Source organism: Streptomyces sp. CB02056, assembly GCF_001905545.1.
In the GTDB taxonomy this organism is placed as follows: Bacteria; Actinomycetota; Actinomycetes; order Streptomycetales; family Streptomycetaceae; genus Kitasatospora.
This window is the reverse complement of record NZ_LIPD01000005.1, coordinates 248585-289246: the sequence shown is the minus strand read 5'-3', so window position 1 is coordinate 289246 and position 40662 is coordinate 248585. Positions and strand designations below refer to the sequence as shown.

Sequence of the window (40662 nt, the reverse complement as noted above, 5' to 3'; positions counted from 1 at the left end):
GGCGACCGACGACAACGCGGCGAGGTGCGTGCACCGGCGTCGCGCGCCCGGCGGGAATTGTCAGACACGCCCCCGGACCGGCCGGGTACGAATGGTTGCCGCTGCGGGCACCGCGTGTCGTCCGGGAGCGGCGTCGGGAGTCCTACAGCTCGCGCATCTCGCGCCTGGTCAGCGCGTATCCGAAGGCGCCGATCAGGCACAGCCCGGTGGTCGCGAACACCCACCGGCTGCCGAAGGCGTCCACCGCCGCGCCGGCCGCGATCACCGAGACCGGGAAGACCCCCAGCGCGCAGAAGGTGACGGCCGCCATGACCCGGGCCAGCATCGCGGGCGGGGTGCTCTTCTGCACGCCGGTGACGACCAGGACGTTGGTCACCGTGCTGGCGCCGCCCGCCACGCAGAGCAGCAGGACGGCGCCGACGAGGCCGGTGAACGGCACCAGGCCGATCGCCGCGCCCATCACCAGGCCGGAGAGCATCGCCGTGCGGCCGCGGGAGCGCACCTCGGTGAGGCCGGCCGCGAACAGGCCGCCGACCAGCGCGCCGCCGGTGAACGCGGCGAGCAGCAGGCCCAGCCCGGCGGCGCCGGCGGAGAAGCCGTGGGTGGCCAGGGCCGGCAGGGCGACCCGGGTGGCGCCGCCCACCGTCAGGTTCGCGATCGCCGTCACCGTCAGCACCGCGCGCAGCAGCGGCGATTCCCGCAGCAGGGTGCGGAAGTTCCTTGGTACGGAGGCGCGTTCGGAGATCGGGCGGGCCGGTGCGACGAGGCCGCCGCGACCGATCAGCAGCAGCGTCGCCGTCGACACGGCGAAGGTCGCCGCGTCCACGCCCAGGGCGGTGGCCGGGTTCAGCCAGGCGACCAGCGGGCCGGCCACCGCCGGGCCGAGCAGGCCGGCGCCGAAGGTGACCGTGCTGTTCAGGGCGTTGCCCGCGTGCAGGTCCTCGGCGGGCAGCAGGGCCGGGGTGATCGCCCAGGCGGCCGGCAGGAAGACCCCCGCCCCGAGGCCGACCAGCAGGGCGAGTCCGCCGATCAGCCAGAACGCGGCCGCCCCGCCGGCGGCGACCGCGCAGAGCCCGGCGGTGGCGAGCAGCCGGCCGAGGTCGGCGGTCAGCATCACCCGCCGGGCGCCGAACCGGTCGGCGAGGATCCCGCCGAGCGGGGTGGCGGCCAGCCGTCCCGCGCCGTAGGCGGCGACCACCAGGCTCAACTGGCGGGCGCCGCCGCCGAGGGAGTAGACCAGCAGCGGCAGGGCGACCACCTGGAACGCGTTGCCGAACTCCGAGGTGGCCTGGCCGATCACCAGCAGCCGGAAGCCGCGCGAGCGCAGCGGGGCGACGCCGAACCGGGGGCGGAACCGCAGCAGGCCCGATGCGCCCGCTGTCTTCGCGCCGTCCGCCTTCGCGCCGCTAGCCATCGAGCGAGACCGGCAGCGACTCCAGGCCGCGCAGCATGATCGTGTTGCGCCAGGGCAGGGTCTCCTCCGCGGCGGCCAGCTCGATCCGCGCGAAGCGCTCCAGTAGGCCGGTCAACGCGACCTCGCTCTCCAGCCTGCCGAGGAAGGAGCCGAGGCACCGGTGCAGGCCCTGTCCGAAGGCCAGGTGGCCCGGATCGCCCCGGTCCAGGATCAGCCGGTCGGGATCGGTGAAGCGGGCCGGGTCCCGGTTGGCCGCGCCGAGCGAGAGCAGCACCAGCTCGTCCGCCGGGATCTCCACGTCGTCGACCATCACGTCGGCGTTGGTGAACCGCAGGGTGGCCATGCTCACCGGGGACTCGTAGCGCAGGAACTCGTCGATCGCGACGGGCATCGCCGCCGGGTCGGCGCGCAGCCGGGCGAGCTGGTCGGGGTGGTGGAGCAGGGCCAGGGTGGCGGTGCCGAGCAGGTTGACGGTGGTCTCGTGACCGCCGATCAGCAGCAGGAAGACCATCGAGAACACCTCCTGCTCGGTGAGTTCGCCCGCGTCGCGGGCCCGCACCAGGTCGGTCAGGACGTCCTCGCCCGGGGTGGCCCGTCGGGCCGTCATCAACTCCCGGAGGTAGTCGTTCATCTCGGCGGTGGCCTGGTCGAAGGTCATCTCGCCGCCCTGGGTGAGGATCGCCGTCGACCAGGTGCGGAAGGCGTGCATGTCCTCCGGGGGGAAGCCCAGCAGCTCGCAGATGACCATGATCGGCAGCGGGAAGGCGAAGTCCGCCACCAGGTCGGCGGTCTCCCGTCCGCGCAGCCCGTCCAGCAGGCCGTCGGCGATGCGCTCGACCATCGGCCGCATCAGGTCGACCCGTCGGCGGGTGAAGACGCCCTGGATCAGGCGGCGCAGCCGGGTGTGGTCCGGCGGGTCGCTGTTGAGCATGTGGACGACCTCGGAGCCGAGCGTCAGGCCGGAGCCCCGCCCGCTCGCGATGGCCTGGCTGCGGCGGACGTCCTGCCCGAAGCGCGGGTCCATCAGCGCCGCCCGGACGTCCTGGTAGCGCGTCACCAGGTAGACCGGCAGGCCCTCGCCGAACTCCACGACGGAGACCGCGCCGGCCTCGCGGATCCGGGCGAGGGTGGGGTAGGGGTCGCGGATGAAGGCGGACATCCGCCCGGCGGCGTCGTCGACCGCGGTGGTCATGGATCTCTCCTCGGGCTCGGAACTCTCGCGGTTACGCGGTTGCGCGGCTACACCGTCAGCGACGGGAAGGGCCAGCGGCGCACCCGCATCGGCAGGAACCAGGCGCGGCCGGCCTGTTCGGCGATCAGACCGGCTTCGGCGAAGTCCCGGTGGACGGCCTCCGGCAGCCGGCCGACCTCGACGCCCTCGGCCAGCGCGTCCACCTGCGCCAGGTGGGCCGGTTCGTCGATGGTGAACAGCTCCAGCGTCCCGAACCGGCGGTCGCGCACCTCGACGAAGCCGGGGCCGCGCCGGAAGACGCACTTGCTCGGGTAGTACGTGGCGCGCCAGTCGGCGACGACCTCCTCCGGCCCGCCGGTCAACCGCTCCGGCGGGTACAGGTGGTGGAACCGGCGCCGCGCGGCGCAGCCGTCCGTGCAGACCGCCTGCCAGAGCACGGCCAGCCCCTGCCCGGTCGCCTCGCGCAGCAGCATCAGCGCCCGTGCGGAGGCCGCGGGCGCGTCCGCGCAGAGCCGCACCGGCTCGGTCAGCCGCAGGCAGCGGACCCCGGCGCGGTGCAGTTCGGTGACCTCCTCCTGCGCCGGGCCGGACAGGGTGCGGCGGCCGAGGGCGAAGCCCGGCAGCTCCCGGGCGGCGGGGTCGTAGTCGAGCCAGAGCTCGACCTCCGGGCCGGCCGCGCGCCAGGCGGCGTCGGTTGTTCCAGCACCGGTCCTTGCGGCGTCCGTCCTTCCGGCATCGTTCCGTTCAGCCGATCGCGACGGCATCGGGCACCTCCTCGGTGCGGGGGAGGGCGGTGGCGGGGCCGTGCCGGTGCCGCATCCGCATCAGCACCTGGTTGTCGGACTCGACGGCGACCTGGAGGTAGCCGGCCCCGTCGTGGAACAGCAGGCCCAGCGCGGTGAAACGCTCCAGCACCGGTTCGACCGCCGCCGCCCCGCCGGGGACCTTGGCGGCCAGCGCGGCGGCCGAGCGGGGCTGGACCAGCAGCCGGAAGACGGCGAGCTCCACCGGATCGGTCAGCTCGACCACCCGCCAGTCGTACCCGGGACGGGTGTTGACGAGCACGACCCGTCCGCCCGCGTCCCGGTAGCTGAGCCGGCTGTCGGGGAACCGCGCGAGCCAGGTGTCCACCGCCGCGCCCAGCCGTTCCGCGAGCCCGCCGCCGATCCCGCGCGGCGGTGCGGTGAACACGTAGGCCAGTTCGTTGAGTTCACTCTCCGGCAGGAGGTACGTCGCGCGGTACTGGAAGGCCGGCCGGGTGATCGCGAAGCCCAGTTCGGGGCGGTCGAAGTACGGGCTGAACCGCTCGATCGCGATCCGCCCCGCCCCGGTCGGCGGGTCCAGGTGGTGCAGGACGGGCAGTTGGCTGATCACCGACTCGTAGTCCTCCGGCTGTTCGCCGGGGAAGCCGTAGAGGTAGTTCCAGGTCACCGAGACCCCGGCGCTCTGCGCGTCCCGCAGCGCGCGGACGTTCTGGCAGCCCGTCACCCCCTTGTCCATGATCCGCAGGACCCGGGTGCTCAGGTTCTCGATGCCGGGCTGCACCTGGGCCGCGCCCGAGTCGCCGAGCAGCTGGAACTGGTGGCGGCGCAGGTTGGCCTTGATCTCGAAGTGCAGCCGCAGGTCGACCGGGAGTTCGGCCAGCGACTTCAGGACGGTGTCGAAGTAGCCCATGTCCAGGATGTTGTCGACCACGTAGACGTCCAGCAGCTGGTGGCGTTCGGCGAGCGCGAGCACCTCGGCGAGGAAGTCCGCCGGCGGCTTGGAGCGGAACTCCATCGAGGAGCCGTTGAGCCCGCAGAAGGTGCAGTGGTGCTTCTCGCCCCACCAGCAGCCCCGGGAGCCCTCGACGACCAGCTTGGGATCGACCCAGCCGGCCGCGACGGAGGCGTCGAGCCGCTCGAAGAAGCCGTCGTAGCGGGGCGCCAGGATCGCGGAGGGCGGCAGCGGGCGCCTCGTCATCGCGTTGGCCGTCGACGTCCCGGAGCCGTCGCGCCAGCACAGTCCGGGGATGGTGGAGAGGTCGCCGCCCGCCGGGAGGCCCGCCAGGAGCGCCGGGAAGGCGGCCTCGCCCTCGCCGCGAACCACGTAGTCCAGAAACGGGAAGTTGCGGTGCAGCGCGGCGCCCTGCGGGCCGTCGCAGTTCGCGCCGCCGAACACCGTGCGCACCTGCGGGCAGCGCTGCTTGAGCAGCCTCGCGGCGGCGAGGCTCGCGGTGTTCTGCTGGAAGGTGGTGGTGAAGCCGACCAGGTCCGGTGGGTCGGCGGCGAGTTCCTCGACCAGGCGGGCGATGAACGCGGGGGCGATCGCGCGGGTGGCCCTGGTCAGGGCGATCTCCTGCTCGCTCGCGCCGTTGGCGGCCAGGTACTCGAAGTAGCCGGTGCTGTCGTCGCCGCCGTCGTCGCCGTACAGCGCGCCGGCGAACGCCCAGTCGCCCGCGCCCTGGAAGTAGGACTTCTCGGAGAAGTACTGGTAGTCGTCCGCGCCGAAACCCGCGGTCTCGGCGGCCCAGTCCACGAAGTCCAGGTTGGCGTACCGGACGTCGACCTGGTGGCCGGCGCGTGCGGCGGTGGTGTGCAGGATCCCGAGCGCCAGCGACGGCACGTCGATCGCGCCCCAGGGCATGTGCAGAAGAACGATACGCATGGTGGCCAGTTCCGTCGGTCGCAGGCGGTCGGTCAGGGGTGTCGGCGGGGTGTCGCTCCGGGGCACCGCGGGCGCCCCGGAGCGACGGGGGGTCACTTCTTCGCTTCCGGCTTCGGCTTCGGCTGCCCCTTCAGGGCAGGCGCGACCGGCGCGGCCTTGGTGATGTCGAGCGCGAAGTTCTGGACCACCACGGCGCCCCGGTCACGCTCCGGGGTGCTGATCGGGTCGTTCTGGATGCTGCGTCGCTTCATGGCTGTTCACCTCCTTCCATCGACTCGGCGGGAACCCCGGGGCGGTCGCCCCGGGGTGGCCGGGGGAGCGGTGGCGGCCAGGCGTGTTCGGCGAACCGGACCATCGCGGCCAGCACCGATCGGTGGTCGGCGGTCCGGCGGCTGTAGTGGCCGCCGTCCACCCAGAGCAGCTCGTGCGGCACCGCCAGCCGCCGAAGGTCCGCGGCGTACCCGGCGACCTGGTCGGGCGGGCACCGCTCGTCGGTCCGCGAGGCGACCAGCAGGACGGGCGAGCGGACCTGGTGCACGTACGTCCGCGGGTCGGCGGCTCGGTAGCGTTCGGGCACCTCGTCCGGGGTGCCGCCGAAGAGCTGCCGGTCGAGCTCGCGCAGTGCGGGGGTGGTGGTGCGGTACGTGGCGGGGTAGTCCGCGATCGGCTGCGCGGCCATGCCGAGCGACCACAGCTCCGGCTGCGCGCCCATCGCCAGCAGGGCCAGGTAGCCGCCCCAGGAGAAGCCGCACAGGCCGGTGCGGTCCGCGAGCGCCGTACCGTCGGCGACCAGCTCCGCGCGGACGGCGGCCAGGTCCTCGATCTGCGCCAGCCCGACCCGGTGGCCGTACTCGTGCTGCCAGCGGGCGCCGTAGCCGGTGGAGCCGCGGTAGTTGGTGCGCACCACCGCGTAGCCGCGGTCGACCAGGGCGTTCACCCGCGGGTCGTAGGAGTCCCGGTCGTGGGTGGCGGGGCCGCCGTGGACCAGGAAGAGGGTCGGCCACGGGCCGGGGCCGACCGGGGTGCTGACGAAGCTGTGGATCCGCCCGTACGGCCGGGGCGTCCAGCGCCGGGTGCGGGAGGTGTCGCCGCCGTCCGGGTCGGGGTGGTCGGCCGTCGCCGTGCCGGGGCGCAGGACCAGCGGGCGGGGCGGGGTCGACTCCCGGCTCCAGACGCAGTGCAGGGTGCCGTCCGGGGCGCAGGACAGGTCGTGGATGGTGCCGCCGGGGGTGCTGATCTCCTGTACGCGCGGCTGTGCGTGCGACTGTACGCGCGACTGTGCGTGTGCCTGTACGTGCGTCTGTACGCGCGTCGCCTCCTGTCCCGTCGGCGGGTCGAGGTCGGCGAGGAGGAGCCGGCTCCGCCCGGCCCGCTCGTGCTGGATCAGCACCCCGCGCGGCCCCTGGTACCAGCCGGCCGAGATCTGCGAGTCGAAGGAGAGCCCCGGGTGTCTTCGCAGGCCCGTGCTCGCCCGCCAGGTCGCGACGGTGTACCGCTCGTCCTCCTCGGCCACCAGGAGCAGCTCCGGTTCGTGCACCGCGAGCGGGTTGAACTCGATCGGCCAGAGCCGCAGTCGGCGGTTCCCGGCGAGCCGCAGCGGACCGTCCACCGGGGTGTCGTGCTGGGCGTCTGGCCGGGTGTCCGTCGGCCAGAGGACCACCGAGTCGTCCCCGTCGGGGCGCCCGCCGAGGGCGAGCAGCCGGCCGTCCGGCGACAGGTCGGCCAGGCTCAGGTAGCCCGGCGCCGAACCGACCAGCCGGGCCTCGCCCGCGGGCGGTCCGACGTAGCAGTGCGAGGCGCCGTCGACGCCGACGGCCACCGCCGCGAGCGCGCCCGTCCGGTCGAAGGCGACGCCGTAGGCCCGCCCGGGCGGCACGCCGTGCAGCGCCGCGCCGCCCGCGCTGCCCGTGCCGTCCGTTCCGCCCGCGCTGCCCGTGCCGTCCGTTCCGCCCTCGAACGGCTCGCGCCACCACCGCCCCTCACCGGCGCTGTCGGCGTCGAACCACCAGATGGCCTCGCCGTCCGGTTCGATCTCGCTGAGGTGGACGCCTCCCGGTCGGTCGGTGACCACCCTGCGCTGCCCCGTCCCCAGATCCCAGGCGACCGCCTGCCAGCGCTCCTCGACGAGCCGGGTCTCGACCGCGCGGTCGGCCGCGAGCGCGGCGAAGCCGGGGGACTGGAACGCCTGCGTCATGGACCCGGCCCTTCCGGCTCGACGGCTCGATGGTGGGAACAGGCTGCGCTGAACGTCCCGGGGCTGGTGCGCCGGTGTGAAGGTCCGGTGAACCAGCGTGAAGAAAGGGTCACTTGCGGAAGATTGCGGCCACTCTAGGGAGACGCCGTGGCGGCGACCAGACCTTTCGCACAGTTGGCCGAAAGACGGCTGAAGTGACCGCCGGAAGGCGGTGATGCGGATGCGCCGGCAAGGCGCGGAGGCCACTGGCAACGGCCGTCCGCCCACGGGCCCGCCCCGACCCCGACTCCGACCCCGGCCGCGCGGCTGCGCCCGTACGGATGCGAGGCTGGGCCCCGTGAACGAGACGATCATGGCAGCCGCCCGCGAACGAGCCGCCGGACACCGGCGCCGGTTCGACCTCCGCTTCGAGGCCTACTTCGCCGCCCTGCCGGAGCGCCTCGACACGCCGCCGCTCAGCCGCTTCACCCCGCGCTGCCTGGAGCTGCTGCGGGACCTCTCACTGCGCGGCGGCAAGCGCCTGCGGGTCGCCCTGCTGTACGAGGCCGCCCGACTGGTGACCACCGACCCGGTGCCCGGCCTGGCGGAGGCCGCGCTGAGCATCGAACTGCTCCAGACGCACGGGCTCGTCCACGACGACATCATCGACGACGCGCCCGTACGCCGCGGCGGCCCCTCCACCTACTACGCCTACCGCCGGGAGTTCCCGGAGGCGGACCGCACCGCCCTCGGCCTGGCCGTCCTGGCCGGTGACCTCGCCGCCTTCCTGTCGATGCGGGTCCTGCTGGAGGCGGACGTCCCCGCCGAGCTGCGCCAGGCGATGCTGGAGGTGCAGCTGAACGCGGGCGCCGAGACCGTCACCGGCCAGATCGTCGACCTCGAACGCGATTTCCGGTCGCTCCCGGACGAGGAGTTCCTGCACACCGTCTGCGAGTACAAGTCCACCCGGTACTCGGTGCTCGCCCCGCTGCGGCTGGGGCTGCTGGCCGCCGGCGAGGACGTGGCCGCCCACGACGCACGGCTGCGCCGCTACGCGACCCTGGTCGGCATCGGCGGCCAGCTGCGCGACGACTACCTCGACCTGTTCGGCGACGAGGACACCACCGGCAAGTCCACCGGCGCCGACCTCCGCGCGGGACGCCGCAGCTACGCCGTGAGCGCCCTGCTCGCCGCCGCGGACAAGGCCCAGCGGGCCGTGGTGGAGTCCGCGCTCGGCGACCCGCAGTGCCCGGACGACACGGTCGAGCGGGTTCGCGAGCTGGCCCGGCGGCTGGGCGTGGACGGCAGGCTCCGCTCCGACATGCGCCGCTGCGCCGAGGCGGCCCGCGCCGAGGCCGAGGGCTGGCGCCCGCACTGGCGGGAGGAGGCGGTGGCCTTCTTCGCGGGCCTGCCGCTGTCGAACGTGGTGCCGGACTGACCGGACTGACCGGACTGACCGGACTGACCGCGCTGACCGGGCGGGTGCGGGCCCGCGTCCGAGGGAACGCCGCTCAGACGCGGGCCGGGAGCCAGCCGTGCTGGACTGCGCGCACACCGGCCTCGAACCGGCTGCGGGCGCCGAGCCGTTCCATCAGTTCGGTGGCGATCCGCCGCGCCGTCCGGGGCGAGACGCCCAGCCGCTTGGCGATCGCCTCGTCGGTGTGCCCCTCGGAGAGCAGCCGCAGGGCGGCCGACTCCTGGCCGCTGAGGCCCCGGGAGTCGCGGACGGCGGGGCCCACCAGGGGCCGCGCGGCGTCCCAGACGTTCTCGAACAGGGCACACAGGGCCGTCAGCGTGCCGTGGCCGGTCAGCACCACGGCCGCCGCCGCCGTGTCGTCGCTGTTCACCGGGATGACGGCGGTGGCGCGGTCGACCACGATCATCCGCGTCGGCAGCGACGGCACGACCCGCACCTGTCCGCCCCGCGCGGCGAGCCACGCGGTGTAGGCGACGGTCGGAGCGCTGTTGCCCGCGCTCTCCAGGTAGACGGTACGGATCTTCACGCCGCGCCCGAGCAGCTCCTCGTCGAGCGGACGGGCCGCCTCGATGCTCTCCGGCGTGTGGGCGCCGTCGGGGGCGAAGGTCATCACCTCGTCCCTCACCTCGCGGGTGAGGGACGCCAGCCGGTCACGGATCGAGTCCAGGCCGACCAGGTGCTCGACCCCGGCGTGCGCGGTGGCCGGACGGAGGTCCGAGAAGTCGGCGATGAGCTGCGCCGCCGCGACCCGGGAGGCCTCGATCCGCTGCTGCTGGACCGCCAGTTCGGCCTGTTGGCGGGCCATCAGGATCTCCATGCCGACGTCCGGCGAGACCGCGCGCAGCGCTCCGTCCCGCTCGTGCGAGGGCCGGACCAGGGCGAGCTCGCTGAGGGTGTCCAGCGCCGAGCGCACCTGCGCCTCGGTCAGTCCGACCGCTGCGCAGAGCCCCAGCACACCGTCCTGGGGACGGGCCAGCATGGCCCTGTACACGGCTTCCGAAGCGGTGTCCAAGCCCAGAACAGCCAGCATTTCCTACCCCCCGGTAGCGGTCCTGTGAACGATGCGCGCATGATCATCGCACGAAGATCCGCAGCTGGACCAGGGTTATCCCGTGGACCGTTCCGGCCACGGCCCGAAGCGTCCCGGGCGACCCCCTGTGCTCCGTCCGCGCGGCCTGGGAACGTCGGAGGCATGTACCTGATCCACGTTCAGCTGCTCGCCCCGGACGGGGCACCCCTGCCCGACGGCGTCGCCGACCTCGTCCGGTCCGTGGCGACCCCCGCGGACCGGCTGGAGCACGTCGCCGTCCATCCGCACGCCGTCCCCGACCCGGTGCTCGGCCTCTACCTCCTCGCCGACGGCCTCGCCGACGCCGAGTCCCGGGCCGCCGGGCTCTGCGAGCGGGCCGTGGCGTCCGCCGCACCGCTGCACGGCTGGTCCGTGGCCCGGGCCGGCGCCCCGCTCGTCTCCCCGTTCTACGAACTGGAACTGTCCCGATCCGGCCCCGCTGGACGGAACCGGCAGGGGACGTTTCCGTCCACCTGACATCCCTTCCGCCAGCCCCGGGCCCACGGCCAAGGTAGTGATCGCCGGCCGGGAGCACCGACCGGCAAGGCCACCAGGACGAAGCGTCACCGCGGGACGCACGGTCCGGCCGCCCCCCACTCGCCCCACCTCCGTGGAAGGACCCCACCATGCTGCGCACCTGTCTCGCCAAGGCCGCCGCGGTCGTCACCCTCGCCGTCGCCGCCGCCCTGCCCGCCGTCGCCCTGTCCGTCGCCGGGCACACCACCGCCTCCGTCTCCCGCGTCGAGGCCGCCGACGTGCACGACGAGAACATGATCTGGCAGTAGCCGGCACCGCCGCGGGCGCCCCCGACCGCTGCTCCTGCAGGGCAGCCGTCCCGCCCCGCGCCCACTGAACACCGGTCCCGGTCTCCGGCGGGCCGGCACGGTCTCCGTGCCCGTCGCCACCGCCCGACCCGCGGACCGCCCCTCACCGTCGCACCACGCCTGTCCCCGCCATGCCCGAAACAGGAGAAACCCACCATGCGCAAGCGTTCCCTCCGCACGCTGGTCACCGCGGCCTTCGCCACCGCCGCGGTCACACCCGTCCTCATGCTGACGGGAGCCCAGATCGCCGTCGCCAGCGTCGGGTCGAACATCGTCGGCACCGCCGAGGCCAACCTGGGCCACGGCGCCTGCGACACCAACAGCGCCGGCGGCAGCGGCTACTACACCAGCTGCGGCGAGTCCTGGTGCGCCGACTTCGCCCGCTGGGTCTGGGCGCAGAACGGCGTCAACGTCTCGGGGCTGACCTCCGGGGCCGGCAGCTTCGGACAGTACGGCTCCGGTCTGCACTCGACTCCCCGCGTCGGTGACGCCGCCGTCTTCAACTACAACGGCTCCGACTACGCGGAGCACGTCTCGCTGGTCGTCTCGGTCAACTCCGACGGGTCCGTCGGCACCATCGGCGGCAACCAGGGCAACAGCCAGGTCACCCGCGGCACCATCACCGCCGGCGGGATGTACGGGTCGAAGCACGTCAGCGGCTACGTGTCGCCGATCGGCGGCCGGGGGTCCTCGGCCGGTACGGAGTCGGGTGGGGCGGGTCGGGTGCGCTGGGCGGACTTTGACGGTGACGGCCGCGCGGACTACGTCATCCTGAACGACAACGGTTCGGCGCGGGTGTTCCTGAACAAGGGCGGTGACGGGCACGGTGGTTGGAGTGACCTGGGGCAGGTCACGACGGGGATGACCAGCGACCGCAGTCGGGTGCGGTTCGCGGACTACGACGGTGACGGTCGTGCGGACTACATCCTGATCAACGGTGACGGTTCGGTGCGGGTGTTCCTGAACAAGGGTGGTGACGGGCACGGTGGTTGGAGTGACCTGGGGCAGGTCGCGACGGGGCTCACCGCCAACCCGGCCCAGGTGACCTTCGCCGACTTCGACGGTGACGGTCGTACGGATTACGTCATCACCCAGCCGGACGGTGCGGTGGGTGTCTTCCGCAACACCGGTATCGGGAGCTGGAGCGACCTGGGCAAGGTGGCCGGCGGTGTCACCAGCGACACGTCGCGGATCAAGTGGGCGGACATCGACGGTGACGGGCGCGCGGACTACAACATCGTGAACCCGGACGGCAGCATCACCAGCTACGTGAACCACGGTGGTGACACCGGTGGCGGCTGGACCCTGCGTTCCAAGATCACCACCGGTCTGACCAGCAACCAGAACACCGTCGACCTCGCGGACATCAACGGTGACGGCCGTGCGGACTACCTCGTGACCACCGGTCCGACCACCGCGTTCCTCAACAACGGCGGAGACGACCGGAACAACCCCGGCTGGATCGACTACGGCCAGATCGCCGCCGGCGCCTGAACCGGTCCCACCCGAGGCGGGGCGCCGCGCGCCGGGTGCCCGCGGCGCCCCGCCACCCACCTGATCGATCGCCCTTAGTGAAGAGAGTGAATCCTTGAACCCGCGCCGTAGCATCCCGGTCTCCCTCGCCGTCCTCGCCGCAGCCTGCGGACTCGGCGCGGGCACCGCCAACGCCGCCTCGGTCAGCACCTGGGACAAGGTCGCCCAGTGCGAGAGCACCGGGAACTGGAGCATCAACACCGGCAACACCTACTACGGCGGGCTGCAGATCAGCCTGGCGAACTGGCAGCACTACGGGGGCACCGCGTACGCGGCCCGCCCCGACCTCGCCACCAAGCGGCAGCAGATCCTGATAGCCGAGAAGATCCTCGCCGACCAGGGCGCCGGTGCGTGGACCTGCGCGCCGGGCACGGGTCTCGCCACCGACCACGCCAACCCGTACCCCAGCGGGGCCGGTACGGAGTCGGGTTGGGCGGGTCGGGTGCGCTGGGCGGACTTCGACGGTGACGGCCGCGCCGACTACGTCATCCTCAATGACAACGGTTCGGCGCGGGTGTTCCTGAACAAGGGTGGTGACGGCCACGGTGGTTGGAGCGACCTGGGGCAGGTCACGACGGGGATGACGAGCGACCGTAGCCGGGTGCGGTTCGCGGACTACGACGGCGACGGCCGTGCGGACTACATCCTGATCAACGGTGACGGGTCCGTCCGGGTCTTCCTGAACAAGGGCGGTGACGGCCACGGTGGTTGGAGCGACCTGGGGCAGGTCGCGACGGGGCTCACCGCCAACCCCGCCCAGGTGACCTTCGCCGACTTCGACGGTGACGGCCGCACCGACTACGTCATCACCCAGCCGGACGGTGCGGTGGGTGTCTTCCGCAACACCGGTATCGGGAGCTGGAGCGACCTGGGCAAGGTCGCCGGCGGTGTCACGGCAGACACCTCGCGGATCAAGTGGGCGGACATCGACGGTGACGGGCGTGCCGACTACAACATCGTGAACCCGGACGGCTCCATCACCAGCTACGTGAACCACGGTGGTGACACCGGTGGCGGCTGGACCCTGCGTCCCAAGATCACCACCGGTCTGACCAGCAACCAGAACACCGTCGACCTCGCCGACATCAACGGTGACGGCCGGGCCGACTACCTCGTGACCACCGGTCCGACCACCGCCTTCGTCAACAATGGCGGAGACGACCGGAACAACCCCGGCTGGATCGACTACGGCCAGATCGCCGCCGGCGCCTGAACCGCGACCGGAAACAGGGAAGGAACCCCGTGAAGCGCACCACCACACTCGCCATGGCCGCGGTGACCGCAGTGGCCGCACTCGCCGCCGTGGCCCCCACGGCGTCCGCCGCCGCACCGACGCCCGCCCCGGTCCTGCGGGTGATGCCGCTCGGCGACTCGATCACCGCCGGGTACCGGAGCACCACCGACGCCGGGTACCGCGGACCGCTCGCCGACCTGGTGGCCCAGCAGAACCGCTACACCGTCGACCTGGTGGGCTCGCGCGGCAACGGCGCGGTGCTCGACCCGGACAACGAGGGCCACAGCGGGTCCATGGTCAACGACCTCCTCGCCGGAGTCGACGGATGGCTGGCCGCCGCCCAGCCGGACGTCGTCCTGCTCCACATCGGCATCAACGACCTGGATCGGGGCACCGACAAGGCGCACACCGCGGACCGGACGTCGGCGCTGATCGACCGGATCCTGGCCGACCGGCCGGGGGTGACCGTCCTCGTGATGGGCCTGATCCCGACCACGCCGAACCTGACCGCCCAGGTGGCCGACTACAACAGCGCCCTGAGCCAGGCCGTCCTCGCGAAGCAGGCCCAGGGCCGCAAGGTCCGCTACACCGCCGCACCCGCGCTGACCCCGGCCGAGATGGCCGACGGGCTGCACCCCGATGACCTGGGCTACCAGCGGCTGGCGCAGACCTTCGATCAGGCGCTGGACCGCGCTTTCACGGACGGCCTGGCCGCCCCGGCCCCGGTGCACCACGCCGGTACGGAGTCGGGCGGGGCGGGCCGGGTGCGCTGGGCCGACTTCGACGGCGACGGCCGCGCCGACTACATCGTCCTCAACGACGACGGCTCGGCCCGGGTCCTCCTCAACAAGGGCGGTGACGGCCACGGCGGCTGGAGCGACCTGGGGCAGGTCACGACCGGGATGACCAGCGACCGCAGCCGGGTCCGCTTCGCCGACTTCGACGGCGACGGCCGCGCGGACTACATCCTGATCAACGGTGACGGGTCCGTCCGGGTCTTCCTGAACAAGGGCGGTGACGGCCACGGCGGCTGGAACGACCTCGGCCAGGTCGCGAGCGGGCTCACCGCCGACCCCTCCCAGGTCACCTTCGCCGACTTCGACGGCGACGGCCGCGCCGACTACCTCATCACCCAGCCGGACGGCGCCGTGGGCGCCTTCCTCAACCGGGGCGGCGACGGCCACGGCGGCTGGATCGACGACGGAAAGGTCGCCGGCGGTCTCACCACCGACCGCGGCCGGGTCCGCTTCGCCGATCTCGACGGTGACGGGCGTGCCGACTACAACGTCATCAACCAGGACGGCTCCATCACCACCTTCCTGAACAAGGGCGGCGACGGCCACGGCGGCTGGACCGACTACGGCCGGACGGCGACCGGGCTCACCACCGACCAGGCCACGGTGGCGCTGGCCGACATCAACGGTGACGCCCATGCCGACTACCTCGTCACCACCGGCCCCACCACCGCCTTCCTCAACAACGGCGGTGACGGCCACGGCGGTTGGACCGACTACGGCCGGATCGCGGCGGGCGTCTGAGCCGGCGGGTCGTTGATCGACCCGCGTGGCGCGATGCGCGGGGCGGTGGTCTTCACGGTGGGGAACTCCGCGAAGACCACCGCCCCGCGCGTTCGCGCCCGTACGGCCGCGGTCGGCGGCTACCGGCGGGCGAGCGTCGCCGTGACCGCGTCGCGGGCGGCGTCGCGCGGGTCGGCCTCGGTGGAGAGCCAGGCGAGGTGGCCGTCGGGCCGGACGAGGGCGGCGGTGACGCCGGACCAGGCCGGGCGGTGGCCCGCTGGGCGGTCGCCGGCCGGCGGGGCGGTGTGGACGTCGAGGCCGGGCGTCACGTCGTGGGCCAGCGGCGCGAGCGGTGACGGGGCGTCGGGGGCGGTGGCGAGGTCGAGCAGGACGTAGCGGCCGCGGCGCAGCAGGGGCAGCAGCGTGCCGCCGCCGTGGACGGCGAGGTCGGGGGCGCGGGTGCCGGTGAGCGGGTGGGCGCCGGACGGGTCGGCGGGCGGGTAGGTGACGGCGAGCCCGGCGGAGCGCAGGGCCAGGGTGTCGGAGAACTCCGGTACGCGGGCGATGAGTTCGCCCAGCAGGTCGCGCATGGCGAGGTTCTCCGGGGTGTAGGTGGTCATCAGGCCGGTCTGCGCGCGGGTGCTGCGCAGCAGGTCGGCGCCGACCGGGTGGCGTTCGGCGTGGTAGCTGTCGAGCAGGCCGTCGGGGGCGGTGCCGGCGAGGGTCTGGGCGAGCTTCCAGCCGAGGTTGCCGGCGTCCTGGAGGCCGACGTTGAGGCCGGGGCCGCCGGCGGGGAAGTGGGTGTGGGCGGCGTCGCCGGCGAGCAGGACCCGGCCGTGGCGGTAGCGCTCGGCCTGGCGGGTGGCGTTGCCGAAGGTCGAGATCCAGCGCGGGTCGCGCATCCCGAAGTCGCCGCCGGTGATCCGTCGGACCCGGGTGCGGAGCTCCTCGACGGTGGGGGTCTCGGGCCGTTCCCGGACGCTCCGCGCGTCGTTGCCGACCACCCGGTGGAGGCCGTCGGGCAGCGGGAAGACCATGACGGTGCCGTGCTCGTTGGAGACGGAGTGCGCGGCCGGCGGCGCGTCGAGGACGACGTCGGCCATCCAGGCCCAGCGGGTGGCGGCGGTGCCGGGGAAGCCGATGCCGGCGGCGCTGCGCACGGTGCTGCGGCTGCCGTCGCAGCCGACCAGGTAGGCCGCGCGCAGCCGCCGGGGCCCGGCCGGGGTGTCGACGTCGACGGTCACCGCGTCCTCGTGCCGGGTCAGACCGGTCACCCGGTGCTCGCGCAGCAGGCGGACGCCGACGGCCTCGGCGTGGGCGGCGATGAGTTCCTCGGTGCGGGCCTGCGGCAGGGCGAGGGTGAACGGGTAGGGCGTGTCCAGCCGGGAGAAGTCCATCCGGTTGGTGAGCGAGGCGAAGTGTCCGCTGGGCACCCGCAGGCCTTCGGCGAGGAACGGCGCCACCAGCCCCCGGGCGGCGAACAGTTCGAGGCTGCGCGGGTGGACGGTGAGGGCGCGGGAGTGCGGGTCGGGCTCGGCCCGGGTCTCCAGCACGGTCACGTCCACGCCGTGGAGCCGCAGTTCGCAGGCGAGCCAGAGGCCGACCGGTCCGCCGCCGGCGATGACGACCTGGTGCGTGGTGTCCGGTGCGGGGGCGGGGGCGTGCGTGCTGGTGTGCGTGGCTTCGGACATGGCGAAGCCCCCTTTCTTGGTCACTGACCAATGATGGCTCCTCCAGTACACTTGGTCGGTGACCAAGAATCAACCCCGGGCCACCGCGCGGCCCCGGCTCGACCCGACCGCCGTGGTGAACGCCGCGCTCGAACTGCTCGACGAGAAGGGCGCCGACGCCGTGTCCCTGCGCGGCACGGCCGAACGCCTCGGCGTACGGATGAACACCGTGCTCTGGCACGCCAAGACCAAGGCCCGGCTGCTGGAGCTGATGGCCGAGGCGATCGTCGCCGAGGTCCGGTTCTCCGACCTGCCCGAGGCCCCGGCCGAGCGCGTGCGCGAACTGGCCCGCCGCTACCGCCGCAGCCTGCTCGCCCACCGCGACGGCGCGGCCGTCGTCGCGGGCACCTACGCCGCCGAGCCCGCGACCCTCGGCTTCGCCGACCACGTCGTGGCGGCCCTGCTCAGCACCGGACTCGACGAACGCCGGGCCGCCTGGACGTTCTGGAGCATCCAGTACCTGACGCTCGGCCTGACGCAGGAGGAACAGGCCCTCCGCGCCTCCGACGAGGAGCACAGCCTCGGCCCCGCACTCGCCGACGGCGGCTACCCCGCGCTCGACCGGGTGGCCCGGCACATGGAGGACACCGCGTTCGACGAGCGCTTCGAGTTCGGCCTCGACCAGCTGCTGCGCCCCCTCCGGGAGGCCGAGGAGGGGTGACCCGGGCTCCGGGCGGCGGGGCCCGGACACGACGACCAGCAGGCCGTCCGGCTTTCGTCATGCGGCACGGACTCGACCCGGCGCTCCGGTGGACGCCGGTGGTGAACGCCCGCCCGCTGCGCCGGGTGCGCGCCCTGGTGCGACGGCGGCGGGCGTCGCACACTGGCGGGGCGACAGTAACCCCGGGTAACGCACGCGCCACCGTCAGCAGGGGGATGCCGATGGAGTACGTACCGATCCTGCGTGGCAAGGCGGGCGAGTTCATCGCCCTTCGCAACATCAGCGCCGACGTCCAGGCGCGCATCCGCCCGCTCCTCGAAGTCCACCCCGACCAGCGCCTGGCCGACGTCGTGCAGACCTTCGCCGACCACGCCGGGGACCACCTGCCCGGCAACCTCACCGTGACCGTCGACTGCGGGCAGCTCTGGCAGTACGGCGCCGTGGGGACCGGCTTCCGCGGCCACGCGATGCGCTGGCTCAGCGACGCCTTCCGCGAGTGGCTCCACACGCTCGTCCCCGCCTTCCGCACCACCGACCCGGACGGCTCCCTCGACGAGACCCGCCAGGCCCAGCTCGCCCACGGCGCCGGAGGGTGCCTGCGCGTCGACCTCAACCACCTGCCCCACGGCCCCCGGGAACTGACCGAGGACGTCCGCCGCACCCTCGACGCCGTCGTGCTCAAGCCGCCGGACACCGACCTGCTGCTCGACGCCGGCTACCTCCCCGACGCCGACACGGTCACCGGCCTCGTGCCACGGGCAACCGAGGTCCTGGCCTGGGCCCGCGCACTGCCCTGGCGGCGCATCGCGCTCGCCGGCGGCGCGTTCCCGCCGTCCCTGCGCCGCGTCACGCCCCACGTCCTCACCGCGCTGCGCCGCCACGACCTCGACCTCTGGGAGCGCGTCGCCCGACGGGCCGGAGGCCGACCGCCCGACTTCGGCGACCACGGCGTCACCCACCCCGAGCCGCCCGCTCCCGCCCGCGTGCGAGCCGCACCCGTCAACCTGCGCTACACCAGCGGGCGGCACTGGCACGTCGTGCGGGCCGTCGGCATGGCGGGGATCGACACGCTCCGGCTGTGCCGCGAACTCACCCGGGCCGAGGTCTGGTTCGGCGGTCGGACGAACGACGAACTGTCCTGGGGGGACGGTGAGATCCGCCTCCGGGCCGACGGCCTCGCGGCCGGTCCCGGCGGCCCCAGCCAGCGGCGCGCCTGGGAGACCTCCCACCACCTGGCCGCCGTCACCCGGTCCATCGCGGAGCGGGGACGGCCCTGACGGTGCCGCCCGCACGCGGGGCCGTGACGCCTACGGGTGACGCCTACTGGCCGACGTCAGGACGGCAAGGCAATTTGGACCGAGCAATGCACCCGCTCGGTGATCATTTGTCGGACAGGCTCCAGCCCTGCCGCTCCAGCCATTCCGAAATCACCTGGTTGGTTTCTTCCGGCATTTCCTCCTGGATCCAGTGACCGCAGTCCAGGCCGACCACTTCCACGTTGGGCACGAACTCTGCCAGTCTTTCGAACCTCGGGATCGAGAAGTCCTGGTCGCCGTAGATCATGAGGGCGGGCTGCTTGATGACCGGGTCCGCGTCCGCCAGCTGGTGCCAGTTGCGGTCGAGGTTCCTGTACCAGTTGATGCCGCCGGTGAATCCCGACGTCTCGAACGCGGCGACGTAGACGGCCAGGTCGCTGTCGCTCATGGCGGGCTCACCGAGTGCTGTTTCCGCCTTGGCGAGGTTGATGAACGCCATGCCCGGTTCTGGGGATGCGGGGGGCACGTTCTTCCGGTAGAGGTTGCGGAGGAACCGGGAGGTGTTGGCATCGAATGCGGCGTCCGCGACGCCCGGCTGCCGGTTGAAGTGGACGAAATAGAAGTCGCCGCCGAGGAAGGTCTCCATGACCTCGATCCACGGCGTTTCTCCGCGCTCCTGGTAAGGCAGGCTCAGGTTGATCAGCTTGTTCACCCGGTCGGGGTGCAACAGGGTCAGCCCCCAGACGACGAACGCACCCCAGTCATGGCCGATGAAGGTGGCGTCCTCGTAGCCGTAGTGGTCCAGGAGCGCGACGAGGTCACCCGTCAGGTGTTCGATGTCGTAGTCCGTCACCTCGGTCGGGCGGGATGAGTTGCCATAGCCCCGCTGGTTCGGTGCGATGACGTGGTAGCCGGTCGCTGCGAGGACGGGCATCAGGTGACGCCAGGAGAAGGCGTGCTCCGGCCAGCCGTGGCAGAGCACGATGGGCTTGCCCTTGTTCTCTCGGCCTGCCTCGAAGACTTCGAGCTCCACACCGTTGACCTGGACGAGGGTGGGCTCGGGAAATTCTGCTGGATTGAACACTGCATTTCCTCTCTGGGGCGTTCGCCGGCGGTCGACCTCCTCGATGAGGCCATGTCGCCATCGTGCTCCCCAAACCGGTCACCCCATGACCGGTTTCCATGAGACTTTTGTCAGCATGCGATCCGATCGGCTGGTGGCCGTACTCCTCCTGCTCCAACGGCGCGAGCAGGTGACAGCCGCAGAGGTCTCCCGAGAGCTGGACGTCTCCGAGCGCACCGCCCGCCGCGACCTCGACGCCCTGGCCATGGCCGGGGTGCCCGTGTACTCCGTACAGGGCCGAGGTGGCGGCTGGCGCCTCGTGGGCGGCGCTCGTACCGACCTGTCCGGGTTGACCGCCAGTGAGGCCCGCGCCCTGTTCCTGGCCGTCGGTCCGGCCTCGGATGCGACGCCGGCGATGAAGGCAGCCCTGCGCAAGCTCGTCCATGCCCTGCCGAAGCCCTTCCAGGTGCAGGCCGAGGCAGCGGCGGCGTCGCTGGTCGTGGACCCGCAGCGATGGGGGGCGAGCCGGATCGAGCACCGGCCGCCGCGCTTCCTCGACGAACTCCAGGACGCGGTGATCAGCGGCGTCCAGGTGTCGCTCGGCTACGTCGACAGCAAAGGCGTCGAAACCCGGAGAACCGTCCACCCGCTGGGCATCGTCGCCAAAGGTCCTGTGTGGTACCTCGTCTCCAACACCGGGACCGGCCGACGGGTCTTCCGGATCGACCGCGTGTCGTCCGCTGACCCGACCGGCGACCCTGTGCACCGACCCGGGGACTTCGACCTTGCCGAGAGCTGGAATGAGATCGCCGAAGAGGTCGATCGCAAACGAACGCCGCTGGAGGTCCAGGCGGTATGCACACCCGACGGGATAGGCATACTCCGGATGGCGCTCGGCGACCGGCTCGACGTGGGAGGTTCCACGGCCGATGGCCGCATCGAGGTCGTGATTCGCGGCCCCAACGAGTGCATCCTCGCCGGCGAGCTCTCCGGGCTGGTCGAATGGGTCGAGGTGACCGGCCCTCCGGGCGTGCGAGACCACCTGGCCTCGATCGGCAACGCCCTCGTCGAACGATACGGCCGGCCGCGCACCCGCGGAGATCTTCACCCGTCTTGAAGCGGACGAGGCAGGGCTTCGCGAACAGTTCCGTTCAACAGGGTGGGTTCGTCCGTTCCGGCAGTCGCCTGGTCACGAGTCGGCGGGCCTGCCGGGCCCTCAGGTTCCGGGGCGCCGGAACGGCTTGAGCCGCACCCCCTCCAGGCTGTCGGCGATCAGCTGGTCCAACCGCCGCTCCCGAGTCTCGTCCCGCTTGGCACTGATCACATGGTGGATCGCCGACTTGCGGTAGGACGGCGCCTGCCCGCTGAACCACTCCCACGCCCGCGGTTCCGCTTGGAAACGAGCCAGCTGCGCCGCCTCGAACTCCCAGACCGGCTTCTCCTCGCGGCCCCGGTCACGGGCTTCGAACACCGCGATGCCGGCCGGCCGCATGAGCCCCTGCGCGGTCAGCTCCTCGATCTTGCGGAGGTTGACCAGGCTCCAGTTGCCGCGCGGCCTGCGCGGGGTGAACCGGATCGTCCAGGAGAAGTCGTCGATCGGGCTCTGCCGGCCGTCGATCCAGCCGTAGCACAGGGCCTGGTCGACCGCCTCCGACCAGCTCAGGGTGGGCTTGCCCGTTCCCTTCTTCCACATGCCCACCCGGCATTCGGAGGCAGTCGCATGGTGCTCCTCCAGCCAGTCCCGGAACTCCTCAGGACTTGAGAAGAAGGTTGGTTCCATGCGCGGTGCTCCCGTCGGTCGACTCGTCGGTTCCATTGAACCTGTCGGGTGCGACAATCCGAGGCCTGGGCGAAGCTGCTGGAACACGTCCAGGTCGACGATGCGGTGGGCCGGGTGGAGTGGACGGTTGCCGTGGACTCCACGGTGCAGGGGTGCGGCCCGCGTGTTCAGGCCATTCCCGGGTGCGGGCGCCCGAACCCGTCGCCCCGGCGGGCAGGATGGCCGGCAGCCCGCGCCCCGCCCGGCCGGGCCTCGACGACCGATCGGAAGGCAGGAACCAGCGATGCCGAAGAGCCCACGGCGATTCACGGCGGCGGCCACCGTCTGCGCCGCACTCATCAGTGCGGTGGGCCTCCTCGCACCGACCGCGCAGGCGCAGGCGCGGACAGGGGCACCGGCGTCGGTGCTCGCCGCACCGGACGCGGAGACGGGCCTGCCGAGGGACACCGGAACTCCCCCGGGCACCGAGGGCCAGTCCACCACGGTCACCCGTCCCGACGGCACCCAGGCGCGGTTCGCGGTCTTCTCGACCGACTACGCCACCGGCCAGACCATCTGGTACCGGACGCAGTCCGCCCCCGGCGGCCCGTTCGGCGCCTGGAGCCAGGTCAACGGCATGAGCCTCAACTTCCAGAACCTGGTGCTCACCGCCGCCGCGGACGCCGACGGCGCCCTGGAGGTGTTCACCATCGGATACCAGTCGTCGGTCCTGGTACGGATCCACCAGGCCGGCCCGGACGGTCCGTGGTCGGCGCCCGAGCCCTTCGGCCCCGCCGGGGCGGGCGTGCCGAGGTTCTTCGGGCCACCGGTGGCCTTCCAGCGGGCGGACGGCACGCTGGCCTTCTTCGAGGTCTACCAGGGCTCGGGCAGCCCGCGGTTGTACGTCAACGAGCAGAGCGCCCCCGGGGTCTGGGGCTCCTGGAACGACCTGGGATCCGGCCCGCTCCCGGCGGGGGTGGCCACTCCCTCCTCCGTCACGCAGTCGGCGGACGGGCGGCTAACGGTGCTCGCGCACATGTGGAACGCCACGTCGTGGACGGCCCAGATCTCCGAGCAGGCTCCGGGCGGCCCCTGGGGCCCCTGGCAGGACTGCCGGAACGGCGGCTGCGCCGCGGGCTGACCCCGGCACCCGCCACCCGTATCCGAGCGGCGCCCCGCACGTGAACCCCTCCTGGCCTCCCGGGCGTTGCGTGCGGGGCCCGCCGCGTCCCCGCTCCGAGGCCGGTCCCGAAACCGGTCGACCGGCGGACTGATACGACGTCATGGAGCTCCCGTAGTACGGTCGAGGACACAGACGTCGACACGAGGGGGCTCGGATGCTGTCCGAAGCGTTGACCGCACTGGCCGCGGCAGGGGGAACGGCGGTGATGACCGCCGCCGGTACGGAGGCCTGGGAGGGCTTCCGGCGCAAGGTGGCGGACTGGTTCGGCCGCGGTGACGGTGGGCGCGAGACCGTCGAACTGGAGCGGCTCGACCGCACCGCTGCCGAGCTCGCCGGCGCCGAGGCCGGGCAGCTGGAGCGGCTCCGGATCCGTCAGGAGGCCTCCTGGCAGGCCAGGTTCGAGGCCTTCCTGGAGGCTCTGCCGGAGGAGGAGCGGGAGCGGGCCGGCGAGGCGCTGCGGGCTCTGCTGGAGGAGGCCGCGGCCCGGGGTTCCCAGGTCTCGGCCGGGGCCGGCGGGCTGGCCGTCGGCGGGAACGTGCAGGTCAGTGCCGATCGCGGCTCGGTCGCCGCCGGGGTGATCCACGGGGGTGTGTCCATCGGCCGCCCTTCGGTGCCGGATCCGACCGAGGGCTGAACGGACCGGCGGAGCAGAGCCCAGCAGCGCCGTCCGGCGCCGAGGTGCGGGCGGAGAACCACAGCGTCGCGGTCGGCCACGCGGACCAGGTGTCGTACTTCACCGGTCGTCGGGCGCCCGCGGGTTACCCGCTCCAGGTCGGCGTCGTGCCGAACGCCGCGCACCGCTTCCAGCACCGGCCCCTGCCCGACGCACCGGCGGGATACCGGGTCCTGCTCGGGACCGCCGGGGTCGGCAAGACCCAGCTGGCCGCGTACGAAGCCCGCACCGCCTGGCAGCAGGGGCGGCTCGACCTGCTGGTCTGGGCCGCCGCCGGTAGCCGGGCGGCGATCCTGGCCGCCTACGCCCGGACCATGGCCGAGCTGAACGGCACCGAACCGGGCGACGCCGAGCTTGGTGCGCGGGAGTTCCTCGCCTGGTTGCGGCCGGGCGGAGCCGGGCAGACGGTGCGCTGGATGATCGTGCTGGACGGCCTGGCCGACCCCGAAGACCTGCGCGGGCTCTGGCCACCGGACGACCCGCACGGGCGGACCGTGATCACCAGCTGGCGCCGGGACGTGGCGCGCGAGGGGTCGGACCGGCACGTGGTCACCGTGCCCGTGTTCAGCCCCGCCGAGGCCCACGACTACCTCACGGCGGTGCTGAACACCGCAGACCGGGCCGAGTCGCCCGGGCAACTCTCGGTGCTGGCCGAGGAGTTGGGTCGCCTTCCGCTCGCCCTCGCGCAGGCCGCCCGGTACCTGACCGGCACCGGGCTGAGCTGCGCGGAGTACCTGGACCGGCTGCGGGACGGGGAACACCGGCTGGCCGACCTGGTGCCGGCCCCGGGCAGGCTGCCGGACGGACAGGGCGAACCACTCCCGCACATCTGGGACCAGGCCCTGCGACAGGTTGATCCGGCTGCCCGGCGGCTGCTGGAACTGCTCGCTCCGCTGGACCCGGCGGGAGTACCCCGGCCCGTGGTGGACAGGCTCACCGGGCAGGCCCTGCGACAGCCCGGGGAAGAGGCCAAGGAGACCGGAAGCGACCGGCTGCTCGACCTGTTGCACCGGTGCTGCCTGGTCGAGCACGACCCTTCGAACGAGCAGCGGAGGGTCCGCGTCCACCCCCTGGTGCAGCGGGCAGCCCACGAGAGCGTGCCGGCGCACCGGTCGGACGAGTCGATCGACCTCGCCGTCGAGGCACTCCTGGCCGGGACGGTGGTGAACCCCGAGCGCGGTTGGGAGCCCAGGTACGACGCGTTCTACGGACAGGCGCTCAGAGCGGAGGAGGTCGAGTCCTTGCTCTCCGGGGTGAGGAGGGCGAACCCGCCGAGTCCGCCCGAGGTCTCGGCAGCGACACTGCACGGGAACCTCGGGGCACTGCTGCGCGGGCCGTACCGGCGCAGACTGGGCTACCGGGAGAACAAGCTGGCCGTCCGGATGGGCGAGACCCTCGTGGCGGAGGGCAGGCCTGAGCAGGCGGTGGCCTACCTCCGATCGTTCTTGGCCGGGGTTTCCGAGGAGGCGGGCGCGGATCATCCTGGGACGGGGGAGGTCAGGGCCGCCCTCGCCGAGGCCTGCGCGGCAGCTGGCGACCTCGCCGGCGCCATCGCGGAATACCGTGGCGTGATCGACGTCCAGGTGCGCGAGTCGGCCGCCGTGCCGCCCGGGTTGTACGGCATCCTGTGGCCCGCGAGCGCCGAACGTGTCACCAAGCTGCGTCGGCGTCTGGCCCATTGGCTGGCGCAGAACGGCGACCTGGTCGAAGTCGCCGCTGTCTTCCGGGACTTGGTCGACGACGAACAACACGGCCAGGACCACAGGCAGGTCGACGTGTTCGACGAATACGCCTTGCGGGCCGAGGCCGCCGACTGGCTGGGTCGAAGCGGCGATCCCGCGGGGGCCGCACTCGCCTACCGGCAGATCGTCGAGGCATCGTCAGGCAGGTTCGGGCGGCGGTTCGCGGCGTTCTTCGACCTGCGCTACGGATACGGACACTGGCTGGGGGAGTCGGGCGACCCGCGCAAGGCCGTCAAGGTGCTGGCCGGCCTGCTGAGGGACCAGCTCCACGTACTGCACGGCAGACCGGAGGAAGACCCGTACGGGCGGTACCTCCGGACTCCCGATCACCGTCCGGTCACCTTCAAGACCCGGGCGGCGTTGGCCTTCTGGCTCGGTCGTTCCGGCGATGTGCGCGCAGCGGTGGCAGCCCTGGAAGAGCTTCTGGACGAGCAACTGCGCCACCTCGGTCCGGACCATCCGGACATCGCCGCCACACGGCAGAACCTCACCCACTGGCGGCAGCAGCAGCAGAAGAGGAGGTGGCGACGTTACTGAGGTTCTCAGGGCGGAGTCGGTGGGGCGAATGACAGACCGGTACCGGTCAGGCCTCCCTCGATGAGGGTCGGCTGGAGCCGGATGTGTCGCAGGCCTCGGCGGAGGGACACGTGGGGCCGCCGACCCGGGTCGGCGGCCCCACGTCCGTCGTCAGGCGGTGGCGCCCTGACGGCGGGCGAGGGCGTCGGAGGCCTTGGCGGTGGCGTAGAGGGAGACGCCGAGGGCCAGCACGAGGGCGGCGCCGGCCGCGAAGACGGTGCCGGAGGAGACGGCCTTGGCGTCCGCGGCCTCGGCGCGCGCCGATCCGGTGATGAACGGGACGACCGCCAGGACGGCGACGCCGAGGGCGACCTCTCCCCACACGACCTTCGGGAAGTGCCGCAGCGTGAGGTGGAGCAGGGAGGAGGTGTCGTCGGTGCGCCGGGCGTGGGCGATGCGGGGCATCAGCCAGAACTGGTTGAAGGCGCCGGCGGTGACGAGGCCGAGGACGAGGAGGACCTTGACGAGCAGGGCGAGGCCGTAGCCGGTGGTCCACAGCTGGGAGACCGCGCCGACGTGCTTCCAGCTGAGCCAGAGACCGGAGACGGTGACGGCGGCGACGCAGACCATGGCGACCAGGCTGAAGCGGCGCCACAGGTCCGCCCACACCAGGCCGGCGCCCGTGCCGAGCCGGCCGCGGGTGCCGGCGAGCGCGACGAGCAGGGCGAGGCCGCCGAGCCAGACGGTGCCCGAGACGATGTGCGCCTGGTCGAGGAGGAGGTCGAGCCAGCGGTCGAGTCCGGCGGGGGTGGTGGTCGGGACGGCGGCGATCAGGGTGACGGCGAGGGCGGCCGGCAGCGCGGTGAGCGCTATCGCGTCGACGTGGCGGCGTACGGCCGGGACGAACAGGGCGGCCAGCAGGACGGCCGTCGCGGCCAGGACGGCGTTCTGGACGAGGTGGACGGTGCCCTGGGCGATCCAGGCGCCCTTGGCGGCCGGGGCCTGGAGGTAGTCCCAGAGCCTGCCGGGGGCGAGGGCGTCACCGAAGGGCATGCCCTTGCCGGCGCGGGCGAGGCGGGCGGCGAGCTGGAAGTAGCCCGCGACCAGGAGGACCACGCCGGACACGGCCAGGCAGGTCGCGGCCCTGGCGCGCAGGACCCTGGAGTCGTCGGGGTCCGCGCCGCGCAGGGCGGGGCGGACGGTGGTGGCGTAGGTGACGGTGGTGCCGATGGCCGCGCTGAGGCCGAGGAAGTAGCCGGCCTTGGTCAGGACGCGCCACAGCGGGGGCAGGACGTACGGGGTGGCGGTGGCGGCGAGCGAGGCAGCGTGCATGGGGGAGTCTCACGTGGTGGTGGGTGGATGCGGAGCAGGGTGGTGCGCCGGAGGACGGGCGGGGGTGGCACCCGCCCTCCGGCACCGCCGACGGGCTGTCAGGCACCGCCGACGGGCTGTCAGGCTCCGGCGGCGACGGCGTCGGGTGCCGTGGCGGCCCTGGCGGTGAGGGCGCGGCCGTAGCGGCGCAGGAGGAGGACCGCGGTGGTGGCGAGGCCGATCAGCAGGCCGAACCAGAGGCCGCGGGTCTCGCCGCCGAGGGGGTAGGCGAGGAGCCAGGAGGCGGGCAGGCCGACGGCCCAGTAGCCGACGAGGGTGATGCGGAAGCCGCTCCTGGTGTCGTCGAGGCCGCGCAGCAGGCCGACGCCGATGTTCTGGGCGCAGTCGAAGAACTGCAGGACGGCGACGACGACGAGCAGGCCGGTGGCGATCTTCAGGCCCTGCTGGTCGGTGGGCGCGTTCGGGTCGAAGTAGGGGCGCAGGACGAGATCCGGGAGCGCGAGGTAGAGGGTGCCGACGACCGTCATCACCACGGCGCCGCAGGCGAGCGCGGTGTTCTTGATGCGGCGGGCGGCGGCGTACTCGCCGAGGGCGAGTTCGCGGCTGACGTTGATGGACGCGGCGTGCGAGAGGCCGACGGCGACCTGGAAGACGATGTAGATCAGCTGGTTGACGGCGGTGTGGGCGGCGAGCGCGGCGGGGCCGAAGCTGCCGGCGAGCAGCGCGGTGACGGAGAAGAACCCGGCCTCGGAGCCGTAGGTGGCGGCGATCGGCGTGCCGAGGCCGAGCAGGCGGCGGACGGTCGCGGCGTCGGCGCGCCAGAAGTCCAGGCCCAGCAGCGGTGCCAGCCGGTCGTCGCGGCGGGCGGAGGCGTAGAGGGCGAGGAAGGACAGCAGGTAGACGCTGCTGGTGGCGACGCCGATGCCGGTGAGGCCGAGCCGGGGCAGGCCCCAGGTGCCGTGGATGAAGGCCCAGTTGAGGGCGGCGTTGACGGCGACGGAGGCGAGGGTGATCCGCAGCAGCGCCTGGGGGCGGCGCATGCCGACGGTGAACTGGCGGATCGCCTGGAACCAGAGGCAGGGTACGAGGCCGGGGGCGAGGGCGGCGAGCATGCCCTGGGCGCGGTGGGCGACCTCCGCGTCCTGGCCGAGCCAGGTGGCGGCCTGGCCGATGAGGACCATCAGGACGGCGCCGGCCAGTCCGGCGAGGGTGGCGACGGCCATCGCGGCCCGCACCAGGCCCCGGACTTCCTGGTCGGCGGTGTCGGTGTCGGCGTCGGCGGCGGTTCCAGTGGGCTCGGCGGTTCCGGCGCGTTCGGCCCGGGCCGCCGCGGCCGCCACCTGGTTGCCGACGGAGGTGACCAGCCCGACGCCCATGGTGCGGAGCTGGTTGAAGATCACCAGGGCGAGGCCGCCGGCCGCGAGGGCCTCGGTGCCCAGGACGCCCATCATGATCGTGTCGGTGGTGGTGAGGGCGACCTGGGCGAGCTGGGTGAGGGCGAGCGGTACGGCGAGGGCGGCGAGCGCGCGGCTGTCGCGCGCCAGGGTGGTCAGCTGCTGCATGGTGGGTGTCACGTCTCTGGGTGTCACGTCTCTGGGGGTGTCAGGGCCTGCGGAGTTTGGCGAGGGATTCGTCGATGCCGGTCTCGACGGCCTCGTCGAGGAGGTCGCGGGCCGTCATCCAGTCGTCGTTGAAGACGGTGTCCAGGTACTTCTCCCCGCCGTCGTTGATGAACGCGACCATAACGGCGTCCGGCGGCAGGGTCGTCAGGCGGGCCAGGGCGTCATGGACGACGCCGCCGGCGGAGCCGCCGATGAGCAGCCCGGTGCGGCGGGCGACGACGCGGGCGGTGGCGAAGGCCTCGATGTCGCCGACCTTGACGCCCTCGTCGATGAGGTCGTAGTCGACGAGCAGGCCGATGGTGGCGCCCTCGGGGGTGCCGGTGCCGGACTGGTAGTAGTCGTGGGCGGGCGGGCCGAAGGCGATGGAGCCCTTCGGCTCGACGCCGACGACCGTCACGTCCGGCACGTACGCCTTGAGCTCGCGGGCGGTGCCGCACAGCCCGCCGCCGGTGCCGACGGCGCCGACCAGCACGTCGACCCGGTTGTCCAGGGCCTGGGCGATCTCCCGGCCGACCGCGTGGTAACCGACCGCGTTGCTGGGGTTGTTGTGCTGCTCGGTGAAGAAGGTGTTGTCCCTGCCGCGGGCCATCTCCTCGGCGCGCTCCTCGCGGGCGGCGGTGTGCAGCTCCTCGCCGTCGGTGTCCGCGTCGACGTACACCAGCTCGGTGCCCATGGCCTTCATGCCGCGCAGCTTGTCGGCGGCGGCGTGGTTGTCGACGACGGCGGTGAAGCGGTAGCCGCGTTCGGCGGCGACCACGGCCAGCCCGAGGCCGGTGTTGCCGGAGGTGGACTCGATGATGTGGCCGCCCTCGCGCAGCTGTCCGCGCTCCTCGGCGTCGAGGACCATCTGCCGGGCCATGCGGATCTTGGCGCTGCCGGTGGGGTTGAACATCTCCAGTTTGAGGAGCAGGCGGGCGCCGTTGTCGGCGCGGGCGAGTTCGAACAGCGGGGTGTAGCCGATGAGGTCGGAGATCCGGGTGACCACCGGGGGGCGGTGCAGGGCGTCGGTCATGGCGGGGGGCTTCCTGGTGAGCGCGGTGGGTGGCGTCGGATCAGTGGGATCAGAGGGCGGGGCGGCGGTCGAGGCGCCAGCGCGGTCGGCCGTCCTCGTGCTGGACGACGACCTTGGCCGGCAGGGGGAGGTCGTGGAAGGGGGACTCGTTGGAGTCCATCTGGTAGCCGGCGGTGTTGGGGTAGACGAGGAGGTCGCCGACCCGGGGCCGGGCGGGGAAGGGGATCTTGCGCCAGGTCAGGAGGTCGGAGTCGAGGCAGCTGGCGCCGCCGACGCACGCCCGGTACTCCTCGGCCGCCTGGCCGGGAGAGCGGGGCAGGAGTACGGGCTCGGGCAGGTACTCGCTGTTGAACCACTGCTCGGACAGGCTCAGGCTGGTGCCGTCGACGGTGACGATGCCGTATCCGGCCCGGTCCTTGACGCCCTGGACGACGAAGACGGAGGAGCCGGCCCGGTCGAGCAGCGCGCGTCCGGGTTCCAGCAGCAGCGTCACGCCGGCCTCCCGCAGCCGCTCGGCCAGGTCGGGCCCCTGCCCGCCCGGGCGGCCGGTGAGGATCGAGCGCAGCGCGTCGGCCCCGGCGACGGGGGAGTGGTAGGGGTAGAAGTCGCCCGTGGTGAACGTCCGGCCGCCGTGGTAGTGCCCGGGCTCCTGCTCGGCGAGGAACAGCTCCCAGGCGTCGGCGGGCACGTAGTCGACGGCGAAGCCGCCGCCGATGCTGATCCGGTCCGCCGGCAGGCCCATCGTCCGGGCCTTGAGGCACAGGTCGACGAGTTCGCCCGCGAGGTCGGTGCGCGGCCGCACCTCGTAGCCGGACAGGTGGAAGCTGAAGCCCTCCATCCGGACCCGCTCACCGGCCGCGGCGCAGCGCGACAGCGCGGCGTCCAGCTGGTCGTCGTCGAGGCCGAAGCGGCTGCGGGGCTGGGCGGGCGGGTGACGGCGCAGCAGGAGGCGGACGGGCCGGGGGACGTCCAGGTGCAGGACGCGCTCCAGTTCGTCGAGGGCGTCGACGGCGATCAGCGCGCCCTGGAGGGCCGCGATGCGCAGCAGGGCCTCGGACTTGGCGGGGCCGGTGACGACGAGGTCCTCGCCGCGCACGCCGTGGCCGAGCGCCTCGCGCAGCTCGCCGAGCGAGGCGACGTCGACCCCGGCCCCGGTGGCGGCGCAGCGTTCGACGAACGCGGCGGCCTTGTTGGCCTTCTTGGCGAAGTAGACCCGCCCGTCCACGCCGGTGTCGGCGAGGACGGCGCGGAACGCGGCGAGGTTGGCGTCGAAGCGCTCGGGCAGCAGGTAGTGGAACCCTCCGCCGAGGCCGTGGGCGAGTTCGTGGAGCAGGCCGCTCGCGTGGAGGCGCTCGGCGAGTGGGTCGGGGTGGGCGGGCAGGGTCAGCGCCACAGGTCCACCTCGGTGCCCAGGCCCTGGTCGGCGGCGAGTTGGGCGAAGCGGTGGCCGAGCGCGATGTCGGTGACGACCAGGCCGCTGTTGTAGGCGAAGATCCGCTGGTCGGGCGCGGTACGGGCGTTGGAGGCGCCGGAGATGGCGGCGGGCAGTTCCAGGTCGACGGCGGGCAGGGTGCCGTCGGCGTCGGCCATGTCGGTACCGGTGACGCGCATCTGGGCCTCGCTGGTGGCGATCACCCGGTCCGCGCGGTGCAGCGTGGACGGGGCGAGGCCGTGGCCGACGAGGATCGCGGTCGCGCCGGGCTTCAGCCAGTCGGCCTCGACGGCGGCGGGGGTGTGGCCGCCGGCGGTGGCGACGATGACGTCCGCGTCCCGGGCGGCCGCTTCGAGGTCGGTGACCAACTCCAGCTCGCGGCCGGGGAAGTGGCGCTCCAGCTCCTGGCGGACGGCGGCGATGCCGTCGGGGTGGGTGCCGGAGAGCAGCAGGCGCTTCAGCCCGGGCAGCGTGGTGAGCAGGAACGGCAGCGCGAGGCGGCCCTGGGTGCCGGTGCCGATCACCAGCGCGGTGGCGGCGTCGGGGGAGGCGCACTCGCGGGCCAGCAGGGCGGAGACGGCCGGGGTGCGCAGCGAGCCGATGCGGGAGCAGTCCATCATGGCGACCGGCAGGCCGGTGACGTCGTCGTAGACGGTCAGCGTCGTGTAGTAGTGCTGCTCGTCGCGGCCCTTGTCCAGGCCGTGCTTGTACGAGGTCTTGAACGCGACGACGTTGCGCACCCCGTCGCGGCCGAGCATGGCGTAGGAGACGGAGTGGCCGTCGGCGGGCCGGACGGTGAGCTTGCGGGGGTTGTCGGACCGGCCGGCGGCCAGGGTGCGGTAGGCCTGTTCGACGGTGTCGACGACGTCGGCCAGGGTGATGTCCAGGCCGGCGAGGTCGCTGGTGGAGAGTACGCGCAGGGTGGTGTCGTCCCGGTCCACGCGGGTGCCCTTTCGGTTCGGTGAGGCGGCGTCTGGAAAGCAGGGGGGAGAGCGGGCGGTCAGGAGGCCCAGGCGGTGAGGGCGGCCTGGCCGTAGCCGTGCTCGTCGTGCTCGGCGAGCGGGCGGGTGGGGCGGTCCTGGACCCGGACGGAGGCGCGCTTGAGCCAGCGGTCGGTGCCGTCGTAGCGGGCCCGGAAGGGGACGCGGCCGTGGACGACGAGGTCGTTGTCGACGACCAGGACGTCGCCCGGCTCCAGGCTCACCGCGACGGACACCCGGGCCAGCTCCTCGCCCAGGCGCTCGTAGGCGCCGCGCCAGGCCTCGTCCGTCCCCTCCAGCGGGGTGTAGGCGGGGTCGTAGCGCATGGTCAGGCCGTCGGGGGAGTCGAAGAGGGTGGGCACCGGGGCGGGCCGGCCGGGGAACTGCTGGGCCTGCTCGTAGGCGTCGTCGGGCAGGATCGGCGCGACGGGCCGCTTCAGTTGGTCCAGGTCGGCCTGGGCGAGCGCGGTCAGCCGTACGCCGGCCGCGGTGGTGGCGATCCGGTCGTGGTTGCGCATGCAGCAGAGCAGCAGCAGGTGGGCGCGGCCGGGGTGGAAGGCGTCCTCGGTGTGCGGGGTGAGCAGGACGGAGCTGGAGGCGCCGGTCTGCTCGCTCTCGTGGCCGGGCGAGGGCACGATGTTGTGCACGAACCGGCCGTCCTGCTGGCCGTCCCAGGCGATCGGGGTGCCCATCAGGGCGGAGACCAGCAGCAGCGTCACGTCCCACAGCGCGCCGGCGTCGCCGACGGTCGACCAGTGGCCGGGGGTGGGGCCGAGTTCGGTGTCGTCGGGGCGCAGGCCGCGCAGCACGAACAGGCCGTCGGCGGTGTCCACCGGGCGCAGCGCGTGCCGGAGTTCCGCGCTGAGCCGGGTGCGTGTCGCGGGCAGGTCGGCCAGCAGGTCGGGGCTGGTCGCGGAGCCGTGGCGGGCCAGCAACTCGGCGGCGGTGTCGGTCAGTTCCTGGGCGGTGGCGGTGTCGAGGCGGCGTACCGGGGCAGGGCAGGTGGGCACGGCGGGACCTTCCGGGGGCGGGACGGGAGAGGTGTGCGAGCACGCGGCATCACCGCACCGGTGTGGGACGGGCGGGAGCAGCGCGTGGGGCGTGGGGTCCGGGGCGGCTCGAACGGCCGGACGACATGAACGTAACAACGACTTCGAAGTAAGGCAAGCCTTACCCAAATCGGATGTCTACATTTACGTAGTCTCGGCTTCCGGCGGCGGCGCACAGGCCGCTCAGGGTCAATTCTGCTGCTCACGAGGCGTTTTGGGAGCGAGGGGCGCACGGCCGGAACGAGGGTGCGCTCCGCCGGGCGGCTTGCGGGCGGCCTCGAACTTAGGGTAGGTAAGCCTAAGCAAATCGAGCGCAATCCGAATCGAGGAACGAACGTGCGCGTCACCCGACGACAGCTGCTGTGGGCCGGTGCCGGTATCGGGGCGGCCGGTGCGCTGGCCGCCTGCGGCAGCGGCACGGGCGGATCCAAGGACGCCGCACCGGCCGGTACGGCGTCCGCGCAGCCCCGCGCCGGGGGAACGCTGAAGGTCGGCGCCCTCGGCAAGGCCTCGGCGATCACCCGTGACCCGCACGGCACCCAGGCCAACGAGAGCGACTACCTGATCATCAGCCTGCTCTACGACACCCTCGCGATACCCGGGGACACCGCCAACACCGTCCCGCGCCTGGCCGCCTCCTGGAAGCCGTCGGAGGACCTGACGACCTGGCGCTTCACGATCGCCGACGGCGCCGTCTTCCACGACGGCACCCCCGTCACCGCCGCCGACGTCGTCTGGTCGCTGCGGCGCCTGCGCGACACCCCGGCCGGCAAGAGCCGCCTGCCCGGCATCCAGCCCGAGGGCATCAGGGCCGAGGACCCGAAGACCGTCGTCCTGGTCTCCGACTACCCCAACGCCGACCTGCCGCTGCAGACCCGCCTCACCACCTTCGTCCTCAAGAAGGACACCAAGGACGACGCGATCGCCGGAGCCCCCGGCACCGGCCCGTTCAAACTCGACTGGTACCGCGACGGCAACGCCCGCCTGGTGCGCAACGACCAGTGGTACGGCGGAAAGGTCCTCCTCGACGCCGTCGAGGTCCGCCTCTTCGAGAGCCCCCAGGCCATGGCGAACGCCCTGCTCGCCGGGCAGATCGACGTCGCCTCCAACGTCGGCGCCGTCGCCGCCCGCACCGCCGAGGCCCGCAAGGACGTCCGGATCCTGCGCCGCCCCAACGACATGGCGATGCCGATCGTCATGCGCACCGCCGACGGCCCCTTCGCCGACCCCCGGGTGCGCGAGGCGCTGAAGCTGGCGGTCGACCGCGACGCGATGGTCAAGCAGGTCCTCTCCGGCTACGGCAGCGTCGCCAACGACATCCTCGGCACCGGCGACCCCGCCCTCGCCAAGGACATCCCCCAGCGCACCCGCGACCTCGCCAAGGCCAAGCGACTCCTCGCGGACGCCGGATTCGACACCTCCCGGACCTACGACCTCATCACCACCGAGGACATCTCCGGCCTGGCCGAGTCCGCGACCCTGTTCGCCACCCAGGTCCGCGAGGCCGGCGTGAAGATCAACGTCGTCAAGCAGGACTCCAAGGTGTTCTGGGACGCCACCTGGCTCAAGGGCACGCTCTACACGACGTACTGGGGCACCAACGACTCGGTCGTCTTCTTCGCCGCCAAGACGATGCTCTCCGACGCCGGCCAGAACGAGTCCGGCTTCAAGGACCCCGCCTTCGACGAGGCCTACCGCACGGCCATGGGCACCGCTGACGCCGCCGCGCGCGGCACGCTGCTGCACCAGCTCCAGGAGATCGAGTTCGCCAGGTCCGGCTACCTGCTGTGGGGCATGGCCGACGGCATCGACCTCGCCGGCGCCGCCGTGCGCGACCTGCCCAAGCTCCCCGGCTACGGCCGCGTCCAGCTCGAGAAGACCTGGCTGTCCCGTTGACCACCCTTCAGCCGCACGGCGTCCCGGCCCGCATCCTCCCCGGTGCGGGCCGGGTCGCCCGGCAGGCCGCCCGGCGCCTGGCCATGCTCGTCGTCCTGCTCGCCGGCGTCTTCGCCGCCGTCGAGCTCCTCCCCGGCGACGCCGCCGGCGCGACCTCCGACCGCGGCGTCACCGCCGCCGACCTCGCCGCCCGCCGCACCGCCCTCGGACTCGACCGCCCGGTCACGGAACGCTTCTGGGACTGGATGACCGGCCTGCCCACCGGCGACCTCGGCACCACCGCGCGCGGCCAGCACGTCACCGACGTCCTCGCCGGCCCCTTCCCCAACACCCTGCTGCTCGGCACCCTGGCCCTCGCCCTGAGCACCATCGGCGCCCTCGCGCTCGGGAGTTGGGCCGCGCTGTGCCCCGGCGGGCGCACCGACCGGGCCGTCGACGCGCTCTCCACCGCCGCCTTCGCCCTGCCGGAGTTCGTCGTCTCCGTCGCCCTGCTGCTCCTGCTCTCCCAGTGGACCGGCTGGCTGCCCGCCGTCACCCTCACCGGCCCCGACGGCGCCCCCGAATCCTGGACCATGCTCGTCCTGCCACTGCTTTCCCTGGCCGTCCCCCAGATCGGCTGGAACACCCGCATCGTGCGCGGCGCCCTCGCCGACCAGGCCGCACTGCCGCACGTCCAGGCCGCCGTCCTCGACGGCCTGCCGCGCCGGCGCGTCCTCGGCCACCACATGCTCCCCGGCGCGCTGCCCGCCATCGCCGTCGGCATCGCCACCTCCGCCGGCATGCTGCTGGGCGGCACCGTCGTCGTCGAGACCCTCTTCAACTACCCCGGCATCGGCGCCGTCCTGGCCGGAGCCATCACCGACCGCGACACCCCGCTCATCGCCGGCGTCGTGGCCGCGGCCGGCGCCGCCATCAGCCTGCTCCTGCTGCTGGCCGACCTCGTCCGCACCACCGCCCTCGGAGAGGAGCGCCGATGACCGCCGACGCCCCGACAGCAGCGGCCCCCGCGCCCGCCACCCGGCGCACGGCGCGCGCCCTCGTCCGCGCCGTCCCCGCGCTGCTCCTCGTCCTCCTCGCCCTCGTGGGGCCGTTCCTGGCGCCCCACCCGATCGACACCCCGGTCACCTTCCCGTACGCCGGGGCCGGCGCCGACGTGCCGCTCGGCGGCGACCAGCTCGGCCGCGACGTCCTCAGCCGCCTGCTGACCGGCGGCGCGCCCCTGATCGCCACCGCCCTGGCCATCGCCCTCGTCGTCACCGCCGCCGCCACCGCCCTCGGCATCCTCGCCGCCCTGCGGCCCCGGCTGGGCCGGTGGATCGAACGCCTCGCCGACCTGACGATCCTCCTGCCCTCCGTCCTCGCCATCATGCTCATCGCCCTGGCCTGGCCCGCCGGAGGACGCCTGGCCGTCGCGGCCGCCGCCGTCCTCCTGGGCATCCCGTACGCGGTGCGCATCGTCGCCGCCGCGGCCGCCCCCATCGCCGCCACCGGCTACATCGAGGCGGCGGCCGCGGGCGGCGAACGGCTGGGGCACCTGATGCTCCGCGAGGTCCTGCCCAACCTGCGCTCCACCCTGCTGGCGCTGTTCGGCCTGCGCTTCGTCGAAGGCGTCTACATCGTCTCCGTCGCCGCGTTCCTCCAGCTCGGCCCCCAACCACCCGAGGCCGACTGGGCGCTGATGATCCGCGAGAACGCGGCGGGCATCACCCTCAACCCCTGGGCCGTCGGCGCGCCCTGCCTGGCCATCGGCCTGCTCGCCATCAGCGTCAACCTCGCCGCCGAAGCCCTCGCCCCCGCCCGGCCCACCCCGGAGACCCCGCTGTGAGCACCCCCGCTGTGAGCGCCCCCGCCCCCGCCGCCCGCGCCACCGGCCTGACCGTCATGCTCGGGGACACGCCCCTGCTCACCGACGCCGACCTCGCCCTCGTCCCGGGCCGGGTCCACGCCATCACCGGCCCCTCCGGCGCCGGCAAGACCACCCTGCTGCGCGCCCTCGTCGGCGCCCTCCCGCCCGGCGCCCGCGTCAGCGGCGGCGGCGTCGACGTCCTCGGCCAGGACATCCTCGCCCTGCCGCCCGAGGAACTGCGCCGCCTCCGCCGCCACCGGCTCGCCTTCGTCGGCCAGGACCCGGGCTCCGGCCTCAACCCGCGGATGCGCGTCGAGCGCCTCGTCACCGAGACCGCCGCCGACCGCCGCCGCACCTCCGTACCCGAACTGCTGCGCACCGTCCGGCTGCCCGCCGACGAGCGCCTCGAACACCGCCGCACCGCGGGGCTGTCCGGCGGCCAGCAGCGCCGGGTCGCCCTCGCCCGCGCCCTCGCCCGCCGGCCGGAGATCCTCCTGCTCGACGAACCCACCGCGGGCCTCGACGCCGCCCTGCGCGACGACATCGCCGAGCTGCTGCGCGCCATCGCCGAGCGCGACGGCATCGCCATCGCCTTCACCAGCCACGACCCCGACTTCGTCGCCCGCTGCGCCGACGACGCCCTCGCCCTGTGGCCCGCGCAGGCCCCGCCGTCCCCGCCGTCCGCGCCGGCCCGCCCGGCGGCGGTGGTGGCCGAGAGCGGGCCCCGGCCTGCCGAGGGCGGCGGCCCCGTGCTGAGCGTGCGGGCGCTCGGCGCCCACACGGGCAGCGGCCGCACCCGGCGCACCGTCCTCGCGGACGTCGACCTCGACCTGACCCCGGGCACCCTCACCGGAATCGTCGGCCCGTCAGGCTGCGGAAAGACCACCCTGGTGCGCACCCTCGCCGGACTCCACACTCCCGACACCGGCACCCTCACGCTCCACGACCAGCCGCTGGCCGCCTCCTACCGGCGCCGCACCCGCGACCAGCGCCGCCGCATCCAGCTCGTCCCGCAGAACCCCCTCGGCGCCCTCAACCCCGCCCGCACCGTCGGCGCCACCCTCACCCGGCCGCTGAAGCTGCACTTCGCCCTGCCCGCCGCCCGGTGCGAGGAGCGCGTCGCCGAACTGCTCGACGCCGTCGGCCTGCCCGCGCGCTACGCGGCCCGCCACCCCCACGAGCTCTCCGGCGGTCAGCGCCAGCGGGTCTCCCTGGCCCGCGCCCTGGCCGCCGAACCCGACGTGCTGCTCTGCGACGAGGTCACCTCCGCCCTCGACACCGACACCGCCGCCGCGCTCATGGACCTCCTCGACGGCCTGCGCACCGGCCGGGGCCTGGCGGTCGTCCTGGTCAGCCACGACCTCCCCCTGGTCACCGGCCGCGCCGACCGCGTCCTGCCGCTCGGGGGGCCGTTGTCCGCACCGTCCGTGACCAAGCAGCCCGCGGGCAGCGTGCGCTGACCCGGCGCCGCACCGGCTACGGGAGCCCCGCCGGTCACGGCGCCGTGCTCACCGGCCGGGCGCGGCCCTGTCCGGGCGCGCGGCCGCACCGGCGGCGGCGTCCTGCTCGACGACCCACCTCCGGCGCTGTCCGCCGGTCAGCACCCAGCGGGGGCCCGACCGCGCGGGCGTGCGGCGTCCCGCGCCGCGGCCGGCCGCCGCGCACACCCGCCGCAGCAGGGAGTTGAGCTCGGCGCGCTGGCCCTTCGTCAACGGGGCGAGCAGGTCCTCCTGGACGGCGGAGGCGTCCTCGTGCAGCACGTCCAGCGCCGCCTGCCCGGCCGGGGTGATCGTCAGCACTTCCTGCCGTCCGCGGATGTGGACGACCATGGAGTGCACCAGGCCCGCGGACAGCAGGTCGTCCAGTGCCTGGTCGGCGTCGGTCCCGGTCGCGGCGGCGCGCTCGACGAGGTCGTGGCGCCCGTGCGGCCCCAGCTGGGCGAGCGCGGACAGCAGCGTCTGGTGGGCGCGGCCCATCCCGCGCGAGCCGAGGCGGTCGGCCAGCAGGCGGTCGGCCGCCCGGCCGGCCGTCGACAGGAGGTAGACGGTCTGTTCGAAGGGGCTCGTCGACCCCGTCCTCCCGTCGTACACAGCAGGTCCAATCGTCCGGGAAGGCCGCCGTGTTCTCGGGCCGGGGGCCACAGGGGTGGCATCCGCACGGGAGCGCCGGGCCCCGGGACCGGGTGGACACGGTCCCCGACGGACGGCTGACCGTCGGCGGACGACGGCGGCACGGCCCGCGCGCGCAAGCCGAGGCTCACCATACCCGGGCCCGAACAGTTGGTCTACATCGATGTCGTCAAACGGTGCCGTGCGCCAGCAGGGCCCGGGCCGCGTACTCGACGTACTCGTGCAGCCCGTAGGCCAGGCCCACGCCGAGCAGGGCCGCGACCGCGACGGCCGCGAGCAGGGCGACGGCGGCCCGCGCCCGGTGGCCGGTCGGCCGGGCGGGCGCGGGGCCCAGGAGCGCCTGGACGCGCTGGGGCACCGGACCGGAGCTCACCGACAGCAGCGGGCCCGTGGCGTGGCGGACGGACGGCGACCCGGCCAGGGCCGCCCGGGCGATGGCCGTCGCGGCGGTGCGCCGGTCGGCGACCGCGCGGGCGGCCTGCTCGTCGGCCCACCGCTCCAGGTGGAAGTCGAGGTCGGCCCGCAGCCGGCCCAGCGCCGGGTGGACGGCGGCGGCGAGGTCGGCCGCGGCCGAGAGCAGGTGGTGGCGCCCGCGCAGGTGGGCGCGCTCGTGGGCGAGCAGCACCGCCCGCTCCGTCGGCCCCAGCGCCCGGAGCATGCCGGCCGAGACGACGACCCGGCCGGGACGCCCCCGGTGGGCGGGCAGGGCGAAGGCCTCCGCCTCCTCGCCCGCCACCACGAGCAGGTCGCCGTCGCTGGTCGCGCCGCCGGTCAACTCCCAGGCGCGGGCCAGCAGCGCGCGCTGCCTCCGCCACCGCCGCCCCAGCCGTACGGCCTGGACGGCCAGCAGCACCCCGGCGGCGCCGGACACCGGCACCACGGCGGGCCACCGGGCGAGGACGTGGGACAGCGGCAGGTGCTCCAGGCCCGCCAGGAACGGGACGTGGAACAGGCCGACGAGGGCCGCGGCGGTGCCGCCCGCCAGCAGGACGGCCGCGCCGGCGAGGGTGAACGAGGCCTCGCGCGGCGGCAGCAGGACGGCCAGGCGGCGGGCCGCCGGCACCGCGGCCCAGGGGACCAGCAGCGCCAGGGCGACGAGCACCAGGACCAGGCTCATGCGCGGTCCTCGGGTTCGGCGGCTGCTCCAGCAGTGGCCTCGGCCTCGGGGCGGGCGTCGAGGAGCAGGCGGCGCAGGACGTCCTCGTCGTCCTCGGACAGCGAGGAGACGAACCGCTTCAGCACCAGGTCGCGCTGGGGCTCCTTCTCCAGCTCCCGGCGCATCCGCCCGGCGGCCAGTCCGGCGGCGTCCTCCACGGGGGCGTAGGCGAAGGACCGCCCGGGGCGGGAGCGGACCAGGGTGCCCTTCTCGTGCAGGCGGGTGAGGATCGTCGCCACGGTGGTGCGGGCCAGCCCCTGGTTCAGGGTCTCCTTGACCTGCTGGGCGGTCAGCGGCTCCCCGGCCGCCCACAGCACCGCCAGCACGTCCGCGACCAGCTCCCCGTGCGGACGTCTGGCGTCCCGACCGCCACCCAGCATCTCCACTCCCGTTCTCGCAGCTCTCCGGCAGGCACACCGGAGCGGGCCGCGCGCGCCGGGATGTGAGGTCCGTACCGCCGCCGCCCGCGCCGAGGGCGAAGCGCCCTCGATATTAGGTGTGCCTAAGCTAACTTTACGGGCCGCTGACACCGCGCTGCCCGGGGGA

The 40662-nt window shown here is 73.6% G+C and carries 35 protein-coding genes; 16 read left to right on the top strand and 19 right to left on the bottom strand.

Annotated features, from left to right (window positions below; all coding sequences use genetic code 11):
- Positions 1-142 precede the first annotated feature (142 nt).
- From AMK13_RS16310 to AMK13_RS16290, 6 genes are all read right to left on the bottom strand, one after another.
- Positions 143-1414, bottom strand: a complete 1272-nt coding sequence (locus tag AMK13_RS16310; protein ID WP_074002816.1) for an MFS transporter — start codon at positions 1412-1414, stop codon at positions 143-145.
- Complete coding sequence (locus AMK13_RS16305) at positions 1407-2606, bottom strand: cytochrome P450 family protein (RefSeq protein ID WP_074002815.1); 1200 nt, start codon at positions 2604-2606, stop codon at positions 1407-1409. Before AMK13_RS16305 ends, AMK13_RS16310 begins: the two co-directional genes overlap by 8 nt.
- A 47-nt stretch (positions 2607-2653) precedes the next feature.
- Positions 2654-3370 carry a DUF5825 family protein gene (locus AMK13_RS16300; RefSeq protein WP_198959363.1) on the bottom strand — a complete coding sequence of 239 codons (717 nt, stop codon included), beginning with the start codon at positions 3368-3370 and terminating at the stop codon, positions 2654-2656.
- Positions 3351-5252, bottom strand: a complete 1902-nt coding sequence (locus AMK13_RS16295) for a RiPP maturation radical SAM C-methyltransferase (RefSeq protein WP_074002956.1) — start codon at positions 5250-5252, stop codon at positions 3351-3353. Before AMK13_RS16295 ends, AMK13_RS16300 begins: the two co-directional genes overlap by 20 nt.
- A gap of 92 nt (positions 5253-5344) precedes the next feature.
- The gene (locus tag AMK13_RS44075) at positions 5345-5503 is read right to left on the bottom strand and encodes a hypothetical protein (RefSeq protein ID WP_181970410.1); all 159 of its coding nucleotides are present in this window, start codon (positions 5501-5503) and stop codon (positions 5345-5347) included.
- Positions 5500-7446 (bottom strand): alpha/beta hydrolase family protein, encoded by a 1947-nt coding sequence (locus AMK13_RS16290; protein WP_074002814.1) that lies wholly within the window; start codon positions 7444-7446, stop codon positions 5500-5502. Before AMK13_RS16290 ends, AMK13_RS44075 begins: the two co-directional genes overlap by 4 nt.
- Before the next feature lie 352 nt (positions 7447-7798).
- On the opposite strand from AMK13_RS16290, the gene AMK13_RS16285 reads away from it, so the two are divergent.
- A complete protein-coding gene (locus AMK13_RS16285; protein WP_074002955.1) occupies positions 7799-8863 on the top strand; it encodes a polyprenyl synthetase family protein in 1065 nt (354 codons plus the stop codon).
- A 73-nt stretch (positions 8864-8936) separates the two neighbouring features.
- Here the strand turns inward: AMK13_RS16285 and AMK13_RS16280 are convergent, their stop codons facing one another.
- Positions 8937-9932 (bottom strand): helix-turn-helix domain-containing protein, encoded by a 996-nt coding sequence (locus AMK13_RS16280; RefSeq protein WP_074002813.1) that lies wholly within the window; start codon positions 9930-9932, stop codon positions 8937-8939.
- A 162-nt stretch (positions 9933-10094) separates the two neighbouring features.
- Here AMK13_RS16280 and AMK13_RS16275 point away from each other — a divergent pair, with 162 nt between their 5' ends.
- From AMK13_RS16275 to AMK13_RS16260, 5 genes are all read left to right on the top strand, one after another.
- Entirely contained in the window at positions 10095-10448 is a 354-nt protein-coding gene (locus AMK13_RS16275; RefSeq protein WP_074002812.1) for a hypothetical protein, read from the top strand.
- 149 nt (positions 10449-10597) lie between these two features.
- Positions 10598-10756 (top strand): hypothetical protein, encoded by a 159-nt coding sequence (locus AMK13_RS43500; RefSeq protein ID WP_158077707.1) that lies wholly within the window; start codon positions 10598-10600, stop codon positions 10754-10756.
- 195 nt (positions 10757-10951) lie between these two features.
- Positions 10952-12289: an FG-GAP-like repeat-containing protein gene (locus AMK13_RS16270; protein ID WP_074002811.1), complete on the top strand. Its 1338-nt coding sequence runs from the start codon at positions 10952-10954 to the stop codon at positions 12287-12289.
- Between the two features lie 94 nt (positions 12290-12383).
- Complete coding sequence (locus AMK13_RS45905) at positions 12384-13541, top strand: FG-GAP-like repeat-containing protein (RefSeq protein WP_074002810.1); 1158 nt, start codon at positions 12384-12386, stop codon at positions 13539-13541.
- Between the two features lie 29 nt (positions 13542-13570).
- Positions 13571-15100, top strand: a complete 1530-nt coding sequence (locus AMK13_RS16260) for an FG-GAP-like repeat-containing protein (protein ID WP_198959362.1) — start codon at positions 13571-13573, stop codon at positions 15098-15100.
- Positions 15101-15219: 119 nt separating this feature from the next.
- Here the strand turns inward: AMK13_RS16260 and AMK13_RS16255 are convergent, their stop codons facing one another.
- Complete coding sequence (locus tag AMK13_RS16255) at positions 15220-16770, bottom strand: FAD-dependent monooxygenase (protein WP_074002953.1); 1551 nt, start codon at positions 16768-16770, stop codon at positions 15220-15222.
- Between the two features lie 58 nt (positions 16771-16828).
- Here AMK13_RS16255 and AMK13_RS16250 point away from each other — a divergent pair, with 58 nt between their 5' ends.
- Together AMK13_RS16250 and AMK13_RS16245 are read left to right on the top strand one after the other, a co-directional pair.
- A complete protein-coding gene (locus tag AMK13_RS16250; protein ID WP_049651708.1) occupies positions 16829-17470 on the top strand; it encodes a TetR/AcrR family transcriptional regulator C-terminal domain-containing protein in 642 nt (213 codons plus the stop codon).
- A 221-nt stretch (positions 17471-17691) separates the two neighbouring features.
- The gene (locus AMK13_RS16245) at positions 17692-18747 is read left to right on the top strand and encodes a beta family protein (protein ID WP_049651707.1); all 1056 of its coding nucleotides are present in this window, start codon (positions 17692-17694) and stop codon (positions 18745-18747) included.
- Between the two features lie 103 nt (positions 18748-18850).
- On the opposite strand, the gene AMK13_RS16240 is transcribed toward AMK13_RS16245, so the two are convergent.
- Positions 18851-19810 (bottom strand): alpha/beta fold hydrolase, encoded by a 960-nt coding sequence (locus tag AMK13_RS16240; RefSeq protein WP_074002809.1) that lies wholly within the window; start codon positions 19808-19810, stop codon positions 18851-18853.
- Between the two features lie 115 nt (positions 19811-19925).
- On the opposite strand from AMK13_RS16240, the gene AMK13_RS16235 reads away from it, so the two are divergent.
- On the top strand, positions 19926-20906 hold the full coding sequence (locus AMK13_RS16235; RefSeq protein ID WP_074002952.1) for a helix-turn-helix transcriptional regulator: 981 nt from the start codon (positions 19926-19928) through the stop codon (positions 20904-20906).
- Positions 20907-21005: 99 nt separating this feature from the next.
- On the opposite strand, the gene AMK13_RS16230 is transcribed toward AMK13_RS16235, so the two are convergent.
- A complete protein-coding gene (locus tag AMK13_RS16230) occupies positions 21006-21569 on the bottom strand; it encodes a YdeI/OmpD-associated family protein (RefSeq protein ID WP_074002808.1) in 564 nt (187 codons plus the stop codon).
- A 283-nt stretch (positions 21570-21852) separates the two neighbouring features.
- On the opposite strand from AMK13_RS16230, the gene AMK13_RS16225 reads away from it, so the two are divergent.
- The 3 genes from AMK13_RS16225 (at position 21853) to AMK13_RS16215 (ending at position 25683) form a co-directional block, all read left to right on the top strand.
- Positions 21853-22689, top strand: a complete 837-nt coding sequence (locus AMK13_RS16225; protein ID WP_074002807.1) for a hypothetical protein — start codon at positions 21853-21855, stop codon at positions 22687-22689.
- A gap of 196 nt (positions 22690-22885) precedes the next feature.
- Positions 22886-23365 (top strand): hypothetical protein, encoded by a 480-nt coding sequence (locus AMK13_RS16220; RefSeq protein WP_074002806.1) that lies wholly within the window; start codon positions 22886-22888, stop codon positions 23363-23365.
- 44 nt (positions 23366-23409) lie between these two features.
- Positions 23410-25683, top strand: coding sequence for a tetratricopeptide repeat protein (locus tag AMK13_RS16215; RefSeq protein WP_074002805.1), 2274 nt, complete (start codon positions 23410-23412; stop codon positions 25681-25683).
- A gap of 150 nt (positions 25684-25833) precedes the next feature.
- Here the strand turns inward: AMK13_RS16215 and AMK13_RS16210 are convergent, their stop codons facing one another.
- The 6 genes from AMK13_RS16210 to AMK13_RS16185 all read right to left on the bottom strand — a co-directional run bounded on the left by AMK13_RS16210 (position 25834) and on the right by AMK13_RS16185 (position 33050).
- The gene (locus tag AMK13_RS16210) at positions 25834-26994 is read right to left on the bottom strand and encodes a CopD family protein (protein ID WP_074002804.1); all 1161 of its coding nucleotides are present in this window, start codon (positions 26992-26994) and stop codon (positions 25834-25836) included.
- A gap of 119 nt (positions 26995-27113) precedes the next feature.
- Complete coding sequence (locus tag AMK13_RS16205) at positions 27114-28556, bottom strand: MATE family efflux transporter (RefSeq protein ID WP_074002803.1); 1443 nt, start codon at positions 28554-28556, stop codon at positions 27114-27116.
- A 40-nt stretch (positions 28557-28596) separates the two neighbouring features.
- Positions 28597-29628 (bottom strand): cysteine synthase family protein, encoded by a 1032-nt coding sequence (locus AMK13_RS16200; protein ID WP_074002802.1) that lies wholly within the window; start codon positions 29626-29628, stop codon positions 28597-28599.
- A gap of 49 nt (positions 29629-29677) precedes the next feature.
- On the bottom strand, positions 29678-31021 hold the full coding sequence (locus AMK13_RS16195; protein ID WP_074002801.1) for an amino acid decarboxylase: 1344 nt from the start codon (positions 31019-31021) through the stop codon (positions 29678-29680).
- Positions 31012-32064: an ornithine cyclodeaminase gene (locus AMK13_RS16190; protein ID WP_079272216.1), complete on the bottom strand. Its 1053-nt coding sequence runs from the start codon at positions 32062-32064 to the stop codon at positions 31012-31014. The genes AMK13_RS16195 and AMK13_RS16190 overlap by 10 nt, the downstream gene beginning before the upstream one ends.
- Entirely contained in the window at positions 32061-33050 is a 990-nt protein-coding gene (locus tag AMK13_RS16185; RefSeq protein WP_074002800.1) for a TauD/TfdA family dioxygenase, read from the bottom strand. The genes AMK13_RS16190 and AMK13_RS16185 overlap by 4 nt, the downstream gene beginning before the upstream one ends.
- Positions 33051-33425: 375 nt before the next feature.
- Here AMK13_RS16185 and AMK13_RS16180 point away from each other — a divergent pair, with 375 nt between their 5' ends.
- Genes AMK13_RS16180 through AMK13_RS16165 form a run of 4 tightly spaced genes read left to right on the top strand, consistent with a single transcriptional unit; the run spans position 33426 to position 38291 of the window.
- Complete coding sequence (locus tag AMK13_RS16180; RefSeq protein WP_074002799.1) at positions 33426-34985, top strand: ABC transporter substrate-binding protein; 1560 nt, start codon at positions 33426-33428, stop codon at positions 34983-34985.
- Positions 34982-35962, top strand: coding sequence for an ABC transporter permease (locus AMK13_RS16175; protein WP_380719267.1), 981 nt, complete (start codon positions 34982-34984; stop codon positions 35960-35962). Before AMK13_RS16180 ends, AMK13_RS16175 begins: the two co-directional genes overlap by 4 nt.
- On the top strand, positions 35959-36810 hold the full coding sequence (locus AMK13_RS16170) for an ABC transporter permease (RefSeq protein WP_074002798.1): 852 nt from the start codon (positions 35959-35961) through the stop codon (positions 36808-36810). Before AMK13_RS16175 ends, AMK13_RS16170 begins: the two co-directional genes overlap by 4 nt.
- A complete protein-coding gene (locus AMK13_RS16165) occupies positions 36807-38291 on the top strand; it encodes an ABC transporter ATP-binding protein (RefSeq protein ID WP_074002797.1) in 1485 nt (494 codons plus the stop codon). Before AMK13_RS16170 ends, AMK13_RS16165 begins: the two co-directional genes overlap by 4 nt.
- Positions 38292-38339: 48 nt before the next feature.
- On the opposite strand, the gene AMK13_RS41860 is transcribed toward AMK13_RS16165, so the two are convergent.
- The 3 genes from AMK13_RS41860 to AMK13_RS16150 form a co-directional block, all read right to left on the bottom strand.
- On the bottom strand, positions 38340-38921 hold the full coding sequence (locus AMK13_RS41860) for a MarR family winged helix-turn-helix transcriptional regulator (RefSeq protein ID WP_074002796.1): 582 nt from the start codon (positions 38919-38921) through the stop codon (positions 38340-38342).
- A 208-nt stretch (positions 38922-39129) separates the two neighbouring features.
- A complete protein-coding gene (locus AMK13_RS16155; RefSeq protein WP_074002795.1) occupies positions 39130-40077 on the bottom strand; it encodes a M48 family metalloprotease in 948 nt (315 codons plus the stop codon).
- Complete coding sequence (locus AMK13_RS16150; protein ID WP_074002949.1) at positions 40074-40496, bottom strand: BlaI/MecI/CopY family transcriptional regulator; 423 nt, start codon at positions 40494-40496, stop codon at positions 40074-40076. The genes AMK13_RS16155 and AMK13_RS16150 overlap by 4 nt, the downstream gene beginning before the upstream one ends.
- Between the last annotated feature and the right edge of the window lie 166 nt (positions 40497-40662).

What these genes read in the sequence shown, in the direction of transcription:
- AMK13_RS16200 (WP_074002802.1), bottom strand. Translation starts at nt 29,628, where the DNA reads ATGACCGACGCCCTGCACCGCCCCCCGGTGGTCACCCGGATCTCCGAC.
- AMK13_RS16245 (WP_049651707.1), top strand. Translation starts at nt 17,692, where the DNA reads ATGGAGTACGTACCGATCCTGCGTGGCAAGGCGGGCGAGTTCATCGCC.
- AMK13_RS16270 (WP_074002811.1), top strand. Translation starts at nt 10,952, where the DNA reads ATGCGCAAGCGTTCCCTCCGCACGCTGGTCACCGCGGCCTTCGCCACC.
- AMK13_RS16220 (WP_074002806.1), top strand. Translation starts at nt 22,886, where the DNA reads ATGCTGTCCGAAGCGTTGACCGCACTGGCCGCGGCAGGGGGAACGGCG.
- AMK13_RS16155 (WP_074002795.1), bottom strand. Translation starts at nt 40,077, where the DNA reads ATGAGCCTGGTCCTGGTGCTCGTCGCCCTGGCGCTGCTGGTCCCCTGG.
- AMK13_RS16255 (WP_074002953.1), bottom strand. Translation starts at nt 16,770, where the DNA reads ATGTCCGAAGCCACGCACACCAGCACGCACGCCCCCGCCCCCGCACCG.
- AMK13_RS16280 (WP_074002813.1), bottom strand. Translation starts at nt 9,932, where the DNA reads ATGCTGGCTGTTCTGGGCTTGGACACCGCTTCGGAAGCCGTGTACAGG.
- AMK13_RS16210 (WP_074002804.1), bottom strand. Translation starts at nt 26,994, where the DNA reads ATGCACGCTGCCTCGCTCGCCGCCACCGCCACCCCGTACGTCCTGCCC.
- AMK13_RS16275 (WP_074002812.1), top strand. Translation starts at nt 10,095, where the DNA reads ATGTACCTGATCCACGTTCAGCTGCTCGCCCCGGACGGGGCACCCCTG.
- AMK13_RS44075 (WP_181970410.1), bottom strand. Translation starts at nt 5,503, where the DNA reads ATGAAGCGACGCAGCATCCAGAACGACCCGATCAGCACCCCGGAGCGT.
- AMK13_RS16300 (WP_198959363.1), bottom strand. Translation starts at nt 3,370, where the DNA reads ATGCCGTCGCGATCGGCTGAACGGAACGATGCCGGAAGGACGGACGCC.
- AMK13_RS43500 (WP_158077707.1), top strand. Translation starts at nt 10,598, where the DNA reads ATGCTGCGCACCTGTCTCGCCAAGGCCGCCGCGGTCGTCACCCTCGCC.
- AMK13_RS16285 (WP_074002955.1), top strand. Translation starts at nt 7,799, where the DNA reads ATGGCAGCCGCCCGCGAACGAGCCGCCGGACACCGGCGCCGGTTCGAC.
- AMK13_RS16235 (WP_074002952.1), top strand. Translation starts at nt 19,926, where the DNA reads ATGCGATCCGATCGGCTGGTGGCCGTACTCCTCCTGCTCCAACGGCGC.
- AMK13_RS16310 (WP_074002816.1), bottom strand. Translation starts at nt 1,414, where the DNA reads ATGGCTAGCGGCGCGAAGGCGGACGGCGCGAAGACAGCGGGCGCATCG.
- AMK13_RS16305 (WP_074002815.1), bottom strand. Translation starts at nt 2,606, where the DNA reads ATGACCACCGCGGTCGACGACGCCGCCGGGCGGATGTCCGCCTTCATC.
- AMK13_RS16150 (WP_074002949.1), bottom strand. Translation starts at nt 40,496, where the DNA reads ATGCTGGGTGGCGGTCGGGACGCCAGACGTCCGCACGGGGAGCTGGTC.
- AMK13_RS16205 (WP_074002803.1), bottom strand. Translation starts at nt 28,556, where the DNA reads ATGCAGCAGCTGACCACCCTGGCGCGCGACAGCCGCGCGCTCGCCGCC.
- AMK13_RS16230 (WP_074002808.1), bottom strand. Translation starts at nt 21,569, where the DNA reads ATGGAACCAACCTTCTTCTCAAGTCCTGAGGAGTTCCGGGACTGGCTG.
- AMK13_RS16290 (WP_074002814.1), bottom strand. Translation starts at nt 7,446, where the DNA reads ATGACGCAGGCGTTCCAGTCCCCCGGCTTCGCCGCGCTCGCGGCCGAC.
- AMK13_RS16170 (WP_074002798.1), top strand. Translation starts at nt 35,959, where the DNA reads ATGACCGCCGACGCCCCGACAGCAGCGGCCCCCGCGCCCGCCACCCGG.
- AMK13_RS16225 (WP_074002807.1), top strand. Translation starts at nt 21,853, where the DNA reads ATGCCGAAGAGCCCACGGCGATTCACGGCGGCGGCCACCGTCTGCGCC.
- AMK13_RS16295 (WP_074002956.1), bottom strand. Translation starts at nt 5,252, where the DNA reads ATGCGTATCGTTCTTCTGCACATGCCCTGGGGCGCGATCGACGTGCCG.